The 57429-nt window shown below is 67.3% G+C and carries 54 protein-coding genes and 1 pseudogene (1 of these 55 only partly in view); 16 read left to right on the top strand and 39 right to left on the bottom strand.

Annotated features, from left to right (window positions below):
* Positions 1-158 precede the first annotated feature (158 nt).
* The 6 genes from AU188_RS18910 to AU188_RS18935 form a co-directional block, all read right to left on the bottom strand.
* Complete coding sequence (locus AU188_RS18910; protein WP_059165048.1) at positions 159-722, bottom strand: pentapeptide repeat-containing protein; 564 nt, start codon at positions 720-722, stop codon at positions 159-161.
* Between the two features lie 4 nt (positions 723-726).
* Positions 727-1302 (bottom strand): GTP-binding protein, encoded by a 576-nt coding sequence (locus AU188_RS18915; RefSeq protein ID WP_059165258.1) that lies wholly within the window; start codon positions 1300-1302, stop codon positions 727-729.
* Between the two features lie 37 nt (positions 1303-1339).
* Positions 1340-1756, bottom strand: coding sequence for a DUF742 domain-containing protein (locus AU188_RS18920; RefSeq protein ID WP_082686697.1), 417 nt, complete (start codon positions 1754-1756; stop codon positions 1340-1342).
* A gap of 7 nt (positions 1757-1763) precedes the next feature.
* Complete coding sequence (locus AU188_RS18925) at positions 1764-2183, bottom strand: roadblock/LC7 domain-containing protein (protein ID WP_059165049.1); 420 nt, start codon at positions 2181-2183, stop codon at positions 1764-1766.
* On the bottom strand, positions 2180-4882 hold the full coding sequence (locus tag AU188_RS18930; RefSeq protein ID WP_059165050.1) for a HAMP domain-containing sensor histidine kinase: 2703 nt from the start codon (positions 4880-4882) through the stop codon (positions 2180-2182). Before AU188_RS18930 ends, AU188_RS18925 begins: the two co-directional genes overlap by 4 nt.
* A gap of 279 nt (positions 4883-5161) precedes the next feature.
* Entirely contained in the window at positions 5162-5767 is a 606-nt protein-coding gene (locus AU188_RS18935) for a class I SAM-dependent methyltransferase (RefSeq protein ID WP_059165051.1), read from the bottom strand.
* 77 nt (positions 5768-5844) lie between these two features.
* On the opposite strand from AU188_RS18935, the gene AU188_RS18940 reads away from it, so the two are divergent.
* The gene (locus AU188_RS18940; RefSeq protein WP_059165052.1) at positions 5845-6309 is read left to right on the top strand and encodes a tRNA (cytidine(34)-2'-O)-methyltransferase; all 465 of its coding nucleotides are present in this window, start codon (positions 5845-5847) and stop codon (positions 6307-6309) included.
* A 56-nt stretch (positions 6310-6365) separates the two neighbouring features.
* Here the strand turns inward: AU188_RS18940 and AU188_RS18945 are convergent, their stop codons facing one another.
* Positions 6366-7013, bottom strand: a complete 648-nt coding sequence (locus tag AU188_RS18945) for a nitroreductase family protein (RefSeq protein WP_059165053.1) — start codon at positions 7011-7013, stop codon at positions 6366-6368.
* A 22-nt stretch (positions 7014-7035) separates the two neighbouring features.
* Between AU188_RS18945 and AU188_RS18950 the strand changes: the two genes are divergently transcribed.
* Entirely contained in the window at positions 7036-7452 is a 417-nt protein-coding gene (locus AU188_RS18950; protein ID WP_059165054.1) for a TIGR03667 family PPOX class F420-dependent oxidoreductase, read from the top strand.
* Positions 7453-7537: 85 nt separating this feature from the next.
* On the opposite strand, the gene AU188_RS18955 is transcribed toward AU188_RS18950, so the two are convergent.
* From AU188_RS18955 to AU188_RS18975, 5 genes are read right to left on the bottom strand one after another with little or no spacing between them, the layout of a single operon-like run.
* Positions 7538-8677 (bottom strand): 3-ketosteroid-9-alpha-monooxygenase, oxygenase component, encoded by a 1140-nt coding sequence (locus AU188_RS18955; RefSeq protein WP_059165055.1) that lies wholly within the window; start codon positions 8675-8677, stop codon positions 7538-7540.
* Entirely contained in the window at positions 8670-10253 is a 1584-nt protein-coding gene (locus tag AU188_RS18960; RefSeq protein ID WP_059165056.1) for an FAD-binding protein, read from the bottom strand. Before AU188_RS18960 ends, AU188_RS18955 begins: the two co-directional genes overlap by 8 nt.
* A complete protein-coding gene (gene casI, locus AU188_RS18965) occupies positions 10250-11920 on the bottom strand; it encodes a steroid-22-oyl-CoA synthetase (RefSeq protein ID WP_059165057.1) in 1671 nt (556 codons plus the stop codon). Before casI ends, AU188_RS18960 begins: the two co-directional genes overlap by 4 nt.
* Before the next feature lies 1 nt (position 11921).
* Positions 11922-12473: a hypothetical protein gene (locus AU188_RS18970; RefSeq protein ID WP_059165058.1), complete on the bottom strand. Its 552-nt coding sequence runs from the start codon at positions 12471-12473 to the stop codon at positions 11922-11924.
* 49 nt (positions 12474-12522) lie between these two features.
* Positions 12523-13677, bottom strand: coding sequence for a PucR family transcriptional regulator (locus AU188_RS18975; protein ID WP_059165059.1), 1155 nt, complete (start codon positions 13675-13677; stop codon positions 12523-12525).
* A 254-nt stretch (positions 13678-13931) separates the two neighbouring features.
* On the opposite strand from AU188_RS18975, the gene AU188_RS18980 reads away from it, so the two are divergent.
* Complete coding sequence (locus AU188_RS18980) at positions 13932-14405, top strand: PepSY domain-containing protein (RefSeq protein ID WP_286137560.1); 474 nt, start codon at positions 13932-13934, stop codon at positions 14403-14405.
* A gap of 42 nt (positions 14406-14447) precedes the next feature.
* Here AU188_RS18980 and AU188_RS18985 read toward each other — a convergent pair whose 3' ends face one another.
* A complete protein-coding gene (locus AU188_RS18985) occupies positions 14448-17741 on the bottom strand; it encodes an error-prone DNA polymerase (RefSeq protein ID WP_059165061.1) in 3294 nt (1097 codons plus the stop codon).
* A 75-nt stretch (positions 17742-17816) separates the two neighbouring features.
* Between AU188_RS18985 and AU188_RS18990 the strand changes: the two are divergent.
* Positions 17817-19154: pseudogene (locus tag AU188_RS18990) on the top strand (erythromycin esterase family protein); the annotation flags it as partial.
* 95 nt (positions 19155-19249) lie between these two features.
* Here the strand turns inward: AU188_RS18990 and AU188_RS18995 are convergent.
* On the bottom strand, positions 19250-20137 hold the full coding sequence (locus tag AU188_RS18995; RefSeq protein ID WP_059165062.1) for a universal stress protein: 888 nt from the start codon (positions 20135-20137) through the stop codon (positions 19250-19252).
* Between the two features lie 57 nt (positions 20138-20194).
* Positions 20195-21064 (bottom strand): MaoC family dehydratase, encoded by an 870-nt coding sequence (locus AU188_RS19000; RefSeq protein WP_059165063.1) that lies wholly within the window; start codon positions 21062-21064, stop codon positions 20195-20197.
* 67 nt (positions 21065-21131) lie between these two features.
* Between AU188_RS19000 and AU188_RS19005 the strand changes: the two genes are divergently transcribed.
* Together AU188_RS19005 and AU188_RS19010 are read left to right on the top strand one after the other, a co-directional pair.
* Positions 21132-23135: an SDR family oxidoreductase gene (locus AU188_RS19005; protein ID WP_172799540.1), complete on the top strand. Its 2004-nt coding sequence runs from the start codon at positions 21132-21134 to the stop codon at positions 23133-23135.
* 24 nt (positions 23136-23159) lie between these two features.
* Positions 23160-24197, top strand: coding sequence for a nucleoside hydrolase (locus AU188_RS19010; protein WP_059165065.1), 1038 nt, complete (start codon positions 23160-23162; stop codon positions 24195-24197).
* On the opposite strand, the gene AU188_RS19015 is transcribed toward AU188_RS19010, so the two are convergent.
* Genes AU188_RS19015 through imuA' form a run of 3 tightly spaced genes read right to left on the bottom strand, consistent with a single transcriptional unit; the run spans position 24194 to position 26730 of the window.
* On the bottom strand, positions 24194-24424 hold the full coding sequence (locus AU188_RS19015; protein ID WP_059165260.1) for a DUF6480 family protein: 231 nt from the start codon (positions 24422-24424) through the stop codon (positions 24194-24196). The genes AU188_RS19010 and AU188_RS19015 overlap by 4 nt on opposite strands.
* A 29-nt stretch (positions 24425-24453) precedes the next feature.
* Positions 24454-26016, bottom strand: coding sequence for a DNA polymerase Y family protein (locus AU188_RS19020; RefSeq protein WP_059165261.1), 1563 nt, complete (start codon positions 26014-26016; stop codon positions 24454-24456).
* Between the two features lie 30 nt (positions 26017-26046).
* Positions 26047-26730, bottom strand: coding sequence for a DnaE2-dependent mutagenesis accessory factor ImuA' (gene imuA', locus AU188_RS19025; RefSeq protein ID WP_059165066.1), 684 nt, complete (start codon positions 26728-26730; stop codon positions 26047-26049).
* Between the two features lie 301 nt (positions 26731-27031).
* On the opposite strand from imuA', the gene AU188_RS19035 reads away from it, so the two are divergent.
* Genes AU188_RS19035 through AU188_RS19050 form a run of 4 tightly spaced genes read left to right on the top strand, consistent with a single transcriptional unit; the run spans position 27032 to position 31213 of the window.
* Positions 27032-27853, top strand: coding sequence for an SDR family NAD(P)-dependent oxidoreductase (locus tag AU188_RS19035; RefSeq protein ID WP_059165262.1), 822 nt, complete (start codon positions 27032-27034; stop codon positions 27851-27853).
* Positions 27854-27863: 10 nt separating this feature from the next.
* Positions 27864-28796 (top strand): ferritin family protein, encoded by a 933-nt coding sequence (locus AU188_RS19040; RefSeq protein ID WP_059165068.1) that lies wholly within the window; start codon positions 27864-27866, stop codon positions 28794-28796.
* 1 nt (position 28797) lies between these two features.
* Entirely contained in the window at positions 28798-30282 is a 1485-nt protein-coding gene (locus tag AU188_RS19045) for a flavin-containing monooxygenase (protein ID WP_059165069.1), read from the top strand.
* Position 30283: 1 nt separating this feature from the next.
* The gene (locus AU188_RS19050) at positions 30284-31213 is read left to right on the top strand and encodes a MerR family transcriptional regulator (protein ID WP_059165070.1); all 930 of its coding nucleotides are present in this window, start codon (positions 30284-30286) and stop codon (positions 31211-31213) included.
* Between the two features lie 82 nt (positions 31214-31295).
* Here the strand turns inward: AU188_RS19050 and guaA are convergent, their stop codons facing one another.
* Both guaA and AU188_RS19060 read right to left on the bottom strand, forming a co-directional pair.
* Positions 31296-32855, bottom strand: coding sequence for a glutamine-hydrolyzing GMP synthase (gene guaA / locus AU188_RS19055; protein ID WP_059165071.1), 1560 nt, complete (start codon positions 32853-32855; stop codon positions 31296-31298).
* 52 nt (positions 32856-32907) lie between these two features.
* The gene (locus AU188_RS19060) at positions 32908-33234 is read right to left on the bottom strand and encodes a CD225/dispanin family protein (protein WP_082686698.1); all 327 of its coding nucleotides are present in this window, start codon (positions 33232-33234) and stop codon (positions 32908-32910) included.
* Between the two features lie 361 nt (positions 33235-33595).
* Here AU188_RS19060 and AU188_RS19065 point away from each other — a divergent pair, with 361 nt between their 5' ends.
* Entirely contained in the window at positions 33596-34342 is a 747-nt protein-coding gene (locus AU188_RS19065; RefSeq protein ID WP_286137582.1) for a beta-phosphoglucomutase family hydrolase, read from the top strand.
* On the top strand, positions 34339-36696 hold the full coding sequence (locus AU188_RS19070) for a glycoside hydrolase family 65 protein (RefSeq protein WP_059165074.1): 2358 nt from the start codon (positions 34339-34341) through the stop codon (positions 36694-36696). Before AU188_RS19065 ends, AU188_RS19070 begins: the two co-directional genes overlap by 4 nt.
* Positions 36697-36698: 2 nt before the next feature.
* Here AU188_RS19070 and phoU read toward each other — a convergent pair whose 3' ends face one another.
* From phoU to guaB, 5 genes are all read right to left on the bottom strand, one after another.
* Complete coding sequence (gene phoU, locus AU188_RS19075) at positions 36699-37358, bottom strand: phosphate signaling complex protein PhoU (RefSeq protein WP_059165075.1); 660 nt, start codon at positions 37356-37358, stop codon at positions 36699-36701.
* Positions 37359-37421: 63 nt separating this feature from the next.
* Positions 37422-39158, bottom strand: a complete 1737-nt coding sequence (locus AU188_RS19080) for a GMC family oxidoreductase (protein WP_059165076.1) — start codon at positions 39156-39158, stop codon at positions 37422-37424.
* A gap of 42 nt (positions 39159-39200) precedes the next feature.
* Positions 39201-39407, bottom strand: coding sequence for a zinc-ribbon domain-containing protein (locus AU188_RS19085; RefSeq protein WP_059165077.1), 207 nt, complete (start codon positions 39405-39407; stop codon positions 39201-39203).
* Positions 39408-39428: 21 nt separating this feature from the next.
* On the bottom strand, positions 39429-40556 hold the full coding sequence (locus AU188_RS19090) for a GuaB3 family IMP dehydrogenase-related protein (RefSeq protein WP_172799549.1): 1128 nt from the start codon (positions 40554-40556) through the stop codon (positions 39429-39431).
* Positions 40557-40582: 26 nt separating this feature from the next.
* Positions 40583-42049, bottom strand: coding sequence for an IMP dehydrogenase (gene guaB / locus AU188_RS19095; protein ID WP_231740428.1), 1467 nt, complete (start codon positions 42047-42049; stop codon positions 40583-40585).
* Positions 42050-42316: 267 nt separating this feature from the next.
* On the opposite strand from guaB, the gene AU188_RS19100 reads away from it, so the two are divergent.
* Positions 42317-42721 (top strand): DUF5319 domain-containing protein, encoded by a 405-nt coding sequence (locus AU188_RS19100; protein WP_059101442.1) that lies wholly within the window; start codon positions 42317-42319, stop codon positions 42719-42721.
* A 2-nt stretch (positions 42722-42723) separates the two neighbouring features.
* Here AU188_RS19100 and AU188_RS19105 read toward each other — a convergent pair whose 3' ends face one another.
* From AU188_RS19105 to AU188_RS19115, 3 genes are all read right to left on the bottom strand, one after another.
* A complete protein-coding gene (locus tag AU188_RS19105) occupies positions 42724-43860 on the bottom strand; it encodes an anti-sigma-D factor RsdA (RefSeq protein WP_059165079.1) in 1137 nt (378 codons plus the stop codon).
* On the bottom strand, positions 43853-44431 hold the full coding sequence (locus AU188_RS19110) for a sigma-70 family RNA polymerase sigma factor (protein WP_059165080.1): 579 nt from the start codon (positions 44429-44431) through the stop codon (positions 43853-43855). The genes AU188_RS19105 and AU188_RS19110 overlap by 8 nt, the downstream gene beginning before the upstream one ends.
* 88 nt (positions 44432-44519) lie before the next feature.
* A complete protein-coding gene (locus tag AU188_RS19115) occupies positions 44520-45302 on the bottom strand; it encodes a tetratricopeptide repeat protein (protein WP_059165081.1) in 783 nt (260 codons plus the stop codon).
* A 369-nt stretch (positions 45303-45671) separates the two neighbouring features.
* Between AU188_RS19115 and AU188_RS19120 the strand changes: the two genes are divergently transcribed.
* Positions 45672-45962: a WhiB family transcriptional regulator gene (locus tag AU188_RS19120; protein ID WP_059165082.1), complete on the top strand. Its 291-nt coding sequence runs from the start codon at positions 45672-45674 to the stop codon at positions 45960-45962.
* A 14-nt stretch (positions 45963-45976) separates the two neighbouring features.
* Here the strand turns inward: AU188_RS19120 and AU188_RS19125 are convergent, their stop codons facing one another.
* Positions 45977-46165, bottom strand: coding sequence for a hypothetical protein (locus AU188_RS19125; RefSeq protein WP_156426747.1), 189 nt, complete (start codon positions 46163-46165; stop codon positions 45977-45979).
* Between the two features lie 165 nt (positions 46166-46330).
* Between AU188_RS19125 and AU188_RS19130 the strand changes: the two genes are divergently transcribed.
* The gene (locus tag AU188_RS19130) at positions 46331-47143 is read left to right on the top strand and encodes a hypothetical protein (RefSeq protein WP_059165084.1); all 813 of its coding nucleotides are present in this window, start codon (positions 46331-46333) and stop codon (positions 47141-47143) included.
* Here AU188_RS19130 and AU188_RS19135 read toward each other — a convergent pair.
* The 4 genes from AU188_RS19135 to AU188_RS19150 form a co-directional block, all read right to left on the bottom strand.
* Positions 47140-48195, bottom strand: a complete 1056-nt coding sequence (locus tag AU188_RS19135) for a 3-deoxy-7-phosphoheptulonate synthase (protein WP_059165085.1) — start codon at positions 48193-48195, stop codon at positions 47140-47142. The genes AU188_RS19130 and AU188_RS19135 overlap by 4 nt on opposite strands.
* Before the next feature lie 226 nt (positions 48196-48421).
* Positions 48422-49171: a carboxymuconolactone decarboxylase family protein gene (locus AU188_RS19140; protein WP_172799551.1), complete on the bottom strand. Its 750-nt coding sequence runs from the start codon at positions 49169-49171 to the stop codon at positions 48422-48424.
* 80 nt (positions 49172-49251) lie between these two features.
* Positions 49252-50073, bottom strand: a complete 822-nt coding sequence (locus AU188_RS19145; RefSeq protein ID WP_059165087.1) for a mycofactocin-coupled SDR family oxidoreductase — start codon at positions 50071-50073, stop codon at positions 49252-49254.
* Positions 50070-50900: a mycofactocin-coupled SDR family oxidoreductase gene (locus AU188_RS19150; RefSeq protein ID WP_059165088.1), complete on the bottom strand. Its 831-nt coding sequence runs from the start codon at positions 50898-50900 to the stop codon at positions 50070-50072. The genes AU188_RS19145 and AU188_RS19150 overlap by 4 nt, the downstream gene beginning before the upstream one ends.
* 100 nt (positions 50901-51000) lie before the next feature.
* Here AU188_RS19150 and AU188_RS19155 point away from each other — a divergent pair, with 100 nt between their 5' ends.
* Entirely contained in the window at positions 51001-51585 is a 585-nt protein-coding gene (locus tag AU188_RS19155) for a TetR/AcrR family transcriptional regulator (RefSeq protein WP_059165089.1), read from the top strand.
* Between the two features lie 27 nt (positions 51586-51612).
* Here AU188_RS19155 and AU188_RS19160 read toward each other — a convergent pair whose 3' ends face one another.
* The 6 genes from AU188_RS19160 to tsaD all read right to left on the bottom strand — a co-directional run.
* A complete protein-coding gene (locus AU188_RS19160; RefSeq protein ID WP_059165090.1) occupies positions 51613-52092 on the bottom strand; it encodes an SRPBCC family protein in 480 nt (159 codons plus the stop codon).
* Positions 52093-52245: 153 nt separating this feature from the next.
* Positions 52246-53388, bottom strand: a complete 1143-nt coding sequence (nagA, locus tag AU188_RS19165; protein ID WP_059165091.1) for an N-acetylglucosamine-6-phosphate deacetylase — start codon at positions 53386-53388, stop codon at positions 52246-52248.
* Positions 53385-54797, bottom strand: a complete 1413-nt coding sequence (locus AU188_RS19170) for a sugar porter family MFS transporter (protein ID WP_286137566.1) — start codon at positions 54795-54797, stop codon at positions 53385-53387. The genes nagA and AU188_RS19170 overlap by 4 nt, the downstream gene beginning before the upstream one ends.
* 314 nt (positions 54798-55111) lie before the next feature.
* Complete coding sequence (gene groL / locus AU188_RS19175; protein WP_059165092.1) at positions 55112-56734, bottom strand: chaperonin GroEL; 1623 nt, start codon at positions 56732-56734, stop codon at positions 55112-55114.
* A gap of 105 nt (positions 56735-56839) precedes the next feature.
* Entirely contained in the window at positions 56840-57142 is a 303-nt protein-coding gene (gene groES / locus AU188_RS19180) for a co-chaperone GroES (protein WP_046754122.1), read from the bottom strand.
* Positions 57143-57314: 172 nt separating this feature from the next.
* Positions 57315-57429, bottom strand: partial view of a tRNA (adenosine(37)-N6)-threonylcarbamoyltransferase complex transferase subunit TsaD gene (gene tsaD / locus AU188_RS19185; RefSeq protein WP_059165093.1) — the 3' portion only. Its footprint extends 908 nt past the window's final position; only the last 115 of its 1023 coding nucleotides appear in the window; the start codon falls outside the window, past its right edge; its stop codon occupies positions 57315-57317.

A 57429-nucleotide genomic window follows, 5' to 3' on the forward strand; every position in this document is an offset into this window, starting at 1 on the left:
AGACGCTCGAGGCGACTCAAATCCACCTCAACACCAGAAGGAGCGAACGAAACCATAACCGCATCATGACAGCACCCACCGACAAATCCGGCCGACCAACCACACCGCCTGTGAAATGGCGGAAATAGCCGGAGCCGCAGCTGTTTTAGATCAGCGAATCACTCGCCGTGGATGTTCAGGCCGTGGGCGGCGGCGTAGGCCAACGCCTGGTCGACATCGATCTTCGCGCCGCGCAGGCTCGCGGTGGTCCACAACGTGGCATCCGTTCGGGCGCCGCGCAGGTCGGCCTCGTCCAATCGGACGTTCTGCAGCCGGGCGCCGCTCAGATCCGCGCCGCGCAGCACCGCCTTGCGCAGGTCGGTGTCGACGAGCCCGGCCTCGCGTAACCGGCACCCGGCGAGATCCACTCCGCGTAGGTCACATCCGCCGAGGACCGCCAACGTCAGGTCGACGTCGACCAGGGTCAGCGGCCGCAACCGGCTCTCGGTGAACACCGAGCCGAGCATGCTGCATTGCCGGAAAATGCTGTGGTGCAATGTGGCCCGCTCGAAGCGGCAGTTGCGGAAAGCCGAGCCGACGTGCTCCGATTCGGTGAAGTCGACACCGCGGAAGTCGCACTCGTCGAACACGGTCCGCTCGGTGCGCAGCCTGCCGAAATCCTCATCGCGGAAGTCGCGGCCGACGAATTCGCGTTCGGTCCAGACCTCTTCGTCAGAACTCACCCGATCAGCCGCGCAACGAAGTCAAGCTGTCGAGCGCGTACTCGGTGATCGCGATCAGCGCCGCCTTGGTGGAGCGTCGGTCACGCGCGTCGACGGTGATCACCGGGATGTGGTCGGCCAGCGCCAGCGCCTTGCGAACCGCCGCGACCGGATACCTTGGCGCACCGTCGAACTCGTTGACCGCGATCAGGAACGGCAGGTTGCGCGCTTCGAAGAAGTCGACCGCGGCGAAGCTGTCCTGCAGGCGGCGCACATCGACCAGGATGATCGCGCCGATTGCGCCGCGGACCAGGTCGTCCCACATGAACCAGAACCGGCGCTGCCCGGGCGTCCCGAACAGGTACAGAACCAGATCCTCGGCGAGCGTGATGCGGCCGAAATCCATCGCGACTGTCGTCGTGTTCTTCTGCGGGGTGGCTTCCAGGCCGTCGAGGCCCGCCGACGCCGTTGTCACCAACGCCTCCGTCCGCAGCGGCATGATCTCTGAGACCGCACCGACGAACGTCGTCTTGCCGGCGCCGAATCCGCCGGAGACGATGATCTTCGTCGCGGATGAGCGCTCGCGCGAAGACCCTGTCAAGGCAGCCTGCCCCGACGTGTTCGGCGCCCGGCGCTCCTCAAAGTGCCCTGAGGCCACGCAGTGTCCTTCCTATCAGCTCACGTCGTTCGTCGATGGTGGTCGACTCGCTCAAGGTGCCACGCACCGCCACATAACCCTGCGCCACCAGATCCCCGATCAGCACGCGCGCCACGCCGAGCGGCAAGGATAACTTCGCGGCAATCTCGGCGACCGACGGGTGGTCGACGCACATGGTCAAAATCTGGCCCCGCACATCGCTGCTCGGCCATCGCGTCGGCTTGTCCGAGTCGAGCGTCTCGATCGGCGCCTCCAACGGTAGGTAGATGCGGGAGTCGGTGCGGCCCGCGGTCAGGATGTAGGGCCGAACGAGACTCGGCTCTTCCCCGACATCGCGTTCCCACAGCGATGTGTCGGCCGCCTCGTCCGCCTCGTCCCAACTCTCCGGATCATCCATGGGCCGCTCACGAGTGCTGAGGTGCGCGCCGTCGAGCGGACTGGACGACGGTGCCCACCCGTTCGACCAATACCGCCATCTCGTAACCGATCTGGCCGATGTCACAGTTGCGGGTCGCCAGCGTGGCCAGATTCGAACCGTCGCCGACGCGCATCAGCAGCAGGTAACCATTCTCCATCTCGACCACCGACTGCAGCACATGGCCGCCGTCGAACAGTTGTGCCGCGCCGGTGGACAGACTGGCCAGACCGGACGCCACCGCCGCGAGTTGGTCGGCGCGTTCGGTCGGGATGTGCTCGCTGGCGGCCATCAGCAGACCGTCGGCGGACACCAGCACTGCATGGGACACCCCGGACACGTCGCGGGCGAATCTCGAAATCAGCCAGTCGAGCGAGTCGCGCTGCGTCGATCGCGCCGGGTAGGTCATTCGGTATCTGTTCCTCTGTTTCCGGTGGTCTCACTTGCGTGCGAGCGGCCGGCATGCACCCCGCCGAAGTGGCTGCTGATGCTCGCGCGAACGGCTTCCGGATCCCGCTGCGGCGCACCTGCGGATGAGGTTTCCACGCCAGCGCCGAACTCAGCCGCCGATGCTACCGTCTCGTCGTCCGCGGCAGCGGCGCCCGGCACCAGACGGGCGCCGGGGTCACGTATCGGAAGGCCCTCATCGGTGACGCGGGTGACGGGGGCCTCGTCGGCGGCGGCCGCGGCTGACCAGCCATGGTCCCAGACGGACTCCCAGTTCAGGTCCTCGCTGTTGGCCAGTTCGGTCGGATCGACCAGCCACTCCGAGAGCATGCTCTGATAGATCGCGTCGTCCGAAGCGGCTTGCCCCGATGGTTCGGCCGCAGCGGCGTGCGACGGTTCGGCCGCAGCGGCGTGCGACGGTTCGGCCGCAGCGGCGTGCGACGGTTCCGGTTCCGGCGCGCGGTCGCTCGCCGTCTGCGACCGCGCCGCGAAGAACCCGGAGGTGTCCGTCGGCCGCTCGGCGACGGGCGTCGGGGGCAGCGCGGCGGGGATGTCGGCGATTCCACTGGCGCCGGGGTTGCGTTGCGGCAGAAGCGAAATCGGTACCTCGGCGTGCCCGTTGAGGTGTTCCGGCTCGGCGTGCCGGTGGTCGCGGTCCGCGTCTCGGTGATCAGCGTCGAGCGCCAACGCCGTCGCGATCCCCGCGTGGGCGTCGGCGGGCATCGCGTATTCGGGTTCGCTGAATTGATCGGGCTCGCCGGCCCGCCTGAGCAGCTCGGCGGGAACGTACACACCCGCGGTGGTGCCCGAATTCGGTTCGCCCGCAACTGTGCTGCGCAACCGGACCACCAGCCCGTGCTGCGTCGCGAGACGACCCACCACGAATAGGCCCATGTGGCGCGCGGTGTACGGGTCGACCTCTCCGCCGGACTGCAGGCGGGTGTTGGCTACCCGCAGGTCCGACTCGGTCATGCCCAGTCCGATGTCGCTGACCTCGATGACCAGTCCGCCGTTCGCCGTGTGCACCGCCGAGACCCGCACCTGCGAGATCGGCGGGGAGTACCGCAGCGCGTTGTCGAGCAGTTCAGCCAGCAGGTGAACCAGGTCGCCGGCGACCGCACCGCTGACCTCGCTGTCGGGCACGGTCGCGGTCACCACCCGGGTGTAGTCCTCGACCTCGGACGCGGCGGCGTTGATGACGGCCGACACCGGGACCGGTTCAGCTTGTTCGCGCGGCACCCTGGCGCCCGACAAGACCAGCAGGTTGGCACCGTTGCGGCGCATCCGGGCGGCCAGGTGGTCCAACCGGAACAGGCTCTCCAGCCGCTCGGGGTCTTCCTCGTCGCGCTCCAGCCGGTCGATCAGCGACAGCTGCTGGTCGACCAGGGACCTGCTGCGGCGCGAGAGGGTTTCGAACATGTCGCCGACCTGCAACTGCAGCCGCGATTGCTCAGCGGCCAGGACGACGGCTTGTTCGTGTAGTTCGTCCACCGCGTGCGCGACCTGACCGACCTCTTCGGAGGTGTGCACCGGAATCGGCGTGATCGGAGGGGCGTCGCCGCCCGCGCGCACCCGCTCGATCTCCTTCGTCAGGTCGTCGTGGGCAACCTTGAGCGCGCTGTCGCGAAGCCGGCGCAGCGGGCGCACCAGCGTGCGCGCCACCAGGATCACGATGATCAGCGCCAGCAGGATCGCCCCGCCGACGATCGCCGCGTCGCGGATCGAGGTGGTGCGCTGCGCGTCGGCCCGCTCCTGGACGGCGGAGGTGACCGTGGTGGTGATGCGGTCGATGATCTGGCGGGCGATCAGCTCGGTGGCGGCCACGGACGCCAACAGTTCGGGGTTGTTGACCAGGGGCACCGCCGGGTTGGTCATCAGCGCCATCCGCTTGACGAACTCGGCCTGAAGCTTCTGCGCCTCCGGCGATCCCACCCCGAGCACCTGGCTCATCCCGAACAGTGTCGACGGCTCGGTGCCCGCGAGCGCGATCACCGCGGTCCGCAGCTCGGGCTCGGGCAGCTCGGCGCCGCGGGTGAGCGCCAGCTTCTGCATTGTCATCTGGCCGCGGGCGCCGATCGCGCGGGACAGGCCGAGCGTCTCGGCGCGGATGCGCTCGTCGTCGACCCGGACCGATCCGGTGACCGCATCCTCGGCGGGCAGCAGCAGCAACGCGTAGGCCTGGATGGTGTCGCGCAGCCCGATGGTGTTCGAGGCGACCTTGTCCACCAATGCCTGACCGTCATCGATCATGGTCGTGACGCCCCGGCGCACATCGGGTGCGACGTCAGTGCCGTCCAACCGGCGCTGCAGATCCCGACGGCTGCTGTCGAACCGGGTCAGCACGGCCTGGATGTCCCCGCCGGTGGAGGTTGCCAGCATCGCGCTTTCCAGCGCGGCCATGTAGCTCTCGATGGCCGGCACCATTTCGGTGCGCTCGGCGGCGCGACGCAACTCCGATTCCTCGGTCACGCTGCCGTAGATCCGCAAACCGCCGAATGTTCCGGCCAGAATCAGCGGCACCAATACGATCGCGAGCACTTTCCAGCGGACGGGCCAATTCGACAGCGCCCACCGCGACGGCCGCTTTACCGGTGGCTCCGGTTTGGATTCGAAATCCACCAGCGTGCCATCGGCCTGCTTGAGCTGGGAGAACACGCTCATCGACGCGCGCCCCCACGGTCGGCCGGCGGCCCGGGATTCAGTAACGGCGCATCGTTCATAAGGCTTCCCACTGATTTCCTACTGATATTGCCCTGATATTGCCCCGCCCCCGGCGGGCACGTTCTGGCCCTGGCAATTGGTCGAGTATGCCAGCGATGTGCGGCCGATTCCACAATTCTTACTGAACAGACAGAGTTCATAATCGCAGCTCAGAGCCGTTGTGCGAATTGCGAGCAAATACTCCGAACGCGATTGTGATGCGGGCGCCCGGGCCGCGGATTACGCCGGCCGCAGAAGCGCGACGAGGAAGTCGGAATTGTCGGTGAACGGCCGAACGTCCCAGGTGGACAACAGAAGGTCGGGCGCCAAGCCCGCGGCGCCGGCGTCGTCGGAGAATTCGGCGAATTCGTAGTCGCGGCCGGCGCCGAAGCCGATCACCGCCCGACCCTCGTCGCGCAGATGGGCACGCAGCCGGGAAAGCACCTGCACCCGGGTGCTCGGCGCGAGGAACGTCATCACGTTGCCTGCCGACACGATCACGTCGAACGGTTCGGTGATTCCCCGTGCGGGCAGGTCGAGCTCGGCGAGATCGCCGACCAGCCATCGCGGTCCGGGATGGTCCTGTTCGGCTGCTTCGATGAGTGCCGGATCGACGTCGACGCCGACGACGCGGTGACCGGCCGCGGCCAGGTATCCGCCGAGCCGTCCCGGACCACAACCGGCGTCGAGGATGTGGGCACCGCGTGGCGCCATGGCGTCGACGAAGCGGGCCTCGCCGGCCAGATCTTCGCCGGCGCGGGCCATCGCGCGGAAGCGCTCGATGTACCAGTGCGAATGCCCGGGATCCGCCGACACCTTCTGCATCCAGAGGCTCTGCGCGACCATGCGAGCATTATCGCAGCAGACGGTCGGCGAGCCGGTGGCGGTGACGTCGTAGCGCTCTCACACTGAAGAGGTCGTAGTTGTTCAGGTTGATGTTCTTTGCGCCGCGCATCGCGCCCAACACCGGGAATGCCATCCGGATGGTGGCGGCGACCGGGTGCGAACTGCACCTGGTCGAGCCGATGGGGTTCGACCTGTCCGAACCGAAACTGCGCCGCGCCGGCCTGGACTACCACGACCTGGCGTCGGTGACCGTGCACCGCGACCTCGCCGCCGCGTGGGCCGCGCTGGCGCCCGAGCGCGTCTACGCGTTCACCGCGCACGCGGCGACCTCGTTCGCCGACGTCGAGTACCGGGCCGGCGATGTGCTGATGTTCGGGCCGGAACCCACCGGGTTGGACGCCGAGACGCTGGCCGATCCGCACATCACCGCCCAGCTGCGGATCCCGATGCTGGCGGGCCGGCGCTCGCTGAACCTGTCGAACGCGGCCGCGGTCGCCGTGTACGAGGCGTGGCGGCAACACGGGTTCAGCGGAGCGGTGTAGTCACCTTCCGATGTGGGCCCACGCGCGAAGGGCAGGGGACGCTCGCGCGGAGCGCGTTACCAGCTGTTGAAGTGTGCGATCTCCTCGACGGGCAACCGCTTGGCGGGGCGGAAGTCGGTGCCCTTGGTGTAGGCGATCGGGAACAGACCGCCCTGGCTGTACTTGTCATGCGGGATGCCGAGCAGTTCGGCGGCCTGCTTCTCGCCGTCACCGAGCAGATGCAACGTCGTCCATGCGGAGCCGAGGCCGCGCGAGCGCAACGCCAGCATGTAGCTCCACGCCGCGGGCAGCAGTGAGCCCCAGAAGCTCGCACTCCCCGCGCCGGGTGCACCGTCGACGCGTCCCTCGAGACACGGGATCAGCAGCCACGGGACCCTCTCCATGTTTTCGGCCAGGTACTCGGCCGACGACACCACCGCCTGTCGCCGTTCCCCGCGGCTGTCGCCGTCGGCGTATTCGGGTTCGGGCATCGTTCGGTACAGCTTCCAGCTGGTGCGGTAGATGTCGGCGAGCGCCTTCTTCTTGTCGGGGTCGTCGACGAAGAGCCACTGCCAGCCCTGGGCGTTGGATCCCGTCGGCGCCTGCACCGCGAGCTCGAGACATTCCAGCAGCATCTCGCGCGGCACCGGCTTGTCCAGATCCAGCCGCTTGCGCACCGAACGGGTGGTGGTCAGGACTTCATCCACGGACAGGTTCAAGGTCATTTTTCGAGACTACATTCGCCTCATGGCAATCGAATTCACGCAAGAGGTAGCGGACAGGCTCTCCTCCGACAAGTACGGCTGGTTGACCACGGTGGCGAAGTCGGGACAGCCCGTGCCGAAGTTGGTGTGGTTCTTCTTCGACGGGTCCGACGTGTTCGTCTACACCGAACCGCGCGCCGCCAAGGTCAGACACCTCAGGGCGAATCCGCGGGTCAGCCTGAACCTGGATTCCGACGGGAACGGCAGCGGGATCATCGTCGTCGGCGGCACCGCGACGGTCGACGCCGAGAACGCGAACCCGTTGCAGGACGAGCGGTACCGCGCCAAATACGGCGAGTACGCGGCCAACCTCGGTTTCAGCGACGAGTTCCTGGCCGCCTACGACACGCGGCTGAAGATCAGCGTTGACAAGGTGTGGACCACACCGACAGGGGGATAGTCCGCCGCTGAACCGTGGGCGCGCTCAGCGTCTGGGCGGCGGCTCGCTCGCCGCTGCGAGCCGTTGGCGTGCGCCCGCCCCTGGCCTACTTCGCGAACTCGGACCGCCCGCGTGCCGCGAGGTTCTCCGCCACTTCCTGTTCCCACACCCCCATTGCCTGGGTGGTGTCGACTTCGAGTTCGAAGCGGTCGGTCATGTCGGAGGTGACGTCGGCGAGGTCGACGTAGAACTGCTCGTACCACCGCCGATGCTGGTAGACGGCGCCATCCTCTTCCGTCAGCAGCGGGTTGTCGATCCGTGTCTTGTTCTTCCAGATTTCGACGTCCTCGAGGAAACCCTCACCGAAGGACCGGTTCATCGCCGCCGCGAGCTTGGTGGCCTTGTCCGGGGGCAGACCGGGCATCTGCTGTACGGCGACACCCCATTGCAGCACAAACGAATTGTGGGTGACCGGATAGTGGCAGTTGATCAGCGCGACCTCGACGGTGAAGCCGGGACCGAGATCGTTGTGCAGCCAATTGATCATGTAAGCAGGGCCGAAATACGTGGCCTCGGAACGCAGATACGTGCCGTCCCAGAGCTTTTCAGGATTGGGAGTGGAATCCGGACGCGGTTTGGATTCCATGTACTGGCTCGCCATGTGACCCTCGATCACATTTTTGAAGTACGTCGGGTAGGCGTGATGGATGTAGAAGAAGTGAGCCATGTCGACGTTGTTGTCGACGATCTCGCGGCAGTGCGAACCCTCGATCAGGATCGAGTTCCATTGCCAGGGCGACCAGATGCCGTCGCTGTATCCCTCGATCTCCGGCGGAGTCAGTTCCTGCGGCGGCGAGGAGCCTTCCGGGTCGTGCCACACCAGCAGCTGGCCGTTGACCTCGCAGGTGGGCCACTTGCGGGTTCGGGCCAGCCGCGGTACCCGGCGCGCATAGGGCACGTCGACGCAGCGACCGGTCGAGCCCTGCCACCGCCAATCGTGAAAGGGGCACGCCAGATTGTCCGCTTTGATGGACCCGCGGGAAAGGTCAGCCCCCATGTGCCGGCAGTAGCCGTCGAGGATGTACAGCTCGCCGGTCGAGTCCCCGTACACCACGAGTTTGGAGCCGAACGCCTCGACGCCGTGGGGTTGCCCGTCACGGAACGAGTCAGCCAGACCGAGACAATGCCAGCCACGGGCGAACCGCGTCATCGGTGCGCCGGTGTCGATCTCGCGAATGTCACTCATCGGCTGTTGATTCCTTACGCGAGCGCTCGTCATGGTCCCTGCCTAACATGTCTTTGACCGCCAGGTGGCTGAACAGCATGCTGGTGCCGATCGGATTGCCGCCGCCCGGATAGGCCGTGCCGCTCGGTGCTGCCATCGTGTTGCCGGCCGCATACAGACCAAGGATCGGGTGGCCGGAGGTGTCGAGGACCCGCGCCGCGGTGTCGGTGCGCAGACCACCCTTCGTGCCGAGATCGGAGATGCCGAACATGGCGGCGTGAAACGGCGCCTTTTCGATCGCGACGAGTGGTGAGCCACCGCCGAAGAAGGCGCGGTCGTACGCTTCGTCGCCCCGGCCGAAGTCCCCGTCGGTGCCGTCGGCGACGAATTCGTTGAACCGCGCGACCGTTGCCACCAGATTCTCGGCGGGCACTGCGATCTTGTCGGCGAGCTCCTCGAGCGTGCCGGCGGTGTGCCAGAGCCCCGCCTCGACATACTGTGCCGGCTCCACCATCGACACGTTGGTGGCCTTGACCGGCGGTATCTCACCGTCCCTGTCGTCGTAGATCATCCAGTACGGCAACGTGATCGAGCCATCGGTCAATTGGGCGAGGATGTCGCGGCCGATCCTGTCGTACGGCGCGGACTCGTTGACGAACCGTCGGCCGTCCTGGTTGACGAAGATGCCGCCGGTGAACCACAGCGCAAACGCCGAACGCCCGTCCGGATGCGTCATTCCCGGCGACCACCACGCCTGGTCCATCAGGTCGATATCCGCGCCGACCGCAACGGCCGCCTGCAACGCTTGGCCACGATTTCCCCAGGGCCCCATCGTGTCTCGGGCTGCGCCGGGTACGCCGTAACGGCGACGGAGTTCCTCGTTGCCCTCGAACCCGCCGGCGGCCAGCAGCACGCCACGCCGCGCGCGAATGGCCCTGCGTTGCCCCTCCGTCTCGACGATCGCGCCGACAACTCGGCCGTCCTCGAGCACCAACTCGACCAGCGCGGTGTTGCGTCGCAGCGCTGCGTGTGAATATCGGCCGATGGCCTTGAGGAAGCGGGCAATCAGAGCGCGACCGCCGATGAAGTAGTCGTCGGGCTGCGGCGTGCCGAGACGATCGGCGTCGAGCGGGCCGCGGACCAGCTCACGCAGTTCCGGTGCCTTGGAAACGGCCAACGGCCGTGCGGTGATATGCCGTTGGCCGTCGAGGCGGGCCTTGGGCGCCTTGCCGAAATAGTCCGGCCACGGCAGGACCTCGAATTGCAGACGAGAGTCGTGTTCGAGGTATTCGATCAGCGGGGCGCCGCCGCGGACGTAGGTCTCCTGAAGTTCATACGGCGTGCGGTCGCCGACCACCGCGTGGTAGTACTCGAGCGCGTCCTCGATCGTGTCGTCGGTACCGGCGCGCACCAGAACCGGATTGCACGGGAACCACACCCCGCCACCGCCGGAATATGCTGTTGTGCCGCCGAATTGGTCGGTCGCTTCGACCAGGATGACGTCGAGTCCCTCGCGCGCCGCAGTGTACGCGCCGGTGACACCGCCGCCACCCGATCCGGCGACCAGTACGTCGCATTCCTCGTCCCAGCCACTCATGCGTATTGTTTCCGCCCGTGAAGTTCGAATTCGGCGTCCAGTGACTGCTTTTCGTCGTCGTTCATGCGGTGGTACACGGGCGCGCCTCGGCCGGACCACCGGTAGACCGGCTCGTCGGTGTGCCATCGCTGTCGTTGCAGTTCGCGTTTGAGCACCTTGTTGGAGCCGGTGACGGGCAGTCGGGTCGACAGCCTCAGAAACCGCGGGACGCCCTTACTTCCGAGGTCCTGTTGGTTCACCAGATAGGCGGTGAACTCCTCGATGTCGAAGGCGTCCGGATCGGCCACCTCGATCGCGGCCATCACCTGATCGCCCGAGCGTGGATCCGGCACCGCGAACACCCCCGCGGCGACCACCCGGGGATGACGTCGCAGCACCCGTTCGATCGTCAAGGCCGAGGTGTTCTCGCCGTCGACCCGGATCCAGTCGCCACGCCTACCGGCGAAATAGATGAAGCCGGCGTCGTCGAGGTAGCCGAGGTCTCCGCTCCAGTACCAGCCGTTGCGGATCCGTTCGGCGTTGGCCTCGTCGTTGCGGTAATAGCCCTCGAAACTGCGGGTGCCGAATTTGTCGACGATCTCGCCGACCGCCTCGTCCGGATTGCGTACGCGACCGTAGTCGTCGAGAACCGCTCGCGCACAATCTTCTAGCGTGTCCGGGTGCACCACCGCGACGCCGGCGTGCAACGGGCGGCCGAGCGCTCCAGCGGGGGCTTGCGGATCAGGCGCGACGACCGCGCCACCCTCGCTGGACCCGTAACCCTCGAACAGTTCGGCGCCGAACCTGCGGCGGAACTCGGCCCGGTCGTCAGGTGAAGCCTCCGTGCCGAAGCCCCGCAGCAACGGGTTGTCGGCATCGTCGGGTCGCTCCGGGGTGGCCATCAGATAGGCCAGCGCCTTGCCGACATAGGTGAAGAACGTCGCACCGAAATACCGTACGTCCGGCAGGAATCCGGATGCCGAGAACGACGATGTGAGGCACACCGTGGCACCGTTGGCCAGCGCCGGGGCCCACAGCGCCATGATCGCGTTGCCGTGGAACAACGGCATGCAGCAGTACTCGACGTCGGCTCGCGAATGCCCGAATTTCTCGGTGGCGGCGTAGGCGATACGGGCCAGCCTGCCTTGACTGCATTTGACCGCCTTGGATGCGCCCGTCGTGCCGGAGGTGAAAAGGAGCAGCAGCAGTGAGTCCTCGTCCACACCGCCGGTGACACGGGGCTCGACCCGATGCGCGTCGACAGCTCTGCCGTAGCCCGGATCGTCGATCACGAGGAATCGATCCGCGGCCAAGCCGAGCTCCAGCTCGCGCAACCGATCGAACCCCGCGGTGTCGGTGACGATCAATTGGCAATCGGCATGGCGGATTTCGGCTGCCAGCTCGGCCGCGCCCCGAGTGGGGTTGATGCCGACCACCGTCGCTCCGACCAGGGCGGCGCCGCCCAGCCAGAACACGAAATCCGGGACATTGTCCAGCAGTACCCCGATGTGAAACGGGCCGTCGCACCGCATCGCCTGGGCCAGCGCACCGCGCGCCGCGGATTCACGCACAACCTCATCCCAGGACCAATCCCGTTGACGGGTGCGCAGACCGAGATGCTCGTCACCGAGGCGATCGAGCAGCAGGTCCGCGATGGAGTGGTGTCGTGACGAGACGTCGGAACACATTTCAGGCGGACGGATGGACAAGGTCCAGGTAGGCCTGCGGCAGTTCCTCGCGCGACAGTTTGGTAATGCTGACCACCCCGGGATTGTAGGAGTCCTCGCCGAGGATCTTCCCGTTCTCGTCGATCGGCCACAGCAGCAACTGCCGGAACACGATGAGGTAGTCGGCGTCGACGTCGTCGACGGGAATGCCGATGCGTTGGGCTTCTGCGCCGGGGTAGATCTGTTTGAGCAGACCCTCGGTCACAAGGCAGTGGTCATCGACGACGAGCCGCTGCACCTCGAACTCGAGAATGTTTGTTCGGGTGGCCAGGAAGTCGGTGTAGTAGGTCTTCACACCCGCGGTGGTCTTGGGCCCGAAGTCGCCTTCGGCGCCCCAGAAGTGGTAGTCCGGATGCGGGGCCAGCGTCGCCATCAAGCGAGCCATATCCGGGGCGGCTTCGGCTTTCATGTGCTCGATCACGGCGTTCAGCACGACTCGGTGCCGCTCACTGGTGGTGTCGGCCAGACGCTTTTCCAGCGGTTCCCAGGTTCGGGTGGGATCGATAACTGCCATGTGGTCATCATCACGGAGCCGCCGCGTCCAGTCACCCGCCGTCCGTCGATCAAATCCGTTGATACACCCGACATGTGTCGGGCTCGAGCAACTCCTCCGACGACAGGGCAATACGGCGCACCATGAGCACCAGCGTGGCCAGGAACCGGTCCATCGGATCATCGAGATCCCAGCCCATCGTGCGCGCCACCTGAGCGAGGCGAGCCGCGACGGTGCTGTGGTGCACGTGCAACTCCGCGGCCGTTCGGCGCAGCGAGCCGAACACAAGGAACGCCTCGACGGTCTGCACCGCGAGCGCACCCGTCGGCGTCGCCGCGATCTCGTCGATGCGGGCCATCTCCCGGTTGCCCCGCACCCGATCGAGCGGCAGGTCGGCCAACAGCTCCAGCAAGCTGAGCCGTTCGTAAGCGATGGCCCGCCTGCCGTAGCCGGTCGATGAGGCGAAGCGCAACGCGCGCATGGCTTGATGCCAGGACGTCGGCGCGGCGAGCACGCTCCCACTGGAGCCGATTCCGACCCATGGTCCGCGGTCGGAGTTTACGCGTCGTGGCGGCGGAAACGCGTCGACGATCGCCCGCTCGAGCCCGTCGGAGAGCGCTCGGGTATCGCCGGCGTGCTGGCACAACACCGCCGTGGCGTTGCCGATCGCGACCGTGCGCACCGCCACATCGGCGAGTTCGCGGGTGATGATCTGCAGTGCATCGGACGGTGATTGCGCGGAAACGGCGAGGACGCGAACCTTGCGGGTTTCGTCAAGCCCGAGTAGGCGAATGGCCCGTGCCCGGTCCTCTCGATGTTCCTTTTCCGAAAGTACGACCTCCAGCAGTGCCGGGTCACCGAGTTGCGGTGTGACCGAGCTACGTGTCAGAACCCTTCGCAGCGAGTGGCTCACGCGGTCGATGAGCACCGGGTCCAGCTCCGAAGGGCCGCCCCCACGCTCGACCCACACGACCGGTTCGTCGTCAACCGACGGCGCCGCCGGGACGCTTCCTGTGGTGTCCAGCTCACCCACCGAGTCATAGCGGACGACGACGCCGGATGCCCACCGCGCACCGACCGGGCATTCGGCCAGCAATGCGGCCGACCGCACAACGGTGTCCGCGCTTGCCGCTGACTCGTCGAGCTCGTCGAAGTAGGCAATGATCCGCAACACCGACGCGGGGTCGGATCCCAGCTCCGACATCCGAACCGGGCGGCGGCTCATGCCGCCAGCTTAAGCCGTCGGCTGGGTTGACGTTTCACCATCGAGTGGCCGGTCAACTCGGATGTGACAGTGGGTCAGGAAGGGGCCGGGTCATGGTCGATGGACATTTCACGTCAAAGTGCCGATACGTCGCAGCGCCCGCGTTGCTCGGGGTGTTGGTTGTGGCATTAAGCGGATGCGCCGGCGGTAGCGACGAGGACGCAGGTTCGGCGGGGACGACCTCCGCGCCGGAAACGAGATCTGCTGCGCCCGCCGTGACATCGTCCGCGCCGGCCACGGCTGCTCCGGCAAACACCGGCATCGACGCGCTGCGCCGGGCCGGAAGCACTGCGACCGCAGCCGTGCCCGACAGCACGCTGATCTCCATCGAGACCGAGCGGGATGGCCGGTGGGAAGTCCAGGTCGTCACTGCCGATGGCACCGAGCACGAGATGGATATCTCCAACGACGGCGCCACGGTGACGATGGGGCCGACGGCCAAAACCGAGGACGAAGCCGACAAGGCCAAGCACCGCGATCGGGTGCAGGCCGCTCAGGTGGACTACCAGGCAGCGGCGGACAAGATCCTCGCCGAGGTGGCCAACGGCACCATCACCGAACTCAACCTCGATGGCAACAACGGAAAGACGGTCTGGGAAGCCGATGTCATCGACGATTCTCAGGCCAAGCACGAAGTCACCATCGACGCCGGTTCCGGGCAAGTGCTGCAGAACACGACGGGACGCTGAACATCGCCTGCGAGACGGCGGGGCGGCCTGGCGCGTCGGGAGTTAGCGGAAGTCGCGGGACTTCGAGCCGATGGCCAAGGTGAGCTTGCCCATCCGCTCGGCGACGACGGTGACCGCGCCGGTCGCGTTCTGCACCTGACCGCGAATCAACAATGCCGCGGCCGTCTGCGCCAACTTGCGGTGCCGCGCCCACACGCCGCGCGAGCAGATGATGTTGACCATCCCGGTTTCGTCCTCGAGGTTGAGGAACGTGACGCCCTGGGCGGTCGCGGGCCGCTGGCGGTGCGTGACGGCCCCGGCCACCAGCACCCGGGAGCCGTCGGGCACGTCGAGCAGCTTGCCCGCCGGTATCACCCCCATGGTGTCGAGGTCCTCGCGTAGGAACTGCGTGGGATAGCTGTCGGAAGAGACACCGGTCGCCCAGACGTCCGCGGCGGCCAACTCGAGGTCGGTCATACCCGGCAGTGCGGGAATGTGTGACGACGCGCCCACCCCGGGCAGCCGGTCGGGCCGCTGGGTGGCGGCGGCCCCCGCCGCCCACAGTCCTTCGCGCCTGGTGATGTCGAAGCAACCCAGCGCTCCCGCGGTGGCCAACGCCTCGGTCTGCGGCACCGACAGTTGCACCCGGCGGGTCAGGTCCAACAGGGAGGCGAACGGGCCGTTGGCTTTTCGTTCGTCGACCATGCGCTCGGCCAGCTCGTCACCGATGTGGCGGACATTGCCCAGACCCAATCGGACGGCGTTCCCTGCGTCTTCGAGGGTGGCGTGCGCCAGGCTGGCGTTGACGTCCGGGCCTCGGACGACGACGCCGTGTCTGCGAGCGTCGGCCACCAGCGACTGCGGGGAATAGAAGCCCATCGGTTGCGCACGCAGCAGCGCGGCGCAGAATGCGGCGGGATGGTGCAGCTTGAACCACGACGAGTAGAACACCAGCGACGCGAAACTCAGCGAATGACTTTCCGGGAAGCCGAAGTTCGCGAACGCTTCCAGCTTCTCGTAGATTCGGTCGGCCACCTCGCCGGTGATGCCGTGCCGCTGACGCATACCGTCATAGAACCTGCCGCGAAGCCGGCGCATCCGCTCGGTCGACCGTTTGGACCCCATCGCCCGGCGCAGTTGGTCGGCCTCGGCGGCGGAGAAACCCGCGCAGTCCACCGCGAGCTGCATGAGCTGCTCCTGGAACAGCGGTACCCCCAAGGTCTTGTGCAACGCCGGCGCCATCGACGGATGTTCATAGGTGACGGGCTCTTCCCCGTTGCGCCGCTTGATGTACGGATGCACCGATCCGCCCTGAATCGGGCCGGGCCGGATCAGCGCCACCTCGACGACCAGGTCGTAGAACACGCGGGGTTTGAGCCGCGGCAGGGTGGCCATCTGTGCGCGCGACTCCACCTGGAACACCCCGACGGAGTCGGCTTTTTGCAGCATCTCGTACACGGCGGGCTCGGACAGGTCCAGCTGGGCCAGGTCGACGTCGATACCCTTGTGCTCGCGCACCAGGTCGATGCAGTAGTGCAGCGCCGAGAGCATGCCCAGACCGAGCATGTCGAACTTCACCAAACCGATTGCCGCACAGTCGTCTTTGTCCCACTGCAGCACGCTGCGGTTCTCCATCCGCGCCCATTCCACCGGGCACACGTCGGCGATGGGCCGGTCGCAGATCACCATGCCGCCGGAGTGAATGCCCATGTGCCGCGGCAAGTTGGAGATCTCCTTGGCCAGCTCGATCACCGGCTCGGGGATGTCTTCGACATGCGGCGCCTCGGTGAGGTTGCCCCACTGCCCGAGCTGCTTGCTCCAGGCGTCCTGCTGGCCCTGCGAGAAACCCAGGGCGCGAGCCATGTCGCGCACCGCGCTGCGGCCCCGGTAAGTGATCACGTTGGCCACCTGGGCGGCATAGTCGCGGCCGTATCGGTCGTAGACGTATTGAATCGCCTTCTCCCGCAAGTCCGATTCGATGTCGATGTCGATGTCCGGGGGACCGTCGCGCGCCGGGGACAGGAACCGCTCGAACAACAACTCGTTGGCCACCGGGTCCACGTTGGTGACGCCGAGCGCGTAGCAGACCGCGGAGTTGGCCGCCGATCCCCTGCCCTGGGCCAGGATGCCGTTCTCCTTGCAGAACCGGGTGATGTCGTGAACCACCAGGAAATAACCCGGGAAGGTCAGTTGCTCGATGACTTTCAGCTCGTGCTCGATCTGCGCGTACGCCCGCGGCGCCCGCTCCGGGGGCCCGTACCGTCGGCGTGCACCCTCCATCACCAGATGCCGCAGCCAACTGTCCTCGGTGTGCCCGTCGGGGACGTCGAACGGCGGCAACTGGGGCGCGATCAACGAGAGCCCGAACGCGCACTGCTCGCCGAGGTCGGCCGCGGCGAGCACCACCTCGGGACGGTCGGCGAACAGTCGCGCCATCTCCGCGCCCGACCGCAGGTGCGAACCGCCGAGCGGGGCAAGGTAACCGGCCGCCTCGTCCATCGAGTGCCTGGCGCGGATCGCCCCCATCGCCATGGCCAGCCGGCCCCGCGACGGCTCGGCGAAGTGTGCGGCGGTGGTCGCGACGACGTTCAGGCCGAAGCGCGGCGCGAGTCCGGCCAGAGCGGCATTGCGTTCGTCGTCACACGGATGCCCGTGGTGGGTGAGTTCGATGCTGACCCGGTCCCGGCCGAACCGGTCGACCAGGTCGGCCAGCGCGTCGGCGGCCGCGTCGGGACCACCGGCGCAAAGCGCTTGACGGACATGGCCTTTGCGGCAGCCGGTGAGGATATGCCAGTGCCCGCCCGCAGCCTCGGTCAACGCGTCGTAGTCATAGCGCAGGACTCCCTTCGCGCCACCGGCCAGATGCGCCCTGGCGAGTTCGCGCGACAGCCGCCGGTAGCCTTCAGGGCCACGCGCCAGCACCAGCAGATGCGGCCCGGGCGGATCGGGATCTTCGGTGCGGTTACCCCCGCCGAGCGACAGTTCGGCGCCGAACACCGTCGACATTTCCAGTTCCTTGGCGGCTTCGGCGAAGCGCACCACCCCGTAGAGGCCGTCGTGATCGGTCAGCGCGATCGCCCGCAGATCGAGTCGGACCGCTTCCTCGACGAGTTCCTCCGGTGTGCTGGCGCCGTCGAGGAAGCTGTACGCCGAGTGCGCGTGCAGTTCGGCGTACGGAACGGCCGAGCCCGACCGCTCCAGATCGAGCGGCTGGTACTGACCCCGCTTGCGAGACCAGGCCGGGCTGTCGCCACCGTCGCCGATCTGCTCGTCTATGGGCCAGCCGGCACGGCGCGGTTTGCCGTTGAGCACCCGCTCCATTTCCGTCCAGCTCGGCGGCCCGGTATGCCAGCCCATCCTAGCAGTGTATCGAACATGTGTTCGGTCATGAAGCGCGGTGTTTCGGGTATGCGAAAGACCATGGTCCGAGTTGCGACGGCCGCCGATCAGGTGCGAGAAATCATTGTCGACGCACCCGACGGCGTGCCACCACCCGATGTACTGGACGCGCTCATAGGGGACGCACGTGTGGTGCTGATCGGCGAGAGCTCACACGGCACCCACGAGTTCTATCGAGCCCGGGCCGAGATGACGAAGTGGCTGATCGAGGAGAAGGGCTTCCTCGCCGTCGCCGCCGAGGCCGACTGGCCCGACGCCTACCGGGTGAACCGATATGTCCGCGGCATCGGAGGCGACGCCGACGCCGAGCAGGCCCTGCGCGGTTTCCGCCGCTTCCCCACCTGGATGTGGCGCAACACCGTGGTCCGCGACTTCGCCGAGTGGTTGCGTGCCCACAACCGGAACAGGGCCTACGAACAGCAGGCGGGCTTCTACGGCCTCGACATGTACAGCCTGCACCGGTCGATGGAGGAGGTGATCGGGTACCTCGACAAAGTCGACGCGGCCGCGGCGGCGCGCGCGCGTGAACGTTATTCGTGCTTCGACCACGCCTCATCCGACGAAGACGGCCAGGCCTACGGTCACGCCGCCGCGTTCGGCGCGGGTCGGGACTGCGAGCAGGCGGCCATCGACGAACTGCTCGACGTCCAGCGCCATGCCGTCGAGTACGCCCGCCGCGACGGCCTGCTCGCCGAAGACGAGGCCTTCTATGCCGAACGCAATGCGCACGTGGTGCGCAACGGCGAGGCGTACTACCGCGGCATGTTCGCCGGCCGCGTCAACACTTGGAACCTACGCGACACACACATGGCCGACACGCTCGACGCGTTGCTGCAACACCTCGATCACCGCGGATCCGGTCGAGCCCGAATTGTGGTGTGGGCACACAATTCTCACGTCGGCGACGCCCGAGCCACCGAGATGTCCGCCGACGGGCAGACCACGCTGGGCGCCCTGGCCCGCGAGCGGTACGGCGAACACACCCGGCTGATCGGGTTCTCCACCTTCACCGGCACGGTGACCGCGGCCAGCCGGTGGGGTGGCGCCGCCGAGCGCAAGATGGTCCGGCCCGCCCTGCCGGACAGCGTCGAAGGCCTGCTGTCAGAGGTGGGTGCACGGTCCTTCTATGTGGCCATGCGTGCGGACGGCCGCGTCGCAGCCGAGCCACTCGAGCAGACGCGATTGGCCCGCGCCATCGGCGTCATCTACCGACCGCAGACCGAACGCCAGAGCCATTACTTCCATGCGTGCCCCGCCGATCAGTTCGACGCGCTGATCCACATCGATCGCACTCGTGCACTCGAGCCGCTCGAGCGCACCAGTGAGTGGATCGAAGGCGAAGTGCCCGAGACGTATCCGTCTGGGCTGTAGCGCGCGGAGTCCTACGCTCCATATTGCATAGAGGGCTGTGATTCTTTCGCCGCAGCAACCCTGTGTGCAATCTCGGCCCTAGCGTCGTCGGACGGTTACGGCAGGTCTTCTGGGCCGAGTTGTTCGCGCGGCACGACCACCATCGGGACGTCGAGGACGCGCAGCATCTTGGCCGCCGTCGACCCGAGGAAAAGCCGCCGAGGCGCGCTGAGTCGACTCGACCCGACCATCATCAAATCCCCGTCCTGCCAGTCCAGTTTGCTGACCGCCTCTTCGACCGTCGCGCCATCGACGATCGTCGACGCCACGGGGAACCCTTGCGGGAGCTCGGCTTTCGCCGACTCGTGAACGTGACGCGCATGCGCCAGCGCCCGCTCCTGCGCCGCGTCGCCGTCTCCGCGCAACGCCCCGAACGTCGGGTCCAGGGCCACCAGCGACACCAACCGCAGCGGCGTGCCTGCCGCCCGACTGAACCGAACTGCGGTGTCCAGCAGGATGTCTGCGCCTGCCCGCTCACCGATCGCGCACGTCACTTCCCGCACGCGGTCGATACCCGAGTCGCGCGTTCTCCGAGGCGCCACCGCGACCGGCACCGGAGCCGAGTGCAACAACTCGTTGACCACCGACCCCAGTGAGAAGCCACCCGCCAGGCCGCCGCCCGCTGCGCCGACGACGATCATGTCGGCCTCGACGCGCGCCGCCTCCTGGATGAGCCCGTCGGCCGACGAGTCGTCGAACCGGACGTGGCTGCGCACGACGATGTCGTCGGGCACCGTGGCACTGGCTGCGGCCAGCCACTCCCGGGCCTGCGCGGTGAGGTGCTCCTCGAAATCGCCGATCGGTTTGATCGACGGGGCCACCCGGTCCGGCGGCAGCACGATGCACAGGTCGAGCTCGGCGCCGAGCGTGCGGGCGAGCCGCACCCCGAGCGCCACCGCATCGGCACCGCCTGAAGTGGCCAGATAACCAACGACGAGCCTCATGGTCGACCATCCTGTCAATCCAGGGCAACCGATGCCGGCGGATCGACCAAATGCCGGTCAGTCCCGGTATTCCGCGGCGCCGTCCTCGAGGACGAGGCGGGCGTTCGAACCGTCGGGATCGGCGGCCTCCGTGCGGAACACCGCGCGGCCGGCCTCGGTCCGCCAGATCGACGTCGTGAGCGTCTCGCCCGGAAACACCGGCGAGGTGAACCTGGCGTCGATCGCGCTGACTTTCGTCGCGTCACCGCCGCCGAGTTCGGCGACCAGCGCGCGGCCGGCGACGCCGTAGCTGCACAGCCCGTGCAGGATCGGCTTCGGGAAGCCGGCCAACTCGCGGGCGAACCACGGGTCGCTGTGCAGCGGATTGCGGTCCCCCGACAGTCGGTAGATCAACGCCTGGTCTTCGCGCGTGGGCAGCGCAATTCGCGCATCCGGTTCCCGGTCGGGAATCTCCGGCGCGACGGGCCGCTGCCCCGGTTGCCCGCCGAAGCCGCCCTCGCCACGGATCACCGCGGTCGTGAAGGTCTCCGCGACGACGTTCGACGTGTCCGGATCGGTACCCGTCGCCTTGAGCATGACGATCGCGTTCTTGCCCTCACCCTTGTCCTGGATGTCGGCGACCTCGGCGACCACGCTGAGCTTGCCCGCCGGCTTGAGCGGTTCGTACAACCGGATCCCCTGCGAGCCGTGCAGCAGCATCGCGAAGTTGAACGAGCCGATCATCGCCGCCGCCGCGAACGGCAGACACGCGATCACCGCGTAGGTGGGCAACACCTGCTGTTCGATTCCGTGGCTGTTTTCGGTGGTGAACGCGAGATCGTCGGTGCCCGCCCCGACACCCAGCGCGTAGAGCAGGGTGTCGCGGTCGGTCCATTCGAACAGTTGCGGTTCGGTCTTGGCGCCGATGGCGTTGGGGTCGAGTGGCATACACGGACGATAGCCACTCGGTCACACGGCATTGACGTTTCACCCGCCGAGGGCCACGATGACTCGCATGCGCTATGTCGTTACCGGCGGTACCGGGTTTATCGGACGGCGAGTGGTGTCCCAGTTGCTGGCCCGCGACTGGGACGCCGAAGTGCTGGTGCTGGTCCGCCGGGAGTCGCTGTCCCGGTTCGAGAGGTTGGCCGCGACGTGGGGTGAGCGCGCGAAACCGCTGGTCGGTGACCTCACCGCAGAGAACCTGGGGCTGACGCCCGAGGCGCTCGCTGACGCCGGCGCTGTCGACCACGTCGTGCACTGCGGTGCGATCTACGACATCACCGCATCGGACGCCGACCAGCGCGCGGCCAACGTGGAGGGCACCCGCGCGGTGATCGAGGTGGCGAAACAACTCGACGCGACGCTGCACCACGTGTCGTCGATCGCGGTCGCGGGCACCTTCCGCGGCGAGTTCACCGAGGACGACTTCGATGTCGGCCAGGAACTGCCGACGCCGTATCACCAGACCAAGTTCGAGGCCGAGTTGCTCGTACGCACCGCCACCGACCTGCGCTACCGGGTGTACCGGCCCGCGGTCGTCGTCGGCGATTCGCGTACCGGCGAAATGGACAAGGTCGACGGGCCGTACTACTTCTTCCCAGTGCTGGCGAAGCTGGCCAAGCTGCCGTCGATCACCCCGATGGCGTTGCCCGACACCGGCCGCACGAACCTGGTGCCGGTCGACTACGTGGTCGACGCGCTGGTCGCGCTCATGCACCTGCCGGATCGCGACGGCCAGACGTTCCATCTCACCGCACCGAAAACCATTGGCCTGCGCGGCATTTACCGCGGCGTCGGCAAGGCGGCCGGACTGCCTCCGCTGCGCGCCTCGCTGCCGCGCTCGGCCGCGACACCGTTTCTCAAAGTCGGCGGTCGCGCCAAGGTGGTGCGCAACATGGCGGCCACCCAACTCGGCGTGCCCGCCGAGATCCTCGACGTGGTCGACCTGATGCCGACATTCACCGCCGAGCGCACCGCGGAGGCGTTGCGCGACACCGGTATTGCGGTGCCCGAGTTCGCCGATTACGCACCGGCGCTCTGGCGGTACTGGGCCGCGCATCTCGACCCGGACCGGGCCCGTCGCGACGATCCGGCGGGACCGCTGGTCGGCAGGCACGTGATCATCACCGGGGCCTCGAGCGGGATCGGTCGGGCGTCGGCGATCGCGGTCGCCGAACGCGGGGCGACGGTGTTCGCGTTGGCGCGCAACGCCGATGCGCTTGACGAACTGGTCGCAGAGATCCGCGCCGCCGGTGGCCGAGCGCACGCGTTCACCTGCGATGTCACCGATTCGGCGTCGGTCGAGAGCACCGTGAAGGACATTCTGGGCCGGTTCGACCACGTCGACTACCTGGTGAACAACGCGGGACGTTCCATCCGTCGGTCGGTGGTCGCATCCACGGACCGGCTGCACGACTACGAACGGGTGATGGCTGTCAACTATTTCGGAGCGGTGCGGATGGTGCTCGCGCTGTTGCCGCATTGGCGCGAACGGCGATTCGGTCATGTGGTCAACGTGTCGAGCGCGGGGGTGCAGGCCCGCAACCCCAAGTACAGCTCGTACCTGCCGACGAAGGCGGCGCTGGACGCGTTCGCCGACGTGGTCGCGAGCGAGACACTGTCGGACCACATCACGTTCACCAACATCCACATGCCCCTGGTGCGCACCCCGATGATCGCCCCGTCGCGGCGGCTCAACCCGGTCCCGGCGATCAGCGCCGAGCATGCCGCGGCCATGGTGGTGCGCGGCCTGATCGACAAACCCGCCCGGATCGACACGCCGTTGGGCACCCTCGCCGATTTCGGCAACTACTTCACACCGCGACTGTCGCGGCGCGTGCTGCACCAGCTGTATCTCGGTTTCCCGGATTCCGCAGCGGCCCGTGGCGAGACGTCCCAGCAGACCAGGCCCAGCGGCACCCGTCGTCCCAGGCGGCCGACGCGGGCGGTGCCCCCCTTGCGAGTGCCGCGGCCGGTCAAGACCGCGGCGCGGTTGGTCCCGGGCGTGCACTGGTAACCGAGGTTTCCTATCGTTGGCGGCGTGACGCAGCCCGTGTTCGCCGATGTCGACACCGGCGTCGACGATGCGATGGCGTTGGCGTACCTGTTCGCCAGCGCCGACGCCGAGCTCGTGGGGATCGCGAGCACAGCGGGAAACGTTGGGGTACAACAGGTCTGCAGCAACAATCTGGGCCTGCTGGAGTTGTGCCGGATGCCGCCCATCCCGGTCTCGCAGGGATCCGAACAGCCCATCGGCTCGCTGCTGCGCACCGCCGAGGACACGCACGGCCCCGAGGGCTTGGGTTATGCCCGGTTGCCTGCGACCGCGCGGCAACTCACGCAATACGACGCCGCCGAGGCATGGGTGCGCGCGGCGCGAGCGTATCCCGGTGAACTGGCCGCGATCGCCGTCGGCCCGCTCACCAACCTGGCGCTGGCGCTGCGGATGGACCCCGCGCTACCGACGTTGCTGCGCCGGTTGGTGATCATGGGTGGCGCGTTCGACTATCGGGGTAACACCACTCCGGTGGCGGAGTGGAACATCAGCGTGGACCCGGAAGCCGCGGCCGAGGTGTTCACCGGATGGAATGCGGCGTGGGACGGCGGACAGCCCACGCATCTGCCGATTGTGTTGGGGCTGAACCTGACCGAGCACATCGCGATGACACCCGCCCTGCTGAACCGGTTGGCGACGGAGGCCGGCGCGACGTCGGTGGCGATGAGCGTGTCCGATGACCGCGGCGCCCGGTCGGCGACGGCCAACCCGCTGATCGCGGTGCTCGAGGACGCGATGCGGTTCTACTTCGAGTTTCATGTCGACCAGGGCGAGGGCTATCTGGCGCATCTGCACGACCCGTTGGCCGCGGCGGTGGCGCTTGACCCCGACCTGGTCACGTGCCGGGCGACCACCGTCGACGTCGAGTTGACGGGCACGTTGACCCGCGGCATGACCATCGCTGACTGGAGTAACCGGTGGGGCCGGAAACCGAACGCGCTCATCGGCGTTGGCGTCGACCCGGGCGCATTCTTCGACCGGTTCATCGCGCGCGTCGGCGCGTTTGCGCGGCGGCTGGCTTAACCGACGATCAGCCACACCGCGGCGGCCAGGAACAACAGCACGAAGAGCGCGACCGCGATGACGCTTGCGACGGCCGTCGGCGTCCACCGATGCCGGGGCCGCGATTTCACCGCGCCCACGCCGGAGGTCTGGTCGGAGTCGGGCGGCGTCGACCCGGGCGGCACTCCACCACCGGGTTCGAGGTCCGGCGTGTCGGCCGGGTCGGGGTCTGGCGGTATGGCGGTCATCGATGTGCGGGTACCCGGTCGCGCCGGTGTCACTCATAAATCCCTTCGACGTACCACCGTCGCTGCCGGTAACACAGCAGCAGAGCCTGCCCCGGCTGGGCGTCGCGGGCGGACGCGTCGAGCAGGACCTGCGCCCGTGCAGTGCGGCCGGCCCGATCTTGTTCGGGATCCCACCACCGCTCGTCGACCGGCCACGGCCCGGCCCACCAGGCCAACCTGCCGGCCTTGACCACCTTCCCGGGCGCGGCCAGCCGTGCCGGATCGGTGGAGAACAGGCCGCGGGCGGTCACCCGCACCGGACGGCCCTCGACGTCGAACAACTCGACCGGATCGTCGAGCAACACGGTCGGCGACGGTTCGGGCAGTCGGCCCGGCCACGGCTGACGAGGGTCGGCCCGCGGTACGGGCTCATCCCCCAGCGGGGTCAGCGTGATGCGTTCGGCGGGACCTCGCCCACCGCTGAGCACCGGCACCTGCACCGCCTCCGGTCCGAGCAGACCCTGCACGCGCACCAGCGCGCGACGGGCACGCAGCCGATCCTCTTCACCGACGCCACCCCACAGCGGCAGCTGCAGCGCTTCGGCCGACACCACCTCCACCGGACGCAGCCGGATCACCGTGATCGGCGCCGTGGGCCGGTCATTGGGGTTGCGCCTGTTCAGCCAGCCGTCGAGTTGCCAGCGCACCCGGTCGGCGGTGGCGTCCTCGGTCAGTGGTTCGGCGCAACGCCAAACCCGTTCCAGCTCTTCGCCGTTGGCCGTGATGGCATGGATGGCCAGGCGGGTGCAGCCCACCCCGGACGCCGCCAAGCCACGGTGCAGCTCAGAGGCCAGCGAGCGCCCGGCGAAGGCCGCGGCGTCCACCCGGTCGATGGGCGGGTCACAGTCCATGACGGCGTCGAGTTCCGGTTCGGGTTCACGTCCCGACGGCCCGCGGGAGGGCTCGCCGCGGGCGAACTGATGCGCAGCGACCGCGTCGGCACCGAACCGTGAAGCGACATCGCTGCGGGCCAGTGCGGCGAACTGTCCGATGTTGCGGATCCCCATGCGCCACAGCAGGTCTGCCAGGTCTTCCCGTCCCGGCGCGGCCAGGCTGGGCTCGGTGGCCAGTTGACGGATCGACAGCGCCGACAGGAACGACGCATCCTGCCCGGGCTCGACGATCCGCCCCGCCCGCGCGGCGAACACAGCGGTGGGCAACTGGTCGGCGACACCAACCTGGCATTCGGCACCCGCAGCGGCCACTGCGTCGACCAACCGCTCAGCGGCGGCTTGTTCGGACCCGAAGTAGCGGGCCGCCCCCCGGACCGGCAGGACCAGCAGACCCGGCCGCAACACCTCGGCCCGCGGCACCAGGTCGTCCACCGCGAGCGTCACGCCTTCGAAATGGCGGGCATCGCGCGCCGGGTCGGCGGTGGCCACGTGCAGTTCCGGGCACCGCGCCTGCGCTTCCCGGCGGCGCAGCCCCCGCCGCACACCTACCGATCGGGCCGACGCCGAACAGGCGATGACCCGGTTGGCCAGCGTCACCGCGATCGGTGCGGTCGACGGCAGGTCCGCCGCGGCCGCCGCGGCGACGGCCGGCCAGTCCATGCACCAGATGGCGAGAACGCGCGGGGACACTCATCCGCCCACTGCACGCCCGGAACCGAAAGCCCGTCCCCCGGCCCGCATGGCCAGTCGCACCCGGCTGATGCGGCCGAACCCCGGGCGCCCTTGACCCGCGATCTCGTAACCGCACACCCTGGCCTCCAGCCGGGCCGACGCCCCCTGCCAGTCACCGCCGGTGACCAGCAGGGTGCATCCCCTCTGCCGTGCCCGGGCCACCACCGCCCGCGCACGGCTTGCCGGCACGGATCGCCCGCGCAGGCCGAGCACAACCAGGTCCATACCGTCCATCAGCACCGCGGCGACCTCGACCGGATCGGCCCCGGGTTCGGGGACGACCGCGATCCTGCTCAGGTCGGCACCCATCTCCACGGCCGCCAGCAGACCGGCGTCGGGTTGGCCGACGATCGCGGCATGCCCGCCGTCCGCCGTCACCGCCGCCACCATGCTCAGCAGTAGCGACCGGGCCCCGGTCACCACTGCCACGGTGCCGCGCGGCAACGGCGCGGAGGACAGTTCGGCGAGGGTTTCGGGCATCGGCAGCAAAGTTTCCGAGGTTGGAAGCCGATCGACCGAGGGCGCCGCGCCGCGTCGGCCGGCACCGACCTTGCTGGAGACCGCCGCTATCTTGCGACGCAGGTGTTCTACCTGTTCAGCACGGGTAAGCTGGCGCTGATCCAGGCTGACGACAGCTGTCACATCAGCACCTCCTGCATCGTCTGACTCACACGATTTTCGAATGTATGTTCGATACGCCGAGTAAACACCTCCCCACCGACAAGCGTCAAGCGGACATCTTCCGGCGACTTCTTCCGGCAGCAGACGCAAACTGCCCCGAAACTGCGCCGAAAGCCGGCGTTTTGCGACCGCTCACCGAAGAGGCCGGGGCCCGCCCGCGCCCTCGCCGCCATCGACAATTGATGACATTGACAAATGTCACCAATCGGTGGTGTACTTCAATGGTGCTCAACGATGCGCCGGTGCTTGCGTGGGTGACGCGATGATCTTCGGACGCAAGCGAAGTCGCGACGCCGCGGCTGTCATCACCGGCGCCGGCAGCGGCATCGGCGCCGCCTTCGCCATCGAACTCGCCAACCGCGGCGGCCGGGTGGTGTGCAGCGATATCAACGAAAACGCCGCCCGCACAACGGCAGACGCGATCAAAGCCGATGGCGGGCAGGCGATATCGATGCGTTGCGACGTCACCCGCATCGACGATGTCACCGCGCTGGCCGACGAGGCGCAATCCTGGTTCGACGGTTCGCCCACCGTGGTGATCAACAACGCCGGCGTCGGCGCCGGCGGGCTACCGATCGGCCAGGTGAGCCTCGACGACTGGCGCTGGGTGCTCGACATCAACCTGTGGGGTCCGATCCACGGCTGCCACGTGTTCGCACCGATCCTGCGCGACGCTGGTTACGGCGGCATCATCAACGTCGCCTCGGCCGCCGCGTTCGGCGCGGCCCCGGGGATGGCCGCCTACAACGTCAGCAAAGCGGGGGTGCTGTCGTTGTCGGAGACCCTGGCCGCAGAACTGAGTGGCACCGGCGTGCACGTCACGGCGCTGTGCCCGACTTTCGTCAAGACCAACATCGTCCAGTCCGGCCGTATCTCGGCCAGGTCCACCCAGTTGGCCGACCGGCTGATGCGCTGGACCGGCTTCTCGCCGGCCCGGGTGGCGCGCGTCTGCTTGGACACCCTCGACCGCGGCGGCCTGTACTGCATGCCGCAACCCGACGCCCGAATCGGCTGGGGCATCAAGAGATTCACGCCGACGGCGTACACCCGCGCCGTCGGTCTCACCAACCGCGTCACCACCTAGGAGGTTCCCGATGACCCCCAAGACCAAGATCGACATGGACGCGATGCTGGCCAAGATCAAAGACCGGCAGTGGGCGTTGGCCGACATCGACTGGGACGCCCCGGGCGCCGAGTTGATCACCGACGAGCAGCGCCCGAAGTTGAAGGCCTTCATGGCCGACCTGTGCTGGATCGAGAACATCGGGGCACGCGGGTTCGCGGCGCTGGCCAAGAAGGCGCCGACGCCGACGATCGCGGAGATCTACCGCTACTTCCATGCCGAGGAGCAACGGCACGCCAACGCCGAACTGGCGCTGATGAAGCGGTGGGGCATGCTCGAAGACGGTGAGGTCCCCGAACCCAACGTCAACATCCGGCTGGCCATCGACTGGCTGGACCGCTGGGCGGACGACATGCCGCTGTCGCTGCTCGGCACCGTCATTCCGATGCTCGAAGTCGCCCTCGACGGCGCGCTGCTGAAGTTTCTGCTCGACGAGGTGCACGACCCCGTGTGCCATCGGGTGTTCGAAAAGATCAACAACGACGAATCCCGGCATCTGGTAGTCGATTTCGAGGTGCTCGACATGATCGGCCATGCCAGGATCCGGCGGTTGCTGATTGACTTCGTCGGCCACAACGCCACTCCGGGGCTGATCATCGGTGCGGTCATGGGTGCACCGTTGATAAACAGGATCCGCAACGAGATCGTCGCCATGGGCATGGAGCCGGAGCGGCTGTACCGGGCGGTGAAGCGGTTCAAGGAACTAGGCGATCGCGGCGAGTACACCAGCCGGGTGCCGACATACCGCTTCCTGCGGCGCTACGCCGGCGTTGTCACCAACCCGCGCCACCCCTACCACTTCCTTGCCAACTCCATGGTGTGGCTGTCCGACCGGTATCCGAGGCCATTGCTGCCGTCGGTGCCCAGCTGGGTCAAAGAGGTCACCCACGAGCCGGCGGCCTGACATGGAGATCCACGACACGCTGATCGTCGGTGCCGGGTTCACCGGAATCGGCGCGGCGATCAAGCTCTCCGAGGCGGGGGTGGAGGACTTCGTCATACTCGAACGCGGTGACCAGGTCGGCGGCACCTGGCGCGACAACACTTATCCCGGTGCGGCATGCGACATTCCATCGCTGCTGTACTCATTCTCGTTCGTCAGGAATCCGAACTGGTCGCGGTCTTATTCGCCGGGCGAGGAGATCCGCGCGCACATCGAGGACATGGTCGACGATTTCGGCCTTCGCCACCGCATCAGGTTCGGGGTCGAGGTGAACGCCCTGCACTTCGACGAGACCGACGGCGTGTGGACGGTGAAAGCCAAGGGACGTAAACGCTTTCGGGCGCGCACCGTCGTCATGGCATCCGGGCCGCTGCCGGACCACAAGTGGCCCGACATCCGCGGCCTCGAAACCTACCGGGGCCATAAGATCCACAGCGCACGATGGGATCACGACTACGACTTCACCGGCAAGCGGGTGGCCGTCGTCGGCACGGGCGCCAGCGCGGTGCAGATTGTGCCCGAACTGGTGAAGCGGGCCGACTTCGTCAAGGTCTTCCAGCGCACGCCGGGCTGGGTGCTGCCCCGGCTGGACATCGCCACGCCGGCTGCCGCGCAGACCCTGTTCGCGAAAGTGCCTGCGGCGCAGGAGATCGCGCGGCAGGCGTTGTTCTGGGGTCACGAGCTCACCGCGACCGCGCTGGTGTGGGACACCCCGCTCACTGGGCTGGTCGCCCGGCTGGGCAAGGCGCACTTGCGGTTACAGGTCAAGGATCCGTGGCTGCGCCGCCAGCTCACACCCGACTTCACCCCGGGCTGCAAGCGGATGTTGGTGTCCAGTGACTACTATCCGGCGCTGCAACGGGACAATTGCAAGCTCATCGACTGGCCGATCGCGACCATGAGCCCGGCCGGCATCCGCACCAGCGACGGCGTCGAACACCACTTGGACTGTGTGGTTTTCGCCACCGGTTACGACGTTCATCTGACCGGACCGCCGTTTCCGGTGACCGGCATCGGTGGCCGCAACCTAAGCGAGGACTGGGCCGGCGGTGCACAGGCCTACAAGAGCGTCAACGCCCACGGCTATCCCAACCTGTTCTTCATGACGGGTCCGAACTCCGGCCCGGGCCACAACTCGCTTCTGGTCTACGTCGAAGGCCAACTCGACTACACCGTTCGGGCGATCACCACCATCCTTCGCGAACACCTTCGTTATCTCGATGTGCGCGAGGACGTCCAGCGGCGCTACAACGAGCAGATCCAGAAGCGGCTGACCAAGACCACCTGGATGTCGGGTTGCCGCAGTTGGTACCTGACCGCCGACGGCTTCAACGCGTCGATGTACCCGGGCTTCGCCACCCAGTATCTTCGACAGATGCGGGACTTCCGGCTGGACGACTACGTCGCGGTAGCGCGCGACGCCTACGCGGTCACGACACCGGCCTGACGTGACAGGACGGCAGCCGCGACCGCCGGCGGGACCGATCTCGGCGATCCTCAACGGGCTTCGGCGAGCGGACAAACGGGTGCGCCGCAGTTCACGCGATGTGGTCGCGACGGCGGTCTCGCAGCTGTTCGACGCCGCCGTGCAACCCCACGGTGTCGAGGCGTCCGGCGAGTACCGCATCGAGGAACTCGCTCGGTTGGCCGGCACCACCACCCGCAACATCCGGGTGTACCGCGATCGTGGTCTGCTGCACCCGCCGCTGCGGGTGGGCCGGATCGCACTGTTCAACGACACCCATCTGACCCGGTTGCGGCTGATCACGTCGCTGCTGGACCGCGGCTACAACATCTCGCACGTGCGCGAGATGTTGTCGGCGTGGGAGCAGGGCAAGGGCGTCGGCGAGATCCTCGGGCTGGAGTCGGCGATCGCGGGCAGCTGGGCGACGGAGAAGCCCGAGCGGATGAGCGTCGCCGACGCCAGGCGGCTGGTCGACGACGACCCTGGTTTCGACCGGATGGTCGGGCTCGGCGTGATCAAGCTGGAGGACGGGGAGGCCGTCATCGTCCGGCCCAAGCTCATCGAGGCGTTCAACGACATCCGCCAGTACGGCGTCGGCACCGACAAGCTGATCGACCTGCACGAGCGGATCGCCCCGCTGATCGACCAGATCAGCGGCATCCTGGTGCAGGCGGGCATCGAGGAGGTGCTGCACCGCATCAACCCGGGCGCCGCGCTACCGCCGGACACCGAGATCGCCGAACTGATCACCATGCTCGTGCGGTTCCGCACCCAGGCGGTGTCGGCGGTGTCGGCGACCTTGGCGTTCTCGATCGAGTCGACGATCGAGTCGCTGGTCGGTGAGATCCTCGGCGACGTCATCGAGAAGGACGCCGGAGGCAAGGGCGAGGAAATCAAGGGCGAGCAGACGTGAACTGCCCCGAAAACCAGCGAAAATGGGGCACTTCCCGTTCCGCTACCTGCGGTGTGGGCCCAGCTCGCCAAAGGAGGGAAGATCACTCCCACTCGATGGTGCCGGGCGGTTTGCTCGTCACGTCCAGCACCACCCGGTTGACCTCCGCCACCTCGTTGGTGATGCGGGTCGAGATGCGTTCGAGCACTTCGTAAGGCACCCGAGTCCAGTCGGCGGTCATGGCGTCCTCGCTGGACACCGGACGCAGCACGATCGGATGCCCGTACGTCCGGCCGTCGCCCTGCACGCCCACCGACCGGATGTCGGCCAGCAGCACGACGGGGCACTGCCAGATCTGGTTGTCGAGCCCGGCCGCGGTCAGTTCCTCGCGGGCGATCGCATCGGCGCGACGCAGCGTCTCCAGCCGCGACGCGGTGACTTCGCCGACAATCCGGATACCCAAGCCGGGGCCCGGAAACGGTTGGCGCGCAACGATTTCCTCGGGCAGACCCAGCTCACGGCCGACCGCCCGCACCTCGTCCTTGAACAGCAACCGCAGCGGCTCGACCAAGGTGAACTTCAGGTCGTCGGGCAGGCCCCCGACGTTGTGGTGGCTCTTGATGTTCGCGGTGCCCGAACCTCCGCCGGACTCCACCACGTCGGGATACAGCGTGCCCTGCACCAGGTACTCGATATCGGCGCCGTCGTCGCTGACGAGGCCGCGCACCGCCCCTTCGAACGCCCGGATGAACTCCCTGCCGATGACCTTGCGTTTGCCTTCCGGGTTGGTCACCCCCGTCAGCGCCTCGAGAAACCGGTCGGCGACGTCGACGGTGACCAGGTTGGCGTGGGTGGCGGCAACGAAGTCACGCTGCACCTGCGCGCGCTCCCCCGCCCGCAGCAGGCCGTGGTCGACGAACACGCACGTCAACCGGTCGCCGATGGCCCGTTGCACGAGCGCGGCGGCCACCGCGGAGTCCACCCCGCCGGACAGCCCGCAGATGGCCCGTCCGTCGCCGATCTCCTCGCGCACCTGCTCGACGAGCGCCTCGGCGATGTTGGCCGGCGTCCAGGTCGAGTCGATCCCGGCGAACTCGTGCAGGAAGCGACTCAACACCTGCTGACCGTGCGGCGTGTGCATCACCTCGGGGTGGTACTGCACACCGGCCAGTCGCCGACCCCGATTCTCGAACGCCGCGACCGGCGCACCGGTGCTGGCGGCCACCACCTCGAAGCCCGCGGGAGCCTCGGTGACCGCGTCGCCATGGCTCATCCATACCGGCTGCGTCGCCGGCAGATCCGAATGCAGTTCTCCGCCAGTGACTTTCAACTCGGTGCGGCCGTACTCGCGCGTCCCGGTGCGAGCGACGGTTCCACCGAGCACCTGTGCCATCGCCTGAAAGCCGTAGCAGATGCCGAACACCGGTACGTCCAAGTCGAACAGCTCCGGGTTCAGCCGCGGGGCGCCGTCCTCGTAGACACTGGCCGGCCCGCCGGAGAGCACGATGGCCTGAGGGTCACGGGCCTTGATCTCCTCGACGCTGGCGGTGTGCGGGATCACCTCGGAATACACCCGCGCCTCGCGGACCCGGCGAGCGATCAACTGCGCGTACTGCGCTCCGAAATCGACAACCAGTACGGGTCGGGGAGATCCTGATGTCACCGGGCCAGTCTAGTTGGCGGCGTCGAGGCCAGACGCCCCAGCGCGGTGCGCGTCACATGTCGTACGACATACCGCCCGCAACGGCGATGATCCCGTAGATGACGATGACGATCACGCCGGCGATCGCACCCCATATCGCCCACTTCTTCGCGTCGTCCGACGCCTTCTGCGCCTGCGCGTACTGCCCCTGCGCCCACAACCCGGACACCTTGCTGGCGTACACGATCGACACGATGCCAAACGGCAAGCAGCACAACACCGTGACGAGGATTCCCCACACGAGGTTGCTGTCGGGCTGCTGCGCGGGAACACCGCCGGGCGGCGGGCCGTACCCCTGCGGAGGCGGGGGCGGGGGCGGAGACTGCGGCGGATAAGTCATCGGTGTCCCTTTTCTCGAGTAGCGCCTGCGGGTGGGAACCGGCAAGCCCGCTCAATATAAGGCACCGGTTTGCTGTGTGCGTCAATTTCAGTTCAACGCCGTAACCGCGCCGTCGAACGCTTGTCGCCACCGTCACTTCGCCTCCGCAGCCGAAACGATATGCGCGCCAGACATCTAACGATGCCGGACATCGAGTCACGTCCCGGTGATTCGCCTCGCGCCCGCGTCGTCGGCGCCCACATCGCACGCTCGACCGCGTGATCGGCACCCCTGCGCGCCTTCGCTGCAGTAAGTTCCTCGATGCGCAAGCATGCCCGCACGCGATAACGGGAATGGGTTAATGGTGCCTGGAACCGAAGAGCTGACGGAAAAACTAGGTCTGCCCGCCGGGATCCGCGCGGTGCTGTTCGACCTCGACGGCGTGCTCACGGACACCGCGAGCGTCCACAAAAAGGCGTGGAAGGCGATGTTCGACGACTTCCTTCGACGGCGGGCTGAGCGCACCGGCGAGTTGTTCACACCGTTCGACGTGCACACCGACTACCTGAGCTACGTCGACGGCAAGAAGCGGGAGGACGGCGTGCGGTCATTCCTACTGAGCCGGGGCATCGAGTTGCCCGACGGTGGCCCGGACGACGCGACCGAGCGCGAAACCGTGTCCGGGCTGGGCAACAGGAAGAACGAGATGTTCCAGCGCGTCCTGCAGACCGACGGTGTCGAGGTGTTCGAGGGATCGCGCCGTTATCTGGAGGCCGCCGCGAACGCCGGACTGGGGATCGCGGTGGTCTCCTCGAGCGCCAACACACGCGAGGTACTCGAATTGACGGGGCTGGCGCAATACGTGCGACACCGGGTGGACGGTGTCGTGCTGCGGGAGGAGAACATCGCCGGAAAGCCCGCACCCGATTCGTTCCTGCGGGCCGCGGAACTTCTCGGCGTCGAACCCGAACACGGCGCGGTGTTCGAAGACGCGCTGTCCGGCGTCGCGGCAGGACGGGCCGGACACTTCGGTCTGGTGGTCGGCGTCGACCGGGTGGGGCAAGCAGAAGCGTTGCGACGCAACGGGGCCGACGTCGTGGTGTCCGACCTGGCGGAGCTGCTCACATGACGTTCAATGACGACATCTTCCCCGTCGAGCCGTGGCAGGTCCGGGAGACGTCGCTCGACCTCGGCATGCTCGCGCAGTCGGAGTCGCTGTTCGCGCTGTCGAACGGTCACATCGGGTTGCGCGGAAATCTCGACGAAGGAGAACCGCACGCCCTTCCGGGCACGTACCTGAACTCCTTCTACGAATGCCGTCCCCTGCCGTACGCCGAGGCCGGTTTCGGCTATCCCGAGGACGGGCAGACCGTCGTCAACGTCACCAACGGCAAGCTGGTGCGACTGCTGGTCGACGACGAACCGTTCGACGTGCGCTACGGCGCTTTACACCAGCACGAACGTGTACTCGATCTGCGGGCAGGCACCCTGACGCGTACCGCGCTCTGGGAATCACCGGCAGGCAAGAAGGTCAAAGTCGTTTCCACGCGGGTTGTTTCGCTCACTCAGCGCAGCGTCGCCGCAATCGAGTACGTCGTCGAGGCCGTCGACGAGTTCGCGCGGGTGACTTTGCAATCCGAACTCGTCGCCAACGAGGAGTTGCCCCCGTCGTCGAAGGACCCGCGGGTGTCGGCCGTGCTCGAGAAGCCGTTGGACCCGGTGCAGCACGAACACTCCGACCGCGGCGCGATCCTGCTGCACCGCACCCGGGGCAGCAAGCTGATGATGGCCGCGGCGATGGACCACGACATCGAGGTGCCGGGCCGCTTCGAGGTCGACACCGGCGCGGGCCTGGATTGGGCCAACACCACGGTGATCTGCGGGTTGCGGCCCGGCCAGCAGCTGCGCATCGTCAAGTACCTCGCTTACGGGTGGTCCAGCCTGCGGTCGCGGCCGGCCCTGCGGGACCAGGCTGCCGCCGCGCTGAGCAGCGCCCGGTACACCGGCTGGCAGGGCCTGCTCGATGCGCAGCGGGCATATCTCGACGACTTCTGGGACGGCGCCGACGTCGAGGTGGAGGGCGACCCCGACTGCCAGCAGGCGGTGCGCTTCGGGCTCTTCCACGTGTTGCAGGCCAGCGCGCGCGCCGAGCGCCGCGCGATCCCCGGCAAAGGGCTGACCGGAACGGGTTACGACGGCCACGCCTTCTGGGACACCGAGGGTTACGTCCTTCCGGTGCTGACCTACACCCATCCGACGGCGGCGGCCGACGCGCTGCGCTGGCGCGCATCGATCCTGCCTCTCGCCCAGAAACGGGCGGCTCAACTCGATCTCGAAGGTGCCGCATACCCGTGGCGCACGATCCGCGGCGAGGAGTGCTCGGCGTACTGGCCGGCGGGCACCGCGGGCTTTCACGTCAACGCCGACATCGCGATGGCGTTCGAGCGGTACCGCATCGTGACCGGCGACCATTCGCTGGAAGCGGAATGCGGGCTCAGCGTGCTCATCGAGACCGCCCGGCTGTGGCAGTCGCTCGGGCATCACGACCGACACGGGGTCTGGCATGTCGACGGCGTGACCGGCCCCGACGAGTACACAGCAGTGGTGCGCGACAACGTGTTCACGAACTTGATGGCGGCGGCCAACCTCCGGGCAGCCGCCGACGCCTGCGCGCGCAACGTGGATGCGGCCCACGCCGCAGGCGTCTCCACTCAGGAGATGGCCGCGTGGCGCCACGCCGCCGATTCCGCGCACATTCCGTTCGACGAGGAATTGGGTGTGCATCCCCAGTGCGCGGGTTTCACCACGCTGCGGGAGTGGGACTTCACGAGCAACACGATCTACCCGCTGCTGATGAACGAGCCGTATGTCCGGCTCTATCCGGCTCAAGTGCTCAAGCAGGCCGACCTGGTACTGGCGATGCACTGGCAGGGCCACGCGTTCACCGCCGAACAGAAGGCCCGCAACGTCGACTACTACGAACGACGCACGACCAGGGATTCGTCCCTGTCGGCCTGTACACAGGCGGTGATGTGCGCCGACGTCGGTCATCTCGAACTCGCGCACGACTACACCTACGAAGCCGCGATGATCGACCTGCGGGATCTGCATCGCAACACCCGCGACGGTCTGCACATGGCCTCGCTCGCCGGGGCGTGGACCGCTCTGGTGGCGGGTTTCGGCGGGTTGCGTGACGACGAAGGGGTGCTTTCGCTGGACCCGCGGCTGCCCGACGGGATCTCGTGTCTGCGATTCCGATTGCGGTGGAGGAACTTCCGGCTCACCGTCGACGTGAACCACGACGACGTCACCTACACGCTTCGTGACGGCCCGGACGCCTCGCTGTGGATCCGCCACGGCGGCGAGGAGCTGGAGCTGGACTCCCGAGCGCCCAGCACGGTGCCGGTCCACCGGTGCGAGCCGTTGCTGCCGACGCCACAGCAGCCGCCGGGGCGGGAGCCACTGCGCCGACGGCGGGTCTAGCGCTACGCCATCTGCTTGTGCACCGGCAGACCGCCGGTCGCCTCGAACACCACGCGCCTGCCGATCTCGACGGCGTGGTCGGCGAAGCGTTCGTAGTAGCGGCCGAGCAACGCGACGTCGACGGCGGAACAGACCCCGTCCTGCCACTTGTGGTCCATCAGCAGCGTGAACAGGTGCCGGTGCTCGGCGTCGACGGCGTCGTCCTCGTCACGCAGCCGCGCCGCCTTCTCGGGATCGCGCGACAGCAGTACCTCCTGTGCCGACTTCGCGAGTTCGACCGCCCGGGCCCCCATCTCGGCGAAGCTGGTGCGCACGTCGGCCGGCAACGCGCAGTCCGGATGCCGCAAGCGGGAGATCCCGGCGACGTGAACGGCCAACGCGCCCATCCGGTCGATGTCGGCAGCGATGTGAATGGAGCCGACCACCGTGCGCAGCTCGCTGGCGACGGGCTGCTGCAGTGCGAGGATCCGCAGCGCGGCTTCCTCCGTCCGCCGATTCAGCGCGACGATGTGCTCGTGGTCGGCGATGACCTGCTCGGCCAGCGGCAGATCGGCCTCGAGCAGGGCCTGGGTTGCGCGTTCCATCGCGCTGACCGCCAGCCCGCACATCTGCCCGAGCTGGCCGCACAGCCCGGCCAACTGCTCGTGATACGCGGTCCGCATCGCGACCCTCCTCCCTCGCGAGACGCCCCTCAGACGATGTCAGGTACCCCTATCGCCGGGTTTTCAACCAGCCGAGGTGACCGGCTCGATCGGCAACCGCCGCAACGCCGCCGGCGCCTCGGCGGGCACCGCCGGGTGTTCCGGCGGCACGGGCGCCAACCGGCGGTACGGTCGGCCCTGCTCCGGCCGAAGGTCCTGCTGCCCCTTGTTGGGCCACAGCGACGTCGCGCGTTCGGCTTGTGCGGTGATCGAAAGTGACGGATTGACACCGAGATTCGCGGAGATCGCCGCTCCGTCGTGCACCGACAACGTCGGATAGCCATACACCCGGTGGTACGGGTCGATGACACCGTGCTGTGGGTCGTCACCGATCGCCGCACCGCCGAGGAAGTGTGCAGTGAGCGGGATGTTGAACAGTTCGCCCCAGGTGCCACCCGCGACGCCGTCGATCTTCTCGGCGATCCGGCGTGTCACCTGGTTGCCGACCGGGATCCAGGTCGGATTGGGCGCACCGTGACCCTGCTTGCTCAGGTACCGCCGGACGCCGAACCTGTTCCGTTTGGTGTAGGTGGTGATCGAGTTGTCGAGATGCTGCATCACCAGGGCGATCAGCGTCCGCTCACTCCACTGCCGGACGTTGAGCATGCGCAGCGTTCCGCGGGGGTTGGTTCGGGCGTTGTGGAAGAACTGTTTCCAGCGCGGTACATCGGTACCTTCCGGGCCCGACCCATCGGTCATGAGGGTCTGCAGCAGTCCCATCGCATTCGAGCCCTTGCCGTAGCGCACCGGTTCGATGTGGGTGTCGGAGGTGGGGTGGATCGAGGAGGTGATCGCGACGCCGTGGGTGAGATCGAGATCGGGCGTCACCTCGAAGCGTCCGGCTCCCACAATCGACTCGGAGTTGGTCCGTGTCAGGACCCCCAACTTGTCCGACAGCTTGGGCAGCTTGCCCTTGTCGCGCATCTTGAACAACAGCTTCTGGGTGTTGTACGTCCCCGCGGCGAGCACCACGTGCTGCGCGGTCAACGTCCGCTTCCTTCTGCGCACCCAACTGCCGGTGCGGACGGTGTGCACGTTCCACAGCCCGTCGGAACGCTGCTCGAAGCCGGTGACCGTCGTCATCGGAAAGACTTGTGCCCCAGACTTTTCGGCGAGATACAAGTAGTTCTTGACCAAGGTGTTCTTGGCGTTGTGGCGGCACCCGGTCATGCATTCGCCGACTTCGATGCAGCCGGTACGCGCGGGCCCGGCACCGCCGAAGTACGGATCGGGCACCGTCACGCCGGGCGCCTTCGTGCCGTCGGGGCCGAAGAAGACGCCCACCGGCGTCGGCACGAAGGTGTCCCCCACACCCATCTCGTCGGCGACCTGCTTGACGACGCGGTCGGCGTCGGTGAACGTCGGGTTCGTGACGACACCGAGCATGCGCTGCGCCTGGTCGTAGTGCGGCATCAACTCGGCGCGCCAGTCGGTGATGTCCTTCCACTGCGGGTCGTTGAAGAACGGGTCCGGCGGCACGTACAGGGTGTTGGCGTAGTTCAGTGACCCGCCGCCGACGCCCGCGCCGGCCAGGATCATCACGTTGCGCAGCAGGTGGATCCGCTGGATGCCGTACATGCCGAGCCGCGGCGCCCACAGGAACTTGCGCAGATTCCACGACGTCTTGGCGAAATCCTCGTCGGCGAAGCGCCGACCGGCTTCCAGCACGGCGACGCGGTATCCCTTCTCGGTCAGCCGCAGCGCGGTGACGCTGCCGCCGAACCCCGAACCGATCACCAGGACGTCGTAGTCAGGCTCCATCGGTCCAGTATGACGTTACCGAGGGGTAACTCTCTAGCAAGGTCAGATGCCGACGGCGGTGCCGCAGATGCCGCAGACCTCGAACTGCCTGCGGTTCCAGCGCGCCACCGGCACGAAGAACAACGTGAACTGCTTGAACTCGCGGACCCGCGACCACTGCGTGGTGTTGTGGCAGCGCGGGCACGTCCTGACCTCCCCCGCACCGAGGTGTTGCTGCTTGGTGCCGTAACCGAAGAGGAAGAAGAACACCCTGCTCAGCGTAGGCGCGACTCAGCTGCCGACGGTCAGGCCCACTTTCTGGAACTCCTTGAGGTCGCAGTACCCCGCCTTGGCCATCGAGCGACGCAGCCCACCGACGAGGTTCAGCGAGCCGAACGGGTCGTCGGACGGGCCGGTGAGAACCTGCTCCAGCGACGGCCGTTCACCGACGGCGACCTGCAGGAACGCGCCTCGCGGCAGGGACGGATGGGCGGCCGCGGCGGGCCAGAACCAGCCGTCGCCCAGCGCCTCGGCCGAGCTGGCCAGCGGCGTGCCGAGCACCACCGCGTCCGCGCCGCACGCGATGGCCTTGGCCAGGTCGCCGGAGGTGTGCATATCGCCGTCGGCGAGTACGTGCACATACCGCCCGCCGGTCTCGTCGAGGTATTCGCGCCGTGCTGCGGCCGCGTCGGCGATCGCGGTGGCCATCGGCACGCTGATGCCCAGCACTTCGTCGCTGGTCGTCACGCCGCTGGTCGAGCCGTAGCCGACGATGACGCCGGCCGCGCCGGTGCGCATCAGGTGCAGGGCGGTGCGGTGGTCGAGCACGCCGCCGGCGACCACCGGCACGTCGAGTTCGGCGATGAAGGTCTTGAGGTTCAGCGGTTCGCCGTCGGACGCCACGCGTTCGGCCGAGATGATCGTGCCCTGAATGACCAGAAGGTCGATCCCGGCGGAGAGCAGCGCCGGTGTCAGCGCCCGCGCGTTCTGCGGGCTGACGCGCACGGCCGTCGTCACCCCGGCTTCGCGGATCCGCGCGACCGCCGCTCCCAACATGTCCGGGTCCAGCGGTGCGGCGTGCAACTGCTGTAGCAGACGGATCGCCGCCGACGGTTCGGGCTCTTTCTCGGCTGCCTCGATGACCTCGGCGATCTTGGCCTCCACGTCGGCGTGCCGACCGATGAGCCCCTCGCCGTTGAGCACACCAAGGCCGCCGAGCCGGCCCATCTCGATGGCGAACTCGGGCGACACCAGCGCATCGGTGGGATGGGCGACGACCGGGATCTCGAACCGGTAGGCATCCAGTTGCCAGCCGGTCGAGACGTCCTGAGACGACCGCGTGCGCCGCGACGGAACGATGTTGATGTCGTCGAGTTCGTAAGTGCGGCGGGCGGTTCGGCCCATGCCGATCTCAACCATGTCTCGCATGGCGGTGGATCCCCCTGTCAGCGGGTGTAGTAGTTCGGCGCCTCGACGGTCATCGTGATGTCGTGGGGGTGGCTCTCCTTGAGCCCGGCGGCGGTGATCTGCACGAACTGCGCCTGCTGCAACTGTTCGATCGTCGCCGACCCGGTGTACCCCATGGCGGCGCGCAGGCCGCCGGTGAGTTGGTGGATCACCGTCGAGAGCGGTCCGCGGAACGGCACGCGACCTTCGATGCCTTCGGGCACCAGCTTGTCCTCGGAGAGCACGTCGTCCTGGAAATAGCGGTCCTTGCTGAACGACTTGGCGGCGCCGCGGCCCTGCATCGCGCCGAGCGATCCCATGCCGCGGTAGCTCTTGAACTGCTTGCCGTTGACGAAGATCAGCTCGCCGGGCGACTCGGCGGTGCCCGCCAAAAGCGAGCCGAGCATCGCGGTCGACGCTCCCGCGGCCAGTGCCTTGGCGATGTCGCCGGAGTACTGCAGCCCACCGTCGGCGATGACGGGCACACCCGAGGGTGCGCATGCGGCAACGGCTTCCATGATCGCGGTGATCTGCGGTGCGCCGACGCCGGCAACCACGCGGGTGGTGCAGATGGAGCCCGGCCCCACCCCGACCTTCACCGCGTCGGCTCCCGCTTGTACGAGGGCGGCCGCGGCGGCCCGTGTCGCGACGTTGCCGCCGATCACCTCGACCCGGTCACCGACGGCGGCCTTGACCCGGCTCACCATGTCGAGCACACCGCGGTTGTGCGCGTGCGCGGTGTCCACGACCAGCACGTCGACGCCGGCGTCCACCAGCGTCATCGCCCGGGTCCAGGCGTCGTCACCGACACCGACGGCGGCGCCGACGAGCAGCCTGCCGTCCTTGTCCTTGGTCGACAGCGGGAACTGTTCGGTCTTGACGAAGTCCTTGACGGTGATGAGCCCGGTCAGCTTGCCGTGCCCGTCGACGATCGGCAGCTTCTCGATCTTGTTGCGGCGCAACAGGCCCAGCGCCGCCTCGGCGGACACCCCCTCGCGCGCGGTGATCAGCGGCGCCTTGGTCATCACCTCGGAGACCGGCTTGGACTGGTCCACCTCGAAACGCATGTCGCGGTTGGTGATGATGCCGACCAGTTCGCCGGTGTCGTCGACGACGGGCAGCCCGGAGATCCGGAACCGCGCACACATCGCGTCCACCTCGGCCAGGGTGTTGTCCGGTGAGCAGGTGACCGGATCGGTGACCATCCCGGCCTCCGAGCGCTTGACCGTCTCGACCTGACCGGCCTGCTCGGCCACCGGGAGGTTGCGGTGCAGCACACCCATGCCGCCGGCGCGGGCCATCGCGATCGCCATGCGCGATTCGGTGACCGTGTCCATGGCGGAACTCACCAGCGGCACCTTGAGCCGGATCTTGCGGGTCAGTTGGCTCGAGGTGTCGGCGGTTGCGGGCACGACGTCGGAGGCGGCGGGCAGCAGCAGCACGTCGTCGAAGGTGAGGCCGAGCATGGCGACTTTCGTCGGGTCATCCCCGCCGGTCGGCACAGGCACCGCGATCGGGATGCTGCTCTCGGCAGTCGACGTGGGTATCGACAAAATGAGCCTCCAGTAACAAACGCAGCCGAGCGAGCTAGAAAACCATCCTATCGGCTGCGGGCCGGCATCCCGGCCTCACGTGCCATGACGCACACAACTATTGGCGCACCTGTTGGCGAGCCGCCGCCAACGGCAGTAACGGCTGGCGCGATCGCGGGGCCGCTGCGTAGGGTGGGACTCGTGCGTGACCACCTGCCACCGGGTTTGCCACCCGACCCGTTCGCCGATGACCCGTGCGACCCTTCGGCGGCGCTGGACGCCCTTGAGCCCGGCCAGCCGCTGGACCCGCAGGAGCGGACCGCGGTCGAGGCCGATCTCGCCGATCTGGCGGTGTACGAGGCGCTTCTCGCGCACAAGGGAATCCGCGGTCTGGTGGTGTGCTGCGACGAGTGCCAGCAGGACCACTATCACGACTGGGACATGCTGCGGGCCAACCTGCTGCAGCTTCTGGTCGACGGGACGGTGCGGCCCCATGAGCCGGCTTACGACCCCGAGCCCGATGCCTACGTGACGTGGGATTACTGCCGTGGCTACGCCGACGCATCACTCAACGAGGCGACGTCGGACACCGACGGCTACCGCTGACGCTAGCTCGGCTCCTCGACCGCATCCGGGACCAGCACCGTGGTGGTGATCACCGTCTGAGGCTCGGGCGTCTTTACGATCGACTGCTGTGACGGCGGTTCCACCGAGGGTTGCTCGTCTTCCTGCTGCTCGACCACCGACGGTTGTGACGACGGCGTGGGAACCGGAATCCGGCTGGTCGTCGGCAGCGGCGTGTCCGCGGTCGGCGTCGGCACCGGGGTGTCCTGAGCCGACGTCGGCAGCGGCGTCGGACGCGGAGTGCCTGTCGGGGTCGGCAGCGCGGTGCCGGGCACCGAAGTCGGAGTGCTCGGCAGCACCGTCGGCACCTGCGTTGACGGCGACGGCGACGGCACCGATGGCGAGGTGGTCTGCGATGGCGACGTGGTGGCCGACGACGTGCTGGTCGGTGACGGCGGGGTGGTCGGTGACGTGGTGGTCTGCGACGACGTCGTCGACGATGTGGTGGCGTCTGTCGGTGTGTCGAGTACGACGGCCGGAACGTCGGGGAAGGTCGGCAGCGGCGCACCCGGCGGCACGGTGGCCGCGGGGTTCTGGGCCTCGACCTTGACCGTCAACTCCTGCCACTGGCTGACCAGTTCTTCCTTGCGTGCGGAGTCGTTCACCGTCGCGACGGTCGTGGTCAGCGTCTGCAGCTTGTCCTGGGCGGCTTGCCACTGACCCTGATCGATCAGCTGCTGCACCTCGGCCATCTGCGTCTGCGCGGCGAGGACGACCGCGTCCTGGCGGGTGTCCTGCTGCTCACCGAACAGCATCGTGCGCAGTCCGTACAGGGAGTCGCCCGGGCCCGCTCCGGCCACCACCGCGCCGAACCCCCCGATGCACAACACCGCGGCCGCCGCCGACCCGACGACCGCCAGCGACGTGCGGCCGCGTCGGTGCGAAGCGGCGGCGCGGTCCAGGGCCAGCACCGCGTCGCGGGGGGTGACCGTCGCGGTGAGCGGGGCCTCGCGGATCTCGTCGCGCCAGCCGGCCATCAGCTGTGCCAGCTCGGCCTCGCTGGGGTCCGTCGAGTACACCGGCTGCTGATGGGCCAGCGCATCGAGGAACCGGTCAGTGCGGTTCAGTTCGTTGAGCGACGGGTCTCCCCCGTTGGAGGTCCAGCGTCCGAAGTCAGGCATAGTCGCGCCCCGTCGCGACGATCTCGGACTTGAGCCGGGCCAGCGCCCGGTGCTGGGCGACCCGGACGGCGCCCGCGGTGCTGCCGACGGCCTCTGCGGTCTCTTCGGCGCTCATCCCGACGACGACCCGCAAGATCAAGATCTCGCGCTGTTTTTCGGGCAGTACGGCCAGGAGGTTGTTCATCCGCGCCGATGCCTCGGCGTCCAGAGCCATCTGCTCGGGTCCGGCGTCCAGCGAGAACCGCTCTGGCACGACATCTGTCGGGTCGGATCGGTTCCTGGCTGCTGCGCGATGCGCGTCAGCAACCTTGTGGGCCGCAATGCCGTACACGAAGGCCAGGAACGGTCGTCCCTGATCCTTGTAGCGCGGCAGCGCCGTGATGGCGGCCAAGCAAACCTCCTGCGCAACGTCGTCTGCTGAGAGGCCACTACGTTCGGTCGCCCCCACCCTTGCGCGGCAGTACCGAACAACGATCGGGCGGATGGTCTCCAGCACCTCCCTGAGCGCGTCCCGGTTCCCTGCCACAGCCTCAGCAACGACAGCATCGAGACGTTCTCCCGAAATTGTCATCGTGGGCGATCTCTCCAACGTTACGAACGGGACCGAACCCGGAAGGGCGGTCAGCTAAACAATAACTTTGACGTACGCGCGGACCCGGTTACCGCACCGACCACTCGCCGCCCCGCCGACGCACTGTATCGGCACAGCCGTCGCGAAGCACCACCATGTCCTGCGCCGAATACCGTGCGCTGCCGATGTCGGTCAGCAAGCAGGCCAACGCCCATTGCAGCGGAACCATTCCGAAGCGCTGCGCATCATCGAGCGCCGAGTCGGCCACAGCGCGGGCGGCGGCCGGGTCGCCGGCGCTGCACCGCGCCGCCGAGAGCACGACGGACGACTTCACCCGGTGGCGCGCCGAACCCAGCGCTGCGGCGTGTTCGACGGCGCGTTCGGCATGGCCGACGGCAGCTCCGCCTTCGCCGCGGGCCATCGCGAGTTCGGCGGTCACCCAGGCCAGTCGCACCCACAACCGCGGCGGCGCGGAAGGCGTCAGAAGCGTGGCGGCGCGGTCCAGCGCGCGTGCCGATGCCTCGAAGCGCCCCACCCCCAAGGCGTCGGCGGCAAGACCGATGAACGCGTCCGCCACCCCCTCCGGGTCCGACCCGGCGAGTGCCAACGCCCGGCCGTCCCATCGCCGAGCCCTGGTATGCCAGCCCAGCTGGCGCAGAAACGACGCCTGAGTGCTGTGTGCCAACGCGTTCTCCGGCCCCCCGCCCCGGTACAGCTGGGCCAAGTCGGCACGCGCGCTCGCGTAGCGGCCCTGACCGCCCGCGGCGACGGCGCGCAGCCACAAGTCCCGTGGCGTGGTGGCGGACGGTAGCGGCCACAGTCCGGGGTCGTCGCCGAAGGCGGCGTTCGCCAGAACGGTGTCTGTGGGCATCGAGTGGCGACAGTATCAATCGGCCCGAGGCTTGGTTAACAGTTGATGGTCGCAATGTTACTTCCATGTAAGCGGAAAGAAGTAGCCGGCGCCGGGGAGATTGACGCGAACTGCAGCAATACGTCGAGCATTCAACCGCGATGCATTTAATTGGCACCGTTCGGGTTCTTAAGCGTCGCAATGATGAACGTGATGTAAATTCTTGGCCTGCGGTTATGTCAATGGCCACACGGTCGGACTATTGACGGAATTTCATGACCCCCCATACTTTGTGTGCACGAGTGGTCATCGGCGACATGAGCTCGAATCGGATTTGAAACTCACGCACCCGTTCGTTTTGTGAATGGGTGTCCGGAGAGGGGTTTTCCAATGCCACAGCCGCAAGAGTTGCCCGGGCCCAATGCTGACGTGTGGGACTGGCAGATGGCCGGGCTTTGCCGAGGCGTCGATTCCTCCGTGTTCTTTCACCCCGATGGCGAGCGTGGTCGCGCTCGCGCGCAACGCGAGATACGCGCCAAGGAGATGTGCCGGCGGTGCCCGGTGATCGCTCAGTGCCGCGCGCACGCCCTGGCCGTCGGTGAGCCGTACGGCATCTGGGGCGGACTGTCCGAATCCGAGCGCGAACTGTTGCTGAAGCGAGGCATCCGCCGCGCGTCGTAGGGCCGTCGGTCTCGTCAGACACCGTCGAGATGCATGCGGCCGGGCGGACCGCCGATGACCATCATCTCGTCGTAGAAATACTCCGCCGGTCCGTCAGGCCGGTCGAAGGGGAGCCGGCACGGCGGATCGTCGTCGCCTTGGTCGCGGATCAACCAGGCGCCTGCCGCTTCGGGCCCCAAGATCTCCTCTGCGGAACCGCCCACCGATGACCACATTCACAAGCATTCAATTCCCACTGAAGCGAACTATGTTGTAGCTCTGTGCATTTCGTGAGAATCCGACGATCACGACTTTCCGAGGACCCGCTTGACGAAACCCCGTGGCAATACTGGAACCTCGCCGTCGGTCCGGGGCAGAAGGGAGCGCCGATGGTCAGCGACGCCAAGAGTGATCTCCCCTGTTGGGAAGACACGATGCCGCATTTTTCCACTCGCGAAAAAGGTGATCGCATCACGGCGATGCCCCTCAATGCGCCCGGGATGCTGACCTTCTTCGCCGTGGCGACGTTCATCCTCTGGGTACCCGCAGGAGTCGGAGGGGCGCTCTACTGCCACACGCTCAGCCAAGGGGGCAAGGAGCCGTGGCTGCTCGGGGTCGGCTCCATCTTCTACACGTTCCTGCCGTCGATCGTCACCAGCATCACCACCGACGAAGCACGTAACTTCTTCGGACAGCGCACAACGGCCAAACGCATCTCCGCCATTCCGGCATTCACGGGAGCGGGCGTGGGCATCCTCGGCGCAGCAATATGGGTGGGCGGTTCGAGCCGAGCGTGGTTAGCATTGGCAAGCGCGGGATGTGGCGTCGTTGCGGCCGTGGCCACGCTGGCCGCGTGGAGAGGTATTCGGTACACCCGTGACCGTCAGACCTGGATGGCCTGGATGCGCCACCACGGCGAGCGCACCCACGGCGTTCTGCGCGAGATCAGCTTCCTGGAGAAGTGGAGCGACACCCACCCGTTGTTCACCGTGGTCGTGGAGTTCAGCACCGAGAGCGGCCCCCGGCGGGTCGAGGCGAACATGATCACCGCAAAGCGCCGGGTGCCGCGAAAGGGAACCGCCGTGGTAGTCACCCTTTCCCCCAACGATTCTCGGGCGGAGGTGCACATCGAACTCGACTATGCCCAGCGTCCCGAGTTCGACCCCGCTGCCTGGAAGTACAGCCAGCCTTCTGGGAACTAGCCGCGATCGGCCAGCTCGCGCAGCACCGAATCGGTTGTCGCCCAGTCCATGCACTTGTCGGTGACCGACTGCCCGTAGGTCAGCGGCCGGGCTTCCGAGGACTGTGCCCCGGCGACCAGGAAGCTCTCCAGCATCACGCCGCTGACCGGAAGTCCGTCGCGCATGAGCTGTGCCACCTCGCGGGCCACCACGGCTTGGCGGATGTGGTCCTTGCCGGAATTGGCGTGGCTGCAGTCGATCACGACCCGACCAGGCAGCCCGGCCGCGGTCAGGTTCGCAGCCGTGGCGCGCACCGTCTCGACGTCGTAGTTCGGCCCGCCGGTGCCGCCGCGCAAAATCACGTGGCAATCCTCGTTGCCGGCGGTATTCACCAGGGCACCGCGCCCCAGGTCGTCCATTCCGAAGAAGACATGTTGGGCGGCAGCGGCTTTCACGCCATCGACGGCGACCTGAATGTTGCCGTCGGTCCCGTTCTTGAACCCGACGGGCATCGACAACCCGGAGGCCAGCTGCCGGTGCACCTGGGATTCGGTGGTGCGCGCACCGATCGCGCCCCAGGCGACGGCGTCGGCTATGTACTGCGGGCTGGTCGGCTCGAGGAACTCGCATCCGACGGGCAGGCCGATGTCGATGATGTCGAGGAGCAGATGACGCGCGATACGCAGCCCGCGGGCCACATCGAAGGTGCCGTCCATACCCGGGTCGTTGATCAGACCCTTCCAGCCGATCGTCGTGCGCGGCTTCTCGAAGTACACCCGCATCACGATCTTGAGCCGGTCATCAAGTTCGTCGGCGACTTTGACGAGCCGGCTGGCATACTCCAGCGCCGCGGCAGGGTCGTGCACCGAGCACGGTCCCACCACGACAAGCAGCCGACCGTCACGCCCGGCGAGAATGTCGGCGATCTCGTCGCGGTCGCGGGCCACCCGCTCGGCGCGCCGAGCACCCAGCGGGAACTCGGTGAGCACGTCGTGCGGGCTGGGAATCTCGCTGAAGCCGCGGACGCGCCGGTCCGACGTGGCAGGAGGGGTGGCGGTCTGCGCCAAGTTCATGTTCGGGTGCCTTTCTTGGTGCGGGCACCTGCGTGAATGTCCGGTGCCCTTGAACGACGAAAGGCAGCGACCCGATGGTCACTGCCTGGGCTCCGGGTGGATGCGCGCTTAGCGCTGCGCCTTATCGGCTCCGCCCGGAGCCTTGATAAAGCGCCAATAGCTGGCACGCACACCGATGTTCACGCGGGCCAGGCTACACGGCCGTCGTCGTCCGGCCAAATGCGGCCTAGTCCCCCTCCACCTCTGCCGCCCATTCCGCGGTCACCCGTTGCTTTTGCTCCTCGACGACCTGTCCGAGGTTCACCGCCTTCGGCCAGCCGTAGTAGGCGGCGAAATGCAGGACGAGTTCGTCCATTTCGTCGAACGACACGTCTCGGCTCTTGAGCGCCGCGTAGACGTGGCTGAGAATCGGTATCGGTGCGTCCTGGAAAGCCACGCACGCCACGGTGACCAACCGGCGTTCCTTCATGCCCAGTCCCGGTCGCAGCCACATCTCGCCGAAGACGAAGTTGAGGATCCCCGCACCGGAATACGGATTGTCCCGAATCGGTGCGAACGGAATGCAGTTGATGTCTTTGAACGCCTGCTCACCGACACGCAACCGGGCATGCGGGTCGCTGGGCGTAGGCAGCGGAAGGAGCGACTCGGGCGCTGGCACGGTCTGATCCCGCTCGCGGTGAATCCGTTCCCATTGTTCGTCGACGACGATGTTGAACCGCGACGCCTTCGGCCAACCGCCATACACGGCGAAGTGCAGCACGGTCTCGCGCATCTCGACGATCGACAGGTCCCCGCTGTTGAGCGCCGCGTAGACGTGGTCGCGCAACGGCTGTTCCGCGTCGGCGGCCGCCACGCAGGGCAGTGTCACGAACCGGCGGGCGCGACGGCTCAGACCCGGTCGGCACCACACCTGCGCGAGGAAGTCGAGCATCGCCGCAGCGGCGGGACTGGCGTCGGCCGGCGCGGGAAATGTCATCACCTCAGCGAGACTGCGTCGGGCCGACTCGCGTCGTTCTGCGTCTGTCGTTGTCACATCGTCTCTTTCGTCGGCTGCGGCTAGCGCAGGGTGACGCCTGCGTCGACCTTGAACTCGAGGCCGGTCACGTATCGCGATTCGTCCGACACCAAAAAGAGCACGGCATTGCTGATGTCGATCGCCTCGGCCATGACGATGGGCAGCGCGTTGAGGAAGATCGGCACCAAGTCGGGCCGCGATTCGCCGAGCAGGCCGTGCAGCGACTCGGGCGTCATTCCCGTCGGGACGCCAGTCGGGTGCACGGTGTTGACGCGTACGTTCTGCGCGGCAAGCTCATTGGCCAGTGCCCGGCTCAATCCGACGACGCCGTGTTTCGACGCGGTGTAGGGCAGATGCAGCGGCGTGCCCTTCAGACCGGCGGCGGAGCTGATCAGCACCAGGCTGCCGCCGCGGTCGACCAGATGCGGAAGCGCCGATGCGCAGGTGTTCCAGCTACCGATCAGGTTCACGTCGACGACGGTGCGCCATTGTTCGGGAGTCGTTGTGTCCCAGGTTCCGACGGTCAGCACGCCGGCGTTGGCGACCGCCGCGTCCAAGCCGCCGAGTTCGCTCACGGCGGCGTCGACGGCTTCGGTCAATGCCGCCGCGTCGCGCACGTCGACGACGCCGGTCACCGCCCGGCCGCCGCACTTCTCCACCAGGCGAGCGGTCTCTTCGAGGTCCTCGGCCGAGGCCAGCGGATATTCCACCTCCGGCAACGACTCGCAGATGTCGACCAGGATGAGATCGGCGCCTTCTTCGGCGAGCCTGACGGCGTGGCTGCGTCCCATGCCCCGCGCAGCGCCGGTGACCAGGACACGCTTGCCGAAGACCCGTCCCTCCCGGGAATCGTTGTCGCTCATAGCTTGTTGCAGAACCCTGCGTCGACGGGGAACGTCACCCCGGTGATGTATCTGGCTTCGTCGGAGACCAGATAGGCGATTGCGGCGCTGATGTCTTCGGGCTCGAGGAGTTCGACGGGCATGGGGTTCTGCAGGTGAGGGCCGTCGCCGGGATAGTTCTCCAGGAACTCCGTCATGGCCGGGTTGACGGCCATCATCGTGTTCACCGCTGTCGGGTGCACGGTATTGACCCGAATGTTGGCCGGCGCAAGCGCATTCGCGAGCGTGCGCATCAGCCCGACGATGCCGTGCTTGGAGGCCGCGTAACCGAGTCCGCCGCCCTGCATGCCGCCGAAGCCCTTCAGCCCAGCGGTCGAACTGGTGAAGACGATGGCGCCGCCGCGGTTGCCCGCCAACAGATGCGGGATCGCCGCCCACGCGGTGTGGTACGCGCCGTCGAGGTTGACTCCGATGGCCGCCCTCCACTGCGCAAGTTCTTCGTCGACGCTCTGCTCGTGAAACGCGACCGGTGCGATGCCCGCATTCGCCAGGACGATGTCGAGACGCCCGAACTGTTCGACGCCTGCATCCACAGCGGACTTCACCTGATGAAAGTCGCGGACGTCGGCCACCGATGCGGCGATCTTGCCGCCCGCCGCTTCGACGAGCGCCACGGTCTCGTCGAGGTCGTCACGACTGGCCATCGCGTAGTGATTGGCGGGGATGTCGTCGCAGATGTCGACGCCGATGACGCTCACGCCCTCCCTGGCGAGGCGGATCGCGTGGCTGCGTCCCTGACCTCGAGCGACACCGGTGATGAAGGCGACTCTGCCGTCAAGCGTGCCCACTGGCTCCTTCTTTCTCTCGACCGTCTGCGCGTCGGTAACTTGGTTACTCCGTCCGCACAGTAACATGGTTATCGTGCCGACAACAAAGGACCGTCCAGCCGTGAGAGCCGCGGAGTCGCCGGCTCGTCACGATGCCGATCACCTCCTCGAGATCGTCGTCGAGTTGCTCGACGAACACGGCGACGAGGCCGTTCAGCTCCGCGAGGTGGCCCGGCGGGCGCGAGTCTCGCTCACGACGATCTACAAGCGGTACGCCACCCGCGACGAGCTGATCGTCGCCGCGCTCGAGTGGTGGATGGAGACCAACCGATACGCGGGCTTGCCGACGCCCGCCAGCGATCCGAGCGGAACGGTGTACACCGAGCTGATGCAGGTGCTGCGCACCATTTTCGAGCCGTGGGAACAGCACCCGATGATGCTGCGGTCGTACTTCCGGGCGCGCACCGGGCCCGGTGGCGACAAGTTGATACAACGTGGCGTCGACGCTGTCGTGCCGGTGGTCAGATCCATTCTGAGCCGGGTCGATCCGGCGTACGCCAAGGACCTCGAAACGGTCCTCACGAGTGTGGTTTTCGGGTTTCTGGGACGCTTCGCCGCGGGCGAGATCGACGTGACGGACATCGTTCCCGGGATCGAGCGCGCGGTGTTCTGGCTGACGGCGGCTCACGAGAACCGGCCCCGATGACGGAACGGAAGCCCCGTTCCGTTTGGGCTACGACCGCTCCCGTGCCAGATCGGCGAGGTGCTTGAGCGAGTTCTCCAGGTGCTGCCGGTCGAACGGCGGGAAGCTGATGTGGTCGCGAACGGCGGGCGGCACCGCCGACCAGTCGTAGGTCAGGGTGACCTTCGTCCGGTCGCCACCGAGCGGCTCGAGATCGTAGCGCCAGATCCAGCCGCCGAAGTCGAGGTTGGCGTCGTCAGCGCCTTGGCCCGGCAACCACGCAATCGCGTGCGGCGGCTCGAAAACCTCGACCCGGTTGGCCATCTCGTAGTGCATGCCGCCGTAGTTGTCGTGGTACATCGCCATCCGGAAGATCTGGCCGACTGCCGTCAGTGGCTTGCCGTCGAGCGAGTCCCGCACCCAGCCGGTGCCGTCGATCGTCTGATGGGTGGTCGGGTCGGCCAGCACCGCGAACACGGTTTCGGCCGGCGCGTTGATGGTGCGCGCGGTGCTCATGGCGTCGTCAGTCATACCCGTACCGACCGAGGGCAGCTCAGAAACTCATCGAGACTGCGCGTAGATCGTCATTTCGCCCGAAAACCGCGATCTCACCGCAGGCTCGGCGCGGTTCGGCGGTTGAGGCGAATTGACGGTATCCCCGATCAGGCAATTGCCCTGGTGCTGCTAGCGGTGAGGCAGCCAGGAACCGTTGAGCATCATCCGCTTGACATGCAAATCTTTATCCAGCACAACGCAATTGGCGTCCATGCCGACACGTAGGCTGCCGACGCGATCGAGGTTCAACGCGCGAGCCGGGGTGGTCGCCGTCATCCGTGCCGCCTTGGCCAGCGCCTCATCCGAGCCGCCGAGTTGGCCGACCGCGGTCCGGAAAATCTGATCCATGGTCGCGGTGCTGCCCGCGATGGTCGACGTCCCCCGCACCCGAGCTATCCGTTCGGTGACCTCCACCTCGAGTGCGCCGATCCGAAATGGTCCGTCCGACAATCCGGCTGCCGCCATCGCGTCAGTGATCAGCGCGACGCGACCGAACCCGACCGTCTCGATGACCTGCCGAACCAGCGCGGGGTGGACGTGCACGCCGTCGGCAATGAGCTCCACGGTCACCCGCGGATCTTCCAGCAGCGCCAGCGCCGGACCCGGGTCGCGGTGGTGCAGCGGCCGCATCCCGTTGAACACATGAGTGCCGACCGTCGCCCCCAGTTCGATCGCACGCTTCGCGTCGTCGTAACTGGCATCTGTATGGCCGATGGCGACGATGACATCCGCGTCCGCAAGGCGGGCGATGGCGTCCTGACTGCCCGGCAGCTCCGGCGCCAGCGTGACCATCCGGATGGTGCCGTCGGCGGCGGCGAGCAGGGCGTCGATCTCGGCTGAGTCGGGCTTTCGCAAGAGCGTTGAGTCGTGTGCACCGCAGCGCGCGGCGCTCAGCCAGGGGCCCTCCAGGTGCACGCCGGCCACGGTCTTTTGTCGAGTCATCTCGGCGAGTACGCGGACTTGGCGCAGAAGATCGTCGGGTGATGCGGTGACGAGGCTGGCCACCGTCGTGGTGGTGCCGTGGCGCCGGTGGAACTCGGCTGCCTGTTCAATCTCTGAGCTGATGCCGTCGGTGTACGACGCGCCGCCGCCTCCGTGCACGTGCATGTCGACAAACCCCGGCACCACTATGTAATTCGCAAAGTCGTGGTCGGGCGGTCGCGGCGCGGGCCCAGGTCCGCACTCGACGATTCGACCGGCAGAGGTGGCCAACCAACCCGGCTTGCAGACCTGGTCATCCAGGACCATGGTCCCCGCGGCGACAAGCGTCACAGCGTCTCCGGTGACCTCATGCCGTGTTTCTGGATTTCGTCAGGCCAGCGCCCGCCGTTCTCCCAGAAGTGCCGAATCTCTTCGAGCTGACGGCCTTTGGTTTCCGGCGCGAATCGATAGACGAATACGAGCGCGGCCAGCGCGAAGGCGCCGAACACCGCGAATGTTCCGCCACCGCCGAGCGAATTGAGCATGGTGAGGAAGAAGGCGGCGATGATGGCATTGGCCACCAGATCGGAGGTGAGCATCGCACTCGAACCCATCGACCGGAGCCGGGTCGGGAAGCTCTCACCGGCGTAAACCCATACCAACGCGCCGAAGCCGAAGGTGAACCCGATGGTGAACAGCAGCACGCCGAGGAACCCGATCGTGGTGAGCGCACCGCCGAACTCAGTCCCGGCCACGAAGACGCCGATCAGCATGGCGTTGGCGACGATCATCATCGCGATGCCGCCCAAAAGGATCGGCCGTCGACCGACTCGATCGACCATCATCAGTGAGACGAACACCGCTGCCAAAGCCGCCACTTGTATCAGCGCTGGAAGTATCAGCAGCGCGAAGTCACCTTCGAAGCCCATGGCTTCGAACAGTCGGGGGCTGTAGTAGACGATCGCGTTGATGCCGGTGATTTGGATGAAGAAGCCGAGCACCACCACGAAAACCGTGGCGCGAAGGTAGGGCCGCCGCAGCATTTCGCGCACCGCGCCGCCGGTTTCTTCCTTGAGTGCGCGGCTGATTTCGGCGAGTTCGGCCTCGACGTCAGCGGTCGGCTCGACCCGGCGCAACGTTTGGCGGGCCTCCTCGACCCGGCCCTTGATCATGTACCACCGCGGGGTGTCCGGCATCCACAGCAGCACCAACGTCACTAGCACTGCAGGTATCGCCGCCAGGCCGAGCATCCAGCGCCAACTGCCCGAGCCGGCCAGGAAGTACGCCGCCAGGTAGCCGATGATGATGCCGACCACCGTGGCCACCTGATAGGCGACCAACAACGAGCCGCGGACCTTCGCCGGTGCTGATTCGGCGACGAAGACCGGCACGACCACCACCGACACACCGATGGTCAGGCCGAGCAGAAAGCGCGACACCAACAACATGGGCACCGACACCGACAACGCGCTCAGAAGCGCGAAGGCGGCGTAGGTGACAGCGACGAGCACCATCGACTTCTTGCGTCCGATGGCATTGGCGAGCATCCCGCCGCCGATCGCCCCGACGATCTGGCCGATGACTATCGCAGTGGTCACCAACTCCTGCTGCCGGGTGGTCAGTCCGAATTCATCGGTGATGAAAAGAAGCGCACCGGCGATGTTGGAAAGGTCGTAGCCGTAGATGACGCCGACACTTGCCGCCGCGACGGCCACCAGCGTTCCCAGGCGGGGGGCTCGCCGGATAGCGGTGTTGCCCACGTTGATCCTCTCGCCGGGGTTTGGATTGGTATATACCAATTCTGTCGCCGAGGTGGCCGGACCAGCTCTGCAGGCGCGCCGCCGTACATCGCGGCCACCCTCAGTCATGATTGCGGTGTTCGGCTGCGATTCCCGTCGAGAGTGAGCTGACTGCGAAAAACCGGCAGAAATTTCGCAGTGGCCGCACGTTCGGCGGCTGAGAGGAAAGGCCCCGGGTCAGACCGGCCGGAAACCGTACCGCAGTGAGCGCTCGCGGGACCGCCTGACAGAAGTGCCCCCGGCCATGACGACCGGGGGCGCTTCGTAGAGCTCACTCAGTGATGGTGGTGATGGCCATGGCCGTGGCCGTCGTCCTCCGGTTCCTCCGGCTTGTCGACGACCGCCGTTTCCGTCGTCAGCACCATGCGGGCCACCGACGCCGCGTTCAGCACCGCCGACCGCGTGACCTTGACCGGGTCGACGACACCGTCGGCCGCGAGATCACCGAACGCCAGCGTGGCCGCGTTGAAGCCCTGCCCGACGGGAAGTTCGGCGACCTTGTTCACCACGACCGCACCGTCGAACCCGGCGTTGGTGGCGATCCAGTACAGCGGTGCCGCGAGCGCGGCATCGAACACGTCGACGCCGAGGCGCTCGTCACCGGTCACGCTGTCGCGCAGCTTGTTCAGCGCCTCGCGCGCCTTGACCAGCGCCGCACCGCCGCCGGCGATGATGCCCTCCTCGACGGCCGCCTTGGCCGCCGCGACGGCGTCCTCGACGGCCTCCTTGCGCTTCTTCAGATCGGTTTCTGTGGCCGCACCGACCTGGATGACGGCGACGCCGCCCGCCAGTTTGGCCAACCGCTCCTCGAGCTTCTCGCGGTCCCAGTCGGAGTCGCTGGCTTCGATTTCGGCCCGCAGCTGCGCTTTACGCGCCTCGATGGCCTCCTTGGTGCCGCCACCGTCGACGATCGTGGTGCTGTCCTTGTCAACCACCACCCGCCGCGCGGTGCCCAGCACGTCGAGGCCGACCTCGCGCAGCACCAGACCGACGTCCGGGTTGACGACCTGACCGCCGGTGACGATGGCGAGGTCGTCGAGGAACGCCTTGCGGCGGTCGCCGAAGAACGGCGCCTTGACCGCGACGGCCTTCAGCGTCTTGCGGATCGCGTTGACCACCAGTGTCGAAAGTGCCTCGCCTTCAACGTCTTCGGCGACGATCAGGAGCGGCTTGCCCGCCTCGGCGACCTTCTCCAGCAGCGGCAGCAGGTCCGGCAGCGAGCTGATCTTCTCGCGGTGCAGCAGCACCAGCACGTCCTCGAGCACCGCCTCCTGGGCGTCGAAGTCGGTGACGAAGTACGCCGACAGGTAACCCTTGTCGAAGCCGATGCCGTCGGTGATCTGCAATTCGGTGTTCAGCGTCGACGATTCCTCGACTGAGACGACGCCGTCGGCGCCGACCTTGGTCATCGCCTCGCCGACCAGTTCGCCCACCTGCTCGTCACGCGAGGAGACGGTGGCGACCTGTGCGATGCCGTTCTTGTCCGACACCGGCGTCGCCGAGGCCAGCAGCGCCTCGGACACCGCATCGGCGGCCTTGGAGATCCCCGCACCGAGCGCGATCGGGTTGGCACCGGCCGCGACGTTGCGCAGGCCGCCCTTGACCAAGGACTGCGCCAGCACCGTCGCGGTGGTGGTGCCGTCGCCTGCAACGTCGTTGGTCTTGGTGGCGACCGACTTGACCAGCTGGGCGCCGAGGTTCTCGAACGGGTCTTCCAGCTCGATCTCACGGGCGATGGTCACGCCGTCGTTGGTGACGGTCGGCCCGCCCCAGGCCTTGGCCAGCACGACGTTCCTGCCGCGCGGCCCCAGAGTCACCCGCACCGCGTCGGCCAGCTTGTCTACGCCGGCCTCCATTGCGCGGCGCGCAGTCTCGTTGAACTCAATCTGCTTGCTCATCGCTGTCTTTCCTTAAGGTCCTTACGGGCTGCAATTCCCCATGGACGCATGCCGCCCCGGAAATCACCCGTGTAGACGGGGATTCCCGGGGCGGAACACGGGTGCTTACTTGTTGACGACGGCCAGCACGTCGCGAGCCGACAGGATCAGGTACTCCTCGCCGTTGTACTTGATCTCGGTGCCGCCGTACTTGCTGTAGATGACGGTGTCGCCCTCGGAGACGTCCAGCGGAATGCGCTTCTCGCCGTCCTCATCCCAGCGGCCGGGGCCAACTGCGACGACGGTGCCTTCCTGCGGCTTCTCCTTGGCGGTGTCGGGAATGACCAGACCGGAAGCGGTCGTGGTCTCGGCCTCGTTGGCCTGAACGAGGATCTTGTCCTCGAGTGGCTTGATGTTCACGCTCGCCACGATGGAGCCCTCCACTAGTTCGGGTGTCGATCCGGGGTCCCGGATCTCTCAGTTACCAGGTGTTTCGGCATGGCGCCCGTGCCCACGCACCGTCGTCGCGGGTGCCGGCGCAGGGATTGGCCGCCTGCCACCTAGCACTCTATACATGAGAGTGCTAGCACTCAAGGCCTGGCTACGCCACCTGGCCCTGCACCACCGGCAACCCGGGGTCGCTGGCCGCATCCAGCGGCGACGGCGACGCACCCGCAGCGATCAGGTGAGCGGCGAACGAAGCGATCATCGCGCCG

This window comes from Mycobacterium sp. IS-3022 (genome assembly GCF_001500065.1).
In the GTDB taxonomy this organism is placed as follows: domain Bacteria; phylum Actinomycetota; class Actinomycetes; order Mycobacteriales; family Mycobacteriaceae; genus Mycobacterium.

Excerpts from the sequence above, each read along its gene's own strand:
- AU188_RS18975 (WP_059165059.1), bottom strand. The coding sequence starts at position 13,677 with ATGAGCCGCCGCCCGGTTCGGATGTCGGAGCTGGGATCCGACCCCGCG.
- AU188_RS19005 (WP_172799540.1), top strand. The coding sequence starts at position 21,132 with ATGCGCTATGTCGTTACCGGCGGTACCGGGTTTATCGGACGGCGAGTG.
- AU188_RS19135 (WP_059165085.1), bottom strand. The coding sequence starts at position 48,195 with ATGAACTTGGCGCAGACCGCCACCCCTCCTGCCACGTCGGACCGGCGC.
- AU188_RS19120 (WP_059165082.1), top strand. The coding sequence starts at position 45,672 with ATGCCACAGCCGCAAGAGTTGCCCGGGCCCAATGCTGACGTGTGGGAC.
- AU188_RS18985 (WP_059165061.1), bottom strand. The coding sequence starts at position 17,741 with ATGGGCTGGCATACCGGGCCGCCGAGCTGGACGGAAATGGAGCGGGTG.
- AU188_RS19160 (WP_059165090.1), bottom strand. The coding sequence starts at position 52,092 with ATGACTGACGACGCCATGAGCACCGCGCGCACCATCAACGCGCCGGCC.
- AU188_RS18960 (WP_059165056.1), bottom strand. The coding sequence starts at position 10,253 with ATGAGTGGCTGGGACGAGGAATGCGACGTACTGGTCGCCGGATCGGGT.
- AU188_RS19090 (WP_172799549.1), bottom strand. The coding sequence starts at position 40,556 with ATGGTTGAGATCGGCATGGGCCGAACCGCCCGCCGCACTTACGAACTC.
- AU188_RS19015 (WP_059165260.1), bottom strand. The coding sequence starts at position 24,424 with ATGACCGCCATACCGCCAGACCCCGACCCGGCCGACACGCCGGACCTC.
- AU188_RS18935 (WP_059165051.1), bottom strand. The coding sequence starts at position 5,767 with ATGGTCGCGCAGAGCCTCTGGATGCAGAAGGTGTCGGCGGATCCCGGG.
- AU188_RS19045 (WP_059165069.1), top strand. The coding sequence starts at position 28,798 with ATGGAGATCCACGACACGCTGATCGTCGGTGCCGGGTTCACCGGAATC.
- guaB (WP_231740428.1), bottom strand. The coding sequence starts at position 42,049 with ATGCTCGGCCTCACCTTCGACGACGTGCTGCTGCTGCCCGCCGCCTCC.
- casI (WP_059165057.1), bottom strand. The coding sequence starts at position 11,920 with ATGTGTTCCGACGTCTCGTCACGACACCACTCCATCGCGGACCTGCTG.
- AU188_RS18955 (WP_059165055.1), bottom strand. The coding sequence starts at position 8,677 with ATGAGTGACATTCGCGAGATCGACACCGGCGCACCGATGACGCGGTTC.
- AU188_RS18945 (WP_059165053.1), bottom strand. The coding sequence starts at position 7,013 with ATGACCTTGAACCTGTCCGTGGATGAAGTCCTGACCACCACCCGTTCG.
- AU188_RS18970 (WP_059165058.1), bottom strand. The coding sequence starts at position 12,473 with ATGGCAGTTATCGATCCCACCCGAACCTGGGAACCGCTGGAAAAGCGT.
- AU188_RS19105 (WP_059165079.1), bottom strand. The coding sequence starts at position 43,860 with ATGCCTGACTTCGGACGCTGGACCTCCAACGGGGGAGACCCGTCGCTC.
- phoU (WP_059165075.1), bottom strand. The coding sequence starts at position 37,358 with ATGCGGACCGCGTATCACGAGCAGTTGGCCGGGCTGTGCGGCCAGCTC.
- AU188_RS18995 (WP_059165062.1), bottom strand. The coding sequence starts at position 20,137 with ATGAGGCTCGTCGTTGGTTATCTGGCCACTTCAGGCGGTGCCGATGCG.
- AU188_RS19115 (WP_059165081.1), bottom strand. The coding sequence starts at position 45,302 with ATGCCCACAGACACCGTTCTGGCGAACGCCGCCTTCGGCGACGACCCC.
- AU188_RS19130 (WP_059165084.1), top strand. The coding sequence starts at position 46,331 with ATGGTCAGCGACGCCAAGAGTGATCTCCCCTGTTGGGAAGACACGATG.
- AU188_RS19080 (WP_059165076.1), bottom strand. The coding sequence starts at position 39,158 with ATGGAGCCTGACTACGACGTCCTGGTGATCGGTTCGGGGTTCGGCGGC.
- AU188_RS19145 (WP_059165087.1), bottom strand. The coding sequence starts at position 50,073 with ATGAGCGACAACGATTCCCGGGAGGGACGGGTCTTCGGCAAGCGTGTC.
- AU188_RS19070 (WP_059165074.1), top strand. The coding sequence starts at position 34,339 with ATGACGTTCAATGACGACATCTTCCCCGTCGAGCCGTGGCAGGTCCGG.
- AU188_RS18930 (WP_059165050.1), bottom strand. The coding sequence starts at position 4,882 with ATGAGCGTGTTCTCCCAGCTCAAGCAGGCCGATGGCACGCTGGTGGAT.
- AU188_RS19040 (WP_059165068.1), top strand. The coding sequence starts at position 27,864 with ATGACCCCCAAGACCAAGATCGACATGGACGCGATGCTGGCCAAGATC.
- AU188_RS18950 (WP_059165054.1), top strand. The coding sequence starts at position 7,036 with ATGGCAATCGAATTCACGCAAGAGGTAGCGGACAGGCTCTCCTCCGAC.
- AU188_RS19035 (WP_059165262.1), top strand. The coding sequence starts at position 27,032 with ATGATCTTCGGACGCAAGCGAAGTCGCGACGCCGCGGCTGTCATCACC.
- AU188_RS18920 (WP_082686697.1), bottom strand. The coding sequence starts at position 1,756 with ATGGATGATCCGGAGAGTTGGGACGAGGCGGACGAGGCGGCCGACACA.
- AU188_RS19140 (WP_172799551.1), bottom strand. The coding sequence starts at position 49,171 with ATGACATTTCCCGCGCCGGCCGACGCCAGTCCCGCCGCTGCGGCGATG.
- AU188_RS19110 (WP_059165080.1), bottom strand. The coding sequence starts at position 44,431 with ATGACAATTTCGGGAGAACGTCTCGATGCTGTCGTTGCTGAGGCTGTG.
- AU188_RS19060 (WP_082686698.1), bottom strand. The coding sequence starts at position 33,234 with ATGACTTATCCGCCGCAGTCTCCGCCCCCGCCCCCGCCTCCGCAGGGG.
- AU188_RS18925 (WP_059165049.1), bottom strand. The coding sequence starts at position 2,183 with ATGACCTACCCGGCGCGATCGACGCAGCGCGACTCGCTCGACTGGCTG.
- AU188_RS19020 (WP_059165261.1), bottom strand. The coding sequence starts at position 26,016 with ATGGACTGGCCGGCCGTCGCCGCGGCGGCCGCGGCGGACCTGCCGTCG.
- AU188_RS19000 (WP_059165063.1), bottom strand. The coding sequence starts at position 21,064 with ATGCCACTCGACCCCAACGCCATCGGCGCCAAGACCGAACCGCAACTG.
- groL (WP_059165092.1), bottom strand. The coding sequence starts at position 56,734 with ATGAGCAAGCAGATTGAGTTCAACGAGACTGCGCGCCGCGCAATGGAG.